Origin of the sequence: uncultured Sphingomonas sp. (assembly GCF_913774285.1) — a bacterium.
Classification (GTDB): Bacteria; Pseudomonadota; Alphaproteobacteria; order Sphingomonadales; family Sphingomonadaceae; genus Sphingomonas.
Map to the genome: position 1 here is coordinate 1 of NZ_CAJYHX010000023.1, position 54730 is coordinate 54730.

The window sequence follows — 54730 nt, forward strand, 5'->3', positions numbered from 1 at the left end:
CCGAGCTGATCCTTGCCGCCGCGAAAGCCACGGGCGCGGACTGCATCCATCCCGGTTACGGCTTCCTGTACGAGCGCGAGAGCTTCGCGCGCGCCTGTGCCGACGCCGGCATTGCGTTCGTCGGCCCGCCGCCGAACGCGATCGCCGCAATGGGCGACAAAATCGAGTCGAAGAAGCTGGCGAAGGAAGCCGGCGTCAACGTCGTGCCCGGCTTCCTGGGCGAGATCGCCGACACCGACGATGCCGTCCGCATCGCCGGCGACATCGGCTATCCCGTCATGATGAAGGCGTCGGCGGGCGGCGGCAGCAAGGGCATGCGGCTGGCTTACAGCGAGCAGGACGTGCGCGAAGGCTTCGAGGCGACCAAGCGCGAGGGGCTGGCCAGCTTCGGCGACGACCGCGTGTTCATCGAGAAGTTCATCGAGAGCCCGCGCCACATCGAGATCCAGGTGCTGGGCGACCAGCACGGCAACATCGTCTACCTGAACGAGCGCGAATGCTCGATCCAGCGCCGCCACCAGAAGGTCGTCGAGGAAGCGCCGTCGCCCTTCGTCACGCCCGAAATGCGCAAGGCGATGGGCGAGCAAGCGGTCGCGCTGGCCCGCGCGGTCGGCTATTATAGCGCGGGTACGGTCGAGCTGATCGTCTCGGGCGCCGACAAGACGGGGCAGGGCTTCTACTTTCTCGAGATGAACACCCGGCTTCAGGTGGAGCATCCGGTGACCGAGGCGATCACGGACCTTGATCTGGTCGAGCAGATGATTCGCGTGGCGGCCGGCGAGAAGCTCTCTTTCACGCAGGACGAGGTGAAGCTCGATGGCTGGGCGATCGAGAACCGCGTCTATGCCGAGGATCCCTATCGCGGCTTCCTGCCGAGCACCGGCCGGCTGGTGCGCTACCGTCCGCCGACCGTGGAGAAGGCGGGGCAGGGCTACATCCGCGTCGACGATGGCGTGACCGAAGGCTCCGAGATCAGCATGTTCTACGATCCGATGATCGCCAAGCTGATCACCTGGGCGCCGACGCGCGACGAAGCGGCGGACCTGCAGGTGCAGGCGCTCGATCGCTTCCGCATCGACGGCATCGGCCACAACATCGATTTCCTCTCGGCGATCATGCAGCACCCGCGCTTCCGCTCGGGCGAACTCACCACCGGCTTCATCACCGAGGAATATCCCGAGGGCTTCCACGGTGCGCCGGCGGACGAGCAACTGGTGCGCAAGCTCGCTGCCGTCGCAGTGGTGCTCGATCTCGCCCGCACGGCGCGGGCCGCGGAAATCTCTGGCCAGCTCGGCGATGTGGCGCTGTCTACCGAGCGCTCGGTGCGGATCGGCGAGCACCAGTTCAAGGTGACCGTCGATGGCTGCGACACCGGGTTGCTGGTGAACCTGTCGAGCGACGAGGCCCCGCTGGAAGTCTCCGGCCACTGGCGCGCGGGCGATCCGCAGTTCGTCGCCCGGATCGACGGCGAGGCATTCGCGACGGCCGTCGATCGTACCCGCACCGGCTGGAAGCTCACCGCGCACGGCGCCGCGCATCTCGTCGAGGTGCTGCCGCCGCATGTCGCGCAGTACCGCGCGCACATGATCGAGAAGGTGCCGCCGGACATGAGCCGCTTCCTGCTGGCACCGATGCCGGGACTGCTCACCCGGCTCCACGTCCAGCCGGGCGACAAGGTGGAGGCCGGGCAGGCGCTGGCGGTGATCGAGGCGATGAAGATGGAGAACATCCTGCGCGCCGAGCGGGCTGGTGTCGTCAAGCACGCCCATTTCGTGCCGGGAGACAGCCTCGCGGTCGATGCCGCAATCCTGGAATTTGAGTAAATTAGGGGCGATACGTCTCACATCGATACGGTGACGTAGCGACTTAGTGATTGCCCTTCTGCCGTTTCCGGGCTTGTGGCGATTGGGAAACTCGTGTCTCAATCGCGATACAAAGGGGCGCTCGACGGTTCACCCCCCGAAGACCGCGCGCCCCCAAAGGATGGCAACGTGCAGGAAGAGGATGGCTTCACCCGCTGGATCGAGGCGTGCGCGGCGGGTGAACTGCTGGGCATCGGTGCGGCGGCGCTTTGGTGGGTGACCGTCGATCGCTATGATCCGGTACCGGTGGGTGTGACCGCCGAATGGCTCGTCTTCTTCGCCAAGGCGCTCAGCGGGCTGATCCAGGGGCTGACGCTCGGGCTGCTCCAGGGCTGGGCGTTGCGGCGACAGTTTCCGGCGCTGGACCTGCGCGCGTGGGTGGGGGCGACAACGCTGGTCGGCCTCCTCGTCTGGTCGATCGGTGCCTGGTACGCCGTGTTTCCGCCGCTGGACGGCGATCCGCTGCTGCCGCCCGTGGAAACCTTATTCCAGACCGCCGTCGCGGCTGCCGGTTTCGGGCTGGGGCTGGGGGTGTTGTTCGGCGCGGCACAGGCGCTCGTGCTCTACCGCGCCGCCGGTCAGGTGCATTGGTGGGTCGCCGTGAGCGCGATCGGCTGGGGCGCCGCGCTGCCCTGCATCTATGTCGCTGCCTCGGTCGGCAGTGCCGAGCCGAGCAGCCTCGAGATCGCGATCCGCGGGCTGGTCGGCGGTGTGGTTTCCGGCGTCTTGCTGGGCACGATCACCGGCCTGTCATTCGCGGTGATGCCGGCGCGCCGCGCCGCCTAATCGCGCTCAGCCGAGGTGCGGCGCGAACAGCTCCAGTAGCCGCGTATACAGCGCACGCTTGAACGGTACGATCAGCTCGGGAAGGTCGGCCGGGTCGGACCAGCGCCAGGCGCGAAATTCGGGATGGGCCGTCGCGATATCGATATCGCCGTCCTCGCCGAGGAAGCGCAGCAGGAACCAGCGCTGCCGCTGGCCGCGCCACTTGCCCTTCCACACCTTGCCGATCAGGTCGTCGGGCAGATCGTATTGCAGCTCTTCCGGCGCCTCGGCGATCAGTTCGGCATGGTGGCGGGCGACGCCGGTCTCTTCCCAAAGTTCGCGAAACGCGGCTTCCAGCGCGTCCTCGCCCGGATCGATCCCGCCCTGCGGCATCTGCCAGGCCTCCAGCGTTGAATCGAGCCGCTGGCCGACGAAGACACGGCCGTCGCGATTGAGCAGCATCACGCCGGCACAGGGGCGATAGGGTAGCGAAGCGGGATCGGTCATCGTGCCTCCCTAAAGTGGCTCGGGACCTGACGGAAGGGCCGTCTTTCGATCGCGGCAGCGGCTTCCTAGATTGTCCGAGTGATCCCCGTTGTCCACCATCCCGATTATGTCGCGCCGGCCCCGGCAGGTAGCGCCTATCTGTGGAACAAGAACGGGCTGGTGCGTGACCTGCTGCAGGCCACGGGCGCGCGCATCACCTGGCATGCGCCCGAAGCAATGCCGTCGCGTTGGCTGGAGGCGGTGCACGACCCCGACTATGTCGCCGAGGTGCTGGAGGCGCGCGTGCCGCCGCACAAGACGCGCCGTATCGGCTTCCCGGTCACGCCCGCCGTTGCGCGTCGATCGGAGCGGGTGCCCGGCGGCACCTTCCTCGCCGCGCGCATCGCGCAGGCAGAGGGGTATGCGGCGAACAGTGCGGGTGGCAGCCACCATGCACTGGCAGATACCGGCGCCGGCTATTGCGTGTTCAACGATCTCGCCATTGCCGCGGTACGCCTGACGGAGGAGGGGCATGCCGCCCGCGTGCTGATCGTCGACTGCGACGTGCACCAAGGCGATGGCACGGCGGCGCTGACCGCCGGCCGGTCGGACATCGCCACCTATTCGATCCACGCCGAAAAGAACTTTCCGGTCCGCAAGGCCCGCTCGACTCTCGATGTCGGTCTTGCCGACGGCACCGGAGATGATGCCTATCTCGAAACACTGGAGGCAACGCTGCTGCCGCTGCTCGCCCAGTTCGATCCCGACCTGGTGCTGTACCAAGCCGGCGTCGACCCGTTCGCAGACGACCGGCTGGGGAGGCTGGGGCTGAGCGGGGCGGGGCTGGTCGCACGCGATCGCTGGGTGGCGGAGACGCTGCGACGGCGTGGCATTCCCTTCGCCAGCACGCTGGGCGGCGGCTATGGCAGTGATGCGCTGGAGGTGGCGCAGCGGCACGCCACGTCTATCCTCACGCTAGGCGCGGCGGCGCTCGGCGACGCTTGCAACGCACGCAATCAGGGCGCATCTGACGCCGCATGAGCCAATATCCCGCGCTTCGCCTCCGCCGCTCCCGGGCTTCGGCCTGGAGCCGTCGTCTCCACGCTGAAACCGTGCTCACCCCCGCCGACCTGATCTGGCCGGTGTTCGTGACCGAAGGTACGGAAGAGGAGCCGATCGCGGCGCTCCCCGGCGTCTCGCGCTGGAGCCTGGCCGGCATCGTCGACCGTGCGCGCGAGGCGCGCGACCTCGGCATTCCCTGCCTCGCGCTGTTCCCCAATACGCCACACGCCTTGCGCACGGAGGACGGCCGTGAGGCGGTCAATCCGAACAATCTGATGTGCCGCGCGATCCGCGCGATCAAGGACGCGGTTCCCGAAGTGGGCGTGCTGACCGACGTCGCGCTCGATCCCTATACCAGCCACGGCCATGACGGCATCGTCGACGCTGCCGGCTATGTCCTCAACGACGAAACCTCGGCAGTGCTGGTCGAGCAGGCGCTGGTCCAGGCGCAGGCGGGGGCCGATATCGTCGCGCCCAGCGACATGATGGACGGCCGCGTCGGCCAGATCCGCGCTGCGCTGGAAGGGGACGGTCATGTCAATGTCCAGATCATGGCCTATGCCGCCAAATATGCGAGCGCCTTTTACGGGCCCTTCCGGGACGCCGTGGGCAGCCGCGGGCTGCTGAAGGGCGACAAGAAGACCTATCAGATGGACCCGGCCAACGCCGAGGAAGCGCTGCGCGAAGTGGCCCTCGACCTGGCCGAGGGCGCGGACAGCGTGATGGTCAAGCCGGGCCTGCCCTATCTCGACATCGTCACGCGCGTGAAGAGCGCCTTCGAAGTACCTGTATTTGCCTACCAGGTCTCCGGCGAATATGCCATGATCGAGGCGGCTGCCGCGGTCGGCGCTGGCGATCGCGAGGCGTTGGTGCTGGAGACGTTGATGGCGTTCAAGCGGGCGGGTTGTTCGGGCGTGCTGACCTATCATGCCCCTCTGGCGGCACGGCTGCTCGGCGCGTGATCGAGACGGCGCGGCTGCTGTTGCGGCCGCCCGAGCCGCGCGACTTCGAGGCGCTCCACGCGATGTGGAGCGATCCGGAGGTGATGCGCGACCTCGGGCCGGTGAAGACCCCCGCGCATAGCCGTGCGACGATCGCCCGGCATCTCGGCTATGGGCCGAGCCATGGCCTCGGCTTCCAGGTGGTCGAACGACGGGAAGACGGTGTGGTGCTGGGCTTTTGCGGCCTGAAGCCGGGGGCTCCCGACACGCCGATCGCGGGCGAACTGGAGATTGGCTGGATGTTTGCGCGGGCCCATTGGGGGAGGGGTTATGCCCGCGAGGCCGCCGCGGCCAGCCTCGACTGGGCCTGGGCGCATCGCACGGCGCCGCGGGTTGTCGCGATCACCGCGGCCTGCAACCTGGCGAGCCGTGCGCTGATGGAGCGGCTGGGCATGGCCTGGTTCGCCGATTTCGAGCACCCGGTGCAGCCGGAAGGGCATCGCTTGCGCCCCAGCGTCGCCTTCGCCATCGCACGCCCATGATCGAGACCGACCGACTCATCCTGCGCGGCTGGGCCGATGCCGATCGCGCGCCGTTCCATGCGATGTGCAGCGACCCGCGCGTTATGGCCTATATCGGCCCCGTGCAATCGCGCGCCGAGAGCGATGCGGGAATCGATCGGCAGATCGGTCTACTCGCCAGCCATGGTCATTGCTTTTGGGCGATCGAACGGCGGGAGGACGGCCGCTTCCTCGGCTTTTGCGGGCTCAAGCCGGGCGCAGCCGGCACCCCGATCGAGGGCGAGATCGAGATCGGCTGGCGGCTCGCCGTGGACCATTGGGGGCAGGGTTACGCCGCCGAGGCCGCACGCGCGAGCCTCGCCTGGGGCTGGCAGCATCTCGACATGCCTGGCGTCGCGGCGATCACGGCGGAGGAAAATGTGCGCAGCTGGAGCTTGATGGAGCGGCTCGGCATGCAGCGCGCGCTGCATGCCGATTTCGACCATCCGGCTGCCATTCCCGCGCTCCGACGCCATCGCACCTATCGCATTCTCCGCCCGTGACCGATCCACATCCGCAGGCTGGCGGCGCGCCGCGCGCTTGGTTCGTCGCGGCGATCCTCGGCGGCTCGTTCCTGCTGTTCCTGATCCAGCCGATGGTGGCGCGCATGGCCCTGCCGCGGCTCGGCGGTGCGCCGGCGGTGTGGAATTCGGCGATGCTCGTCTACCAGGCGTTGCTGCTGGTCGGATACGGCTATGCGCATTGGTTGGGACGGTTCCGCGTGCGGACCCAGGCGGGCGTGCATCTCGGCTTCCTAGCCTTCGCCGCGCTGTGGCTGCCGATCGGGCTGGGCACGATGCAGGTGCCGGCAGGCGCCGAGCCAGCCTTATGGGTGCCGTGGCTGCTCGTCGCAGCGATCGGGCCGCTATTCCTCGCCATCTCGGCGCAGGCCCCGCTGCTCCAGCGCTGGTACGCGGTGGCGAGCCATGGGCGCGATCCCTATGCGCTCTATGCCGCCTCGAACATCGGCAGCTTTGCGGGGCTGCTTGCCTATCCGCTCCTGGTCGAGCCGCTGCTGCGGCTGCGCAGCCAGAGCTGGCTGTGGACGATCGGCTATGCGGTGGTGGCGCTGCTGGTGCTCGCCTGCGCCAGCCGCTTGCCGAAGCGCGAGCCACTGGCCGCACTGCATATCGACCGCCCCGCGACGGTGGCGCGCGACTGGGCGCGGTGGATCGTGCTCGCCCTCGTTCCCTCGGGGTTGATGCTGGCGACGACCACCTTCCTAACCACAGACATCGTCGCCGTCCCGTTGCTCTGGGTGCTGCCGCTGGGGCTGTACCTGCTGAGCTTCCCCGTCGCCTTCCGCAGCTCGGCGCTGCTCGACGATCTGCTCGAACGCTGCGTGCCGCTGGTGCTGCTGTTGTTCGGCGCGACGCTGGTCGCCGGGGACTCGCGGCTGGCCTATTTCAACGCGCTGATCGGCCTCGTGCTGCTCTTCGCCGTTGCGGTTGCCTGCCATGCCCGGCTCTATGCGCTGCGGCCGGCTCCCGAACGGCTGACCGGCTTCTATCTCGCCATGGCGGTGGGCGGTGCCCTGGGTGGGGTGTTCTCAGGGTTGCTGGCGCCGGTGCTGTTCGACTGGACCTATGAATATCCGCTGCTGATCCTCGCCGCCGGGCTGCTGATCCCGCAGCGCGCGCTGACCAGCGAGTTCGCGCGGCTGTGGGCGAGCCGCTATCGGCTGCCCGTCGGGCTGGTGCTGAGCGCGGCGGTGGCGGCGATCGTGATCCTCGCGCTGCACGTGCAGTTGCTCGGGCCCATCCAGATCCAGCTGGGATTCGTCGCGGTGGCGGTGATCGGATTGGTGACGATCGGCGGGCGCTGGCCGTTCGCCGTCGCGCTGGCAGGCGGGCTGTTCCTTTTTGGCGGCTATACGGCGATCGAAACATCGCTCAGCGGCGCGCGCACCCGGAGCTATTTCGGTGTCTATACCGTCAGCGACCAGGCTGACCAGCGCCGGCTGTCACACGGCACCACCGTGCACGGCGTGCAGCTCAAAGGTGCCCGGGCGACACGGCCGACAACCTATTACCAGGCCGGGTCGGGTGTGGGGCAGGCGATGCTCGCGGCGCCTGAACTGTACGGTCCGGACGCGCGCATCGGTGTCGTCGGGCTCGGGACCGGCACGCTGGCCTGCTATGCCAAGCCCGGCCAGTCGTGGCGCTTCTTTGAGATTGACCCGGCGGTCGTCCATCTCGCCCGCGATTCCGGCAAGTTCAGCTTCCTGCGCCTATGTGCCCCGCAGGCCAAACTCTCCGTCGGCGACGCGCGGCTGCGACTGAGCGAACTCGCGCCGGCGAGCCTCGACCTGCTCGCGCTCGATGCCTTCTCCTCGGACGCGGTGCCGATGCACCTGATGACGGCCGAGGCGTTTGCGACCTATGGCCGCGTGCTAGCGCCCGAAGGCCTGCTGCTCGTCCATATCTCCAATCGCTTCCTCGCGCTTGGACCGGTGGTGGCGGGAGCGGCCAAGGCTGGCGGCTGGAAGGGGCTGCGGCTGGTGCATGTGCCGAGTGCGCTTGAGCGGCAGGACGAGGGGGCGGTATCGGACTGGATCGCGCTCAGCCGCTCGCCGCGGGTGCTGGCGGCGCTCAAGGCGCGCAGCGGCGAATGGCGAGCGCTCGTCGCGCAGCCCGGCTTCACCGGCTGGACCGACGATCACGCCTCGCTGGTACCGGTGCTGCGGCTGTTCCGCTCGGCCGGAGACTAGGCGCGCCCGAGTTCGCGCGCGATCGCGACGAACTCGGCGACACTCACCGTTTCGGCCCGGCGGCTAGCATCGATGCCGAGGGCCTCCAGTGCGGCCAGCGCGCCCGGGACCGACTTGAGGCTCTGGCGCAGCATTTTGCGGCGCTGGCCGAAGGCCGCGGCCGTCACCGCCTCCAGAATGCGGAGTTGCACGCCCTCGGGCGCCGCGCCGGGGACGATGTGCACCACCGCCGACATCACCTTGGGCGGCGGGGTGAAGGCCGAGCGATGGACGTTCATCGCGATCCGCGGCGTACTTCGCCACTGGGCGAGCACCGCCAGGCGGCCATAATGCTCGGTGCCGGCCTGGGCGACGATACGCTCGGCGACTTCCTTCTGGAACATCAGCGTCAGGCTCGCCCACCAGGGCTGCCACTCCGCGGAGAGCCAGCCGACCAGCAGCGCGGTGCCGACATTGTAGGGCAGGTTGGCGACGACGTGCGGCTTACCCGCGAAGAGCGCGGGGGCGTCGACCTCGAGCGCATCGCCCTCGATCACGCGGAGCTTGTCGGGGAAATAGCCGCCCAGTTCCTCCAGCGCGGGAATGCAGCGGCGATCGCGCTCGACGGCGGTGACGCTCGCCCCCGCCTGGAGCAGCGCGCGGGTCAGGCCGCCGGGGCCTGGGCCGACTTCGAACACCTCGGCGCCGGCAAGGTCGCCGGGCACCTTGGCGATGCGGCCGAGCAGTTGGCCGTCGAACAGGAAGTTCTGGCCCAGCGCCTTGCTGGCGCTCAGTCCGAACTTGGTGATGACGTCGCGGAGCGGGGGGAGGGGAGTCACGCCGCCGCCGTCATCCGGTGCCGCGCGGCGCTGGCGGCCATGCGAATGGCGGCGATCATCGCACCCGGATGCGCCACGTTCTGCCCGGCGATGCCGAAGGCGGTGCCATGGTCCGGCGAGGTACGCACGATCGGTAGGCCCAGCGTCATGTTCACGCCGTCGTCGAAATGGAGCGTCTTAATCGGGATCAGCGCCTGGTCGTGGTAGAGGCACAGCGCCGCGTCGTAACCGGCGCGGGCGCGGGCATGGAACAGCGTGTCGGCAGCGTAGGGCCCGCTGGCATCGATCCCCTCAGCGCGGAGCTGTTCGATCGCCGGTGCCAGCACCTCGATTTCCTCGACGCCGATCGCACCGCCTTCGCCCGCATGCGGGTTGAGCCCCGCAAAGGCGAGCCGCGGGTTGGCAATGCCGAAATTGCGTTGCAGCCCGCGTGCGGTGACGCGGCCCTTCGCGACGATCAGCTCGACGCTGATCAGCGAGGGGACCGCCGCCAGCGGCACATGCACCGTGATCGGCACCACCCGCAGCGTCGGTCCCGCGAGCATCATCACGGCGTTGTCGGCCGTGATGCCGCAGCGTTCGGCGACGAACTCGGTCTGGCCGGGATGGGTGAAGCCGATCGCGTAGAGCTGTGCCTTCGAGACCGGGCCGGTCACCAACCCCCATGCAGCCCCGGCGCTGGCCAGTCCCGTCGCGACTTCGAGCGACTGGAGCGCGACATGGGCAGAGGCAAGCGTTGGCGTTCCAGGCACGACCGGGCCGGTATCGCCGATCGGCAGCACCGGCAGCGCTTCGTCGAACACGGCAAACGCCTCGCGCGGGTCACCGATCGTGGCGATCGGGCCGTCCCATACCGCGCGCACGGCCGCGGGGTCGCCGACGGCGAAGAACGTTCTCAGTTCCTCGGCCTCGCGCTTGTCCCACGCCTTGGCGGTAATCTCCGGCCCGATGCCCGCCGAATCCCCCATGGCGACGGCGAGCGGCGGCGGGGTAAGATCCCCGACGCGCACGTCAGCGATATTCGATCAGTGCGTCGCGGCGCAGGTCGCGCAGCATGCGCTCGGCGCGCAGGTTGACGCGCTGGTCCTCGAGCTGCTCTTGCACCTGCTCTACCGACGGGGTGTTGGCCGCAGGGGGATCGTCACGGCCGCAGATCACCAGCACGCGCACGCCATCCTCGATCGAGCCGAAGGGCTGGGTCGCCTGACCGACCTGGAGCGGCAGGATCAGGTTCTGCAGCGCCGGCGGCAGGTCCTTGATGACGATATTGTCGCGATCGACCACTTCGGCGCCCTCGGCCGAGGCGACCTTGTTCACGTCGCCGCACCCGCGGATCGCCTGGGTCGCCTTGGCGAACGAGGCAGCTCGGGTGCTCGCCTGTGCCTCGGTGGTGCCCTTGGCGAAGGCGAGCGACAGCTGGCGAAGGCTCAGCTTGGCGTCGCGCGGATCGGAGATGCCGACCTTGTGCTTGTCCGCCAGGTACACGATCGAGAAGCCCGCGGAGAGCGGGATCGGCCCGGCGACCTGGCCCGGCTGCATTTCCTGCACCGCCTGGGCGAGCTGCTCGGGCAGCATCGCCGGCTGGATCCAGCCGAGATCGCCGCCGCGGGCGCGGGTGGAGCTCTGCGAATAGGTGCGGGCGAGATAGTCGAACGGCGTGCCCTGCCGCATTTGCTCGATCATCTTCTGCATGCCCGCGGAGACTTCCTGGGCGCGATCGGGCGTGGCGTTCTGATAGATCTCGTAGACGTGATATTCGTCGGTGCCCTTCTGGGCGGTCAGGCGATCGATCATCGCCTTCACTTCGGTTTCGCCGACATTCACGTTGACGCGCTTGCGCAGCAGCCGGCTCCAGGCAAGCTCCGCCTCGATCTGGCGCTTGATCGAGCGCTCGGACGAGCCGATCTCGCGCAGCCAGGCGCGCATCTGCTCCGGAGTTTTCTGAAAGCGCGTGCTGACGCGGCTGAAGCTGTTTTCGATTTCGCGCGGATCGACCTTGATCTCGTTGGCCTTGGCCTCCTGGATCTCCAGGGTCTCGTCGATCAGCTGACGAAGCATGGCCAGCTTGAGCTGCTCGCGCTCCTCGGGCTTCAGGGTGAGCTTCTGCATGCCGGTGACGAGCGCGACGCGCTGGTCGACCTCGGTGCCGGTGATCACATAGTCGTTCACGATCGCGGTAGGCTTGCGGACGTTCGGATCGGCCTTGCCGAAGATTTCCAGCGTGCTCGGCAGATCGAGCCCGTTGTTCACGCTGTCCTGCCCCGCGGAGGTCTGGGCGATCGCCATCGTCGCCAGGGCGGCAAGCCCTGCGCCGGCCAGCCACTTCGCACCCGTTCCCGCAATCCTGCCCACACCCATCATCACTTCAGAACGACCCTTATCCTCAAACGGGAAGCAGCGCTTATAGCGCAATTGTGCCTGAACCAAGGCTTAGCGCCGAATCCCCCCAGACCGGGTCTTCTAGCGGCCGAGGTTCTTGAAGGCGAGGGTGAGCAGATAGGAGTTGCCGCGCTGCGCGTCGCCGGTGGTGGCGTAGTCGCGCCGCCAGGTGGTGCCGATGCGGAGGCAATCGTCCTCGTAGAACAGCCCGATGCGATGGCGGATCGGCTGGAAGCCGTTGGCCAGCGACAGCGGATCTTCCTGCTTGTCGGTCAGGTCGATCAGTGTCGAGCCCGACAGCGACCAGAAGCGTGCGAACTGCACGCGCGCGCCGAGGCGAAGCTCCTCGCGATCCTGCAGATCCTCCAGCGTCGGATCGACATTGCGGTTGAGCCGCAGATAACCGACCGTCACATAGGTGGCACGCGAGCCGACCGACATGTCGATCTCGTTGCGACGCACCGCGAGCCCGTCCTTGTCGAGGCGGTAACGGTGGGTAAGGCTGACGAAATCGTGGAAGCGGATCACCGTCCGCCCGACGATATCGGACATCCGGTCGGTGAGCCCGGTGCCGTTCGGGAACAGCGTGGGCCGCGTCGTCAGGCGGTAGCTCTGGCCGACATTGGCCTCGACGCTGATACCCGGCAGATACAGCGCATAGTCGAGGCCATAGGTGAAGCGGGTCGAATCCTCGAAGCGGTCATAGCCGGCGAAGCGGTTGAGCGCGAACAGGTTGGAATCCTCGAGATCGACGGCTCGAGCGTCCTCGTTGGGGACATCCATGTTCGCGAGGTGCGGCGCGACGACCATCTGCACGCGCGGCGTGATCCGCTGGCTGCCGCCGAGGAAATCGCCCACGAACGGCCATTTCACGTCGAGCGCGCCGGCCGCGATGCCGCGGAAGCGGAACCCATTCTCGCCGCGATAGCTCGCCACCGTCGTCGCGATGGTGTCCGAGGTATTGTAGACATCGCCGCGGGTATAGGCGGTGAGGCTGACTTCCTGGCCCCAGTTGGTCAGGCGCCGGATGCTCCACTGCGCGCTGGTGAAGGCGCGCTGGGTATCCTGGCCGCCGGTACGGGTGAGCGCCAGCGTGTTGACCTGCAGGTCGAACTTGCCGCCGAGCAACCCGTCGTCGAGCCTCCGACGATAATCGATTTCGGGCAGCGCCACCGGCTGCAGCCCCTGGCGGTCGCCGACCCGCAGCGTCTGCACCGCCCACGCGTTGATCGCGAAATAGCTGTCGGCATCGATCCGCTCGATGGCGATGTTGTTGCGCAGCCGGTCGTCGCGCGAGATGTCGTAGCGGCGCAGGAAGGTGCGGTCGCTCGCGACGCGGAGCGAGGCGCGTACGTCCCAGCTCGGATCGAGCTGGTAGCGGCCGACCAGGTCGAGATAGCCGCGGAAGTCGTTGCGCAGCGTCGCCGGGGTCGGCGTGACGGTGAGGTCGTCGGCGCGGCGGCTATAGGTACCATAGGCCTGGAGGCGGAAAGCGCCGAGGCTGTTGAGCTCGCGGTAATCGGCTTGCAGCATTGGCAGCGTGTCGGAGAAGACGCGCGGCGTGACGGTCAGGTCGCGGTTGGGCGCGATGCTGAAGAAATAGGGCAAGGCGAGCTGGAGGCCGTTGGTGCGGCTGTAGCGCGCGTCGGGCGTCAGGAACCCCGAATCGCTCTGGCCGCCCGCAGGATGCGAGAAGGCCGGCAGCGGGATCGTAACGAAATTGAAGACCGAGATACGCGCGCCCTTGTAGCGCAGCCGGTGCTTGGCCGGATCATAGACGACCCGGTCGGCGGTGATCTTCCAGGACGGCTCCTTGGGGCAGCCCGAGCTGTCGGAGACCGAACAGGGGGTATAGGCCGCATTCTCCACGGTGATGACGCCGCCGTCGTTGCGCGATCCGCGCGCGGCGGCGATGCGGCCGCCAGCTTCCAGCACGACCAGCATGTTGTCGACGACGCCATCCTTCAGCGTGTCGGTCAGCTCGATGCTGTCGCCATAGGCGGCGTCGCCTTGCGGGTTGGCGACGACGATATTGCCGGTGGCCATCACCTTGCCGGTGCGGCGGTCCCAGGTGACCTTGTCGGCGCGCAGGCGGTTGCTCTCGCGGTACATGCGCACGTCGCCGCTGGCGGTGACGACGTCGCTGTTCATGTCGTAATCGAGCTGGTCGGCGGTGAACTGGACCTGCTTGGGATCGTCGGGCAGTCCGTCGGTGGGCGGCGGCGCGGGTTCGACCGGGCGGTCCTGCAGATCGGCGGCCGGCAGCGCGGCACCGGCAGCCTGATCGGCGGGCAGGGGACGCGAATCGGGCACCTGCTGGGCACGTGCCTGCGCCGACAGGCACAGACCGAGCGCGGCCGGAAAGAACATGGCCTTGCGCTTCACGAAAACTCCCACCTTTATCGACACTCCCCGGCAACGGGCATCCACGTGCCCTATCGCAGCGATTGCGGCTCCGCAACGGGAGGCGCGTTGGCCCCAACGCACATCCGGGCTAAGGGACCCCGCATGCAGGTCGATTTCTATCACCTTACCGTGGCGCCGCTGGATCGCGTGCTGCCGTCTATCGCCGAAAAGGTGCTGGGCAGCGGCGGGCGGCTGCTGATCGTCGCCGAGGATCCGGCGCTGCGTACCCGCATCGACCAGCTGCTGTGGAGCTACCAGCCGGCGAGCTTCCTGCCGCACGGCCAGGCGGGCGGCGACTGGGACAGCGAGCAGCCGGCGTTGATCGCGGAGACGGTTGCACCCGCCAACGGCGCCCGCAACGTGGCGCTGGTCGACGGTCTGTGGCGCGACGAGGCGCTGGCGTTCGAGCGCGCCTTCCACCTTTTCGACGAGGAAAGCATCGGCGCGGCGCGCGTCGCCTGGCGCGCACTCGGCGAGCGCGAGGGGGTCGAGCGGCGCTATTGGCGTCAGGACGAAAATGGCCGCTGGGCACAAGTCGCCTGAGCTTGCATTGAAGGCGCGGCAGGACTAGGGAGCCGCCACTTCCTTCCATCATCAATTACAGGAGCCGCACGGCCATGGCCGCGACCCGGACCTTTTCGATCATCAAGCCCGATGCCACCCGCCGCAACATCACCGGCGCCGTCACCAAGATGCTGGAAGAGGCTGGCCTGCGCGTCGTCGCCTCCAAGCGCATCCAGATGACCCGCGAGCAGGCCGAGGGCTTCTACGGCGTCCACAAGGAGCGCCCCTTCTTCAACGACCTCGTCTCGTTCATGATCTCGGGTCCGGTCGTCGTGCAGGTTCTCGAGGGCGAGAACGCCGTGCAGCGCAACCGTGACATCATGGGCGCGACCAACCCGGCGAACGCCGAGCCGGGCACGATCCGCAAGGAACTGGCCGAATCGATCGAAGCAAACTCGGTTCATGGTTCGGACTCGGAAGAGAATGCCGCGATCGAGATCGCCTTCTTCTTCAAGCCGGAAGAAATCGTCGGCTGATAGGCCGGGGTTTTCGGTAGAAAAAGGGCCGCGCTTCCGATGGGGAGCGCGGCCTTTTTCTTTGTCCTAAGCCGCTGCCCTTCAGGGGAGGGGTTGGGGCGGGGCTGTGTCTCGCAGAGACCAACGTGCGTTCTGGAATCCCTCCACCCCGACCCCTCCTTCAAGGAGGAGGGGTTTAGAAGAGACACCTACCGCGGCAGCGTGATCGTCGCCGTCAGCCCGCCACCGTCGCGATTGCCCAGCGCGATGGTCCCCCCGGCATCGTTGACGATCGCGCGCGCCAGGGCGAGCCCGAGCCCGATTCCGCCGGTATCGCGGTTGCGCGACTGTTCCAGCCGGGTGAACGGGTTGAACACCGTCTCCAGCTTGTCCTGTGGAATGCCGGGCCCGCGATCGCACACCTCGATTGTCACCCGCTCGGCTTCGGGGATCAGCCGCACCTCGGCGCCGCCGCCATATTTCACCGCATTCTCGATCAGGTTGCGCACCGCGCGGCGCATCAGCGTCGGCCGCAGCCGCATCTTGAGCCGCTCGGGCTCCTCGAAGGTCACGTCGTGGTCGAGATCGCGGAAATCCTCGACCACCGCATCGACCAGCGCGCCGAGATCGACATCGGTGTTCGGCTCGCTGGGCCGCCCGAGCCGGGCCAGCGACAGGATGTCGTCCAGCGTCCGGCTCATCTCGTCGACCGTGTCGACCATCCGCGCGCGATCGTCCTCGTCCTCCACCGATTCGATCCGCACCCTCAGCGCCTGGAGCGGGGTGCGCAGGTCGTGGCCGATCGCGCCGAGCATGCGATCCTTCTCGTCGAGCATCGAGGTGACGCGCCGACCGAGCGCATTGTACGCGGCGATCAGCGCGCGCACATCGCTGGGGCCACGCTCGCGGATCGGGGCGGTGTCGTCGCCGGGGCGGAAGGTTCGTGCGGCGTCGGTCAGGGTACGCAACGGCCGCGCGATCCGTCCGCCGACCAGCAGCACCGGCACGAGGACCACGACGTAGAGGATCAGCGTTTGCGCGGCGAGCTGCCAGATCAGGTCGAATTCGGTGCGCGGCCACGGAGTCGCGAGGGTGAGCCAACCCTTGCCGGGCAACTCCACCGCAACCAGCATCTCCGCGCCCATCCGTCGCAGCCGTTCGGCGCGCAGCGGATCGAGCTTGGGATCGAGCAGACGCTTGGGATCGACAGGGCGCAGGGCGGCCATGATCGTGCCCGCCCGCAGCCCGGCGTCCTCCAGGCCGCGGCGAAGATCGCGCTCGACATCGGGCCGGCGTCGATCGGTCTCGCTCGCGAAGGGGTTCTCGGCATGCAGCCTAACATGGGTGCGCGGATCGGAGAGGAAACGGTTCTTCGCAGCCCCCGGCTGGCGCGGCGTCTCGCGCTGAAGGACGAGCAGTCGTTCGGCGGCGTCGGCGAGGCGGGTGGTGGCGGGCGCGATCACCAGCGCGAACCGCGCCTTTTGCCGCTCATGGAGCAGCAGCCCGAAATTGATCGCCTGGGCGACGAACAGCGCCGCGGCGACCAGCAGGGCGATGCGCGCGATCAGGCTGGTGGGCAGGAACCGCCTCAAAGCCGGGTGACCTCGGCCGCCAGCGTATAGCCTCCGCCCCAGACGGTCTTGATGATCGAGGGGTTCTTGGCGTCGGGCTCGATCTTCTTGCGCAACCGGCTGACCTGGTTGTCGATCGCGCGATCGAACGCCGCCGCCTCACGACCCTGGGTCAGGTCGAGCAGTTGGTCGCGGGTGAGCACCTGGCGCGGCCGGGTGACCAGCGCGTGGAGCAAATTGTACTCGCCGGTCGACAGCGGCACCGACACGCCCTCGCGATCGACCAGCGTGCGCTCGCCGGTGCGCAGCACCCAGCCAGCGAAGGCGAAGGAACCGGTCTCCGGCGCATGCTGCTTGGCGCCGCCGGCGGACCAGCGCCGCAACACCACCTTGATCCGGGCGGAGAGCTCGCGCGGGCTGAACGGCTTCACGACATAATCGTCGGCGCCCATTTCCAGCCCGACGATCCGGTCGGTCTCCTCGCTGCGCGCGGTGAGCAGGATCACCGGCGTCTCGCTGGTCTCGCGGATATGGCGGCACAGGCTCAGCCCGTCCTCGCCGGGCATCATGATGTCGAGCACCACCAGATCGATCGCATAGGCGTTGAGCCGCGCCCGGGCGCTCTCCGCATCGCCCGCCTGGGTGACGCGGAAGCCCTGCTTGGTGAGATATTGCGCGAGCGGCTCGCGGATCGAGCGCTCGTCGTCGACAAGCAGCAGGTGCGGGACTTCGGACATGGTTGCCAAGGTAGCGCCTTTGTCGTCGGGGAAAAGAGCCGGGCGGGAGGGAGGAGATCCACAAGGCATCGCGGTGACGCGTCAGGGGAGGCGCATTCGATCCCGACGGGGACAGGATCGGCGACACCCGCGGCCTCCCGCCCGGCTGCTCCGGCTGGCGTCAGTTGACGTCGGCCGGAGGAGGCGGGGGCGCCATGTCGGCGGCCGGCGGGCCCTGGCGCCCACGCCAGCCGCCACCGCGGCGCATCTGCATCATCTTCTGTGCCGCAGCCTGCCGCTCGGCAGCGTCGATCTTGCCGTCATGGTTGGTATCGACCCGATCGAACATGCGGGTCGCGCGGGACTGCGCGTCGGCGAGCGTGAGGTCGCCCTTGGGCGCCATCCGGCCGCCCATCCGCGCACGCTGCTGCGCCATATAGGCCTCGCGCTCTTCCGGCGTGACCTTGCCGTCGTGATTGGCGTCCATCGCGTTGAAGTGCGTCGCGACGCTGGCGAGCATCTCGTCGCGGGTGACGACGCCGTCCTTGTTCTGGTCGGCCATGGCGAGCGGATCGTGACGAGGGCCGCGCGGACCGTCCTGCGGCGCGGCTTGGGCGGCAAGCGCCGAGCCTGCGAGCAGCGAGGCCCCGAGCGCGGCGAGGGTGACACGTTTCAGCATCCGAAACTCCTGGAGAGGAAGGGGATGCCGGGGGCGGGGGCAGACCCCCGGCACAGGCCTGGTTTCGCGCGAGGCTGTCGCAGGGGTTTGTCATCGCCCGCGGCAAAGTGTCGCAAATTGTCGTGTGCTATTCGGCCGCGGCTGGCTGCACACGGGGAACGACCTTCCATTCGATCAGCAGCAGCGCACCCAGCGCCAGCACTGCCGCGACCGCGAAATTGCCGCCCTGGAAGCCGTGCTCGGAGCCATAGGCGAGCGCCTGGCTGAGCAGCAGCGGGCCGAGGATCAGCGCGACGCTGCCCAGCGCCGCCATACCGCCCTGAAGCGCCCCCTGGCGCGAGGGATCGGTCATCCGCGAGAGCAGGGCGTTGATCGAGGGAAAAGCGAGCCCCTGGAAGGCGGCGAACGGAATGATCGCGAACACCATCCAGGTCTCTCTGGCAAAGCAATAGCCCAGAAAGGCCAGACCGCCGGCAAGCATGCCGAGCACCACCGTCCGCTCCTCGCCCCAGGCAGCGATCGCGCGGCCGGTGACGAAGCTCTGCACCAGCGCCATGCAGATGCCCGAGGCGGCGAGCGAGGCGCCGATCATCCGCTCGTCCCAGCCGAGCGCGATTTCGCCGAAGAACGCCCAGGTCGCCGGGTACACCATGTGCGCAAGCTGCCAGAGGAAAGCCGCAAGCAACAGCGGCTTGGCATTACCCGCCTCGAACAGGGGGCGGAACGCGGCGAAGACATGCGCCTCGCGCAGGCGGAAAGGGCGGCGGCGCTCGGGCGCCATCGTCTCGGGCAACAGCAAGAGAATCCACATCGCATTGAGCCCCGCCAGTGCCGCCGCGGCGATGAATGGCGCGCGGGGTCCCAGGCTCGCCAGCAGGCCGCCGATCGCAGGCCCCAGGATAAAACCGATCCCGAACGCCGCTCCCATCATTCCGAAGGTCGCGCCGCGCTTCTCCGGCGGGGTGACGTCGGCCAGCACGGCATTGGCGGGGCCGTAGACCGCGCCGGCGATCCCGGCGACGATGCGGCCGAGAAACAGCCAGCCGATCGTCGGCGCCGCCGCCATCAGCAGATAGTCGACCGCGAAGGCGGCCATCGATGTGAGCAATACCGGGCGCCGGCCGATGCTGTCGCCCAGCGAGCCAAGTATCGGCCCGGCGAAGAACTGCGCGACAGCGAACGCCACCAGCATCCAGCCGCCGATCCGCGCGGCATCGTCGAGGCTGGCGTGGGACAGCGTGACGATCAGCTTCGGAAGTACGGGCAGGATGACGCCGAAGCCGATCGAATCGATCAAGACGGCGGCAAGCACGATCGGCACGGCGCGATGGTGAAACTGCATGCGGTCCCTCCCAACCGGCGTCGAGCATACCGCAACTCGCCCGGTTGCGCCATCTTCGGCCGCCCGTGGCGGCAAGTGCGAAGCAGGTCAACGCCTTACCTCGCACCGTGCGGGGCGCACGCGCGATGCGCGCCAACGGGGTTGGGCAACACTGTGCCTTCTCAGCAACGATTGTATTCAAGTGGCATTTTGCAACTTTAGTTTTGCTTGACGCCGCTGGCGGCAAGGCGTGTATTCGAGCTTCGGGTATGGAGCGGAAACACAGCTCCAACCTCGGTGGAGAGGAAAGATATGCGGCTACGCCTTATGTCGGCCTGTGCAGTGCCGGCACTCGTGATGGCGCTCGCAGCGCCCGCGCTCGCGCAGGAAACATCCCAGGATCAGCAGGACGCCGCCGGGCGATCCGTGCAGGCGGACAACGAGATCATTGTCACCGCACAGGGCCGCGCCCAGGCGCTGGCCGACGTGCCGCTGGCAGTCTCTGCGGTCAGCGCCGAAACGCTGCAGCAGACCGGCGCCAACGACATCCGCGCGCTCAACCAGGTGGCGCCGTCGCTGCTGGTCTCGTCGACCGGCAGCGAGGCCAATGGCTCGGCGCGTATTCGAGGGATCGGTACGGTCGGCGACAATCCGGGCCTGGAAAGCTCGGTCGCGGTGTTCATCGACGGCGTCTATCGTTCGCGCTCAGGCATCGGCCTCAGCGAACTCGGCGATCTCGAGCGGATCGAGGTGCTGCGCGGGCCCCAGGGCACGCTGTTCGGCCGGAACGCCTCGGCCGGCATCATCAACATCGTCTCGAAGAAGCCGGAGCCGATCTTCTCGGCGGGTGCCGAGGCGACCTACGGCAATTACGACACGATCCGTCTCCAGGGCTTTGTCAACGTACCGCTCAGCAGCACCGTCGCGGGCCGGCTCGACGGTGTCTACATGAAGCGCGACGGCTTCTATCAGGACGTCACCAACAATCGCGACGTCAACAATCGCGACCGCTATTTTCTGCGCGGCCAGCTGCTGTTCGAGCCGACCAGCGACATCCAGATCCGCGTGATCGGCGACTATACCCACCGCAACGAAGAATGCTGCGGCGCGGTCTATGTCGATTCCTCGATCAACCCGTATATCGGCGACCTCAACAGCCCCACGGCGAACAACATCGTCCGGGTGCTGCGCGATCTTGGCCAGCCGATGGCGGCGTTCAGCGATCCCTACAGTCGCAACCTCTATGTCTCGCGGGGCCGCAGCTATGGCGGCATAACCGAAGATTGGGGCGGTTCCGTCCAGCTCGACTGGAACCTCGGCAATGTGAAGCTCACCTCGATCACCGGTTATCGCAACTATTTCTCGAGCCAGGGCGCTGACACCGATTATAGTGCAGTCGACCTGCTCTATCGCGCACCGAACGCGGATTCGTCGCGCGCGTTCGAGACGTTCAGCCAGGAACTGCGCCTTAACGGCACCGCGTTCAACGAGAAGCTCGACTGGCTGGTCGGCGGCTACTTCGCCAATGAAGACCTGACGCTCGTCGACAATCTCCGCTTCGGCAGCCAGTATGGCCGCTTCGCCACGTGCCGCATCGTGTCCGGCAGCGCACTCGCCGCACTGTACAATCCGGCGGCAGCGGGATGTCTTGCCGCCCGCCCGGCGCTGTTTGGCGCCGCGACGCCGCTGATCTACGCTGCGTTCGACCGGCTCGACGGGATCAACGATCGCGGCACGACCCGGGACTATTTCAAGCAGAACAGCCGCAATTGGGCGCTGTTCACCCACAATATCTTCCACGTAACCAAGGGTTTGGACCTCACCCTTGGCCTGCGCTACACCAACGAGCGCAAGCGGCTGAATGCCACCTTCGGCAACGACAACACCGCCTGCGTGGCCAACCAAACCGCGCTGCTGCCGCTCCGCTCAGTCGCCTCGCTCACCGCGACGATCGACGGCATCCTCGGCCTGTCGTGCCAGGGTAACTCGACCGCCGAACTCAACGGCGCGGCGATCAGCGACACGCGCAAGGAAGACCAGTTCACCGGTACGGCGATCCTCTCGTACAAGCCCACCGATGACCTGCTGCTCTACGGCAGCTATTCGCGCGGCTACAAGGCGGGCGGCTTCAACCTCGACAAGTCGGCGCTCAAGGTGCCGATCCTACCCTTTGCCGCGGTCGGCGGCGCGCAGGCGCTGACGAGCAACCTCCAGTTCGCGCCGGAGACCAACAACGCCTTCGAGATCGGCCTGAAATACTCGACCCGCAAGTTCAGCCTGAATCTCTCGGCCTTCCGCCAGCAGTTCAAGAATTTCCAGCTCAACACCTTCAACGGCACCGTCTTCCTGGTGCAGAACATCAACGGCTGCACCGCCAGCCTAGGCGGGGGCGACCGCGACCAGAGCAAGTTCAGCACTGCGAGCAACTTCAACGCCGCGGCATCGACCACCGGCGCCTGTTCGTCGTCCAACGTCAGCTACGGCGTGGTGTCGCAGGGCGTCGAGCTCGAAGCCTCGCTCGTGCCGGCACGCGATTTTCGAGTGGGCCTAGGCCTGACCTATGCCGACACGCACTATCGCGATCAGCTGGTCGGAAACGATGCCGGTGGCCCGCTCGACCAGGCGCTGCGGCGGCTGCCGGGCCAGCAACTGTCCAACGCACCCGAGATCGTCAGCACCGCCTCGGTCGCTTGGACGCCGCCGATCGGCAATTCGGGTCTCAGCGGGCTGATCTATTTCGACGCGCGCATGACCGGCGATTACAATACCGGCTCGGATCTGTTCCCGCAGAAGCTCCAGGATGGCTACACGCTGGTCAATGGCCGCATCGGCATCCGCGGCAAGGACGAGCGCTGGGCCATCGAGTTCTGGGGCCAGAACATCTTCAACCAGAACTACACGCAGGTGGTGTTCAATTCGCCCTTCCAGGAAGGTGCCGCGACTGCGCCGTTCACCGATCCCAGATATCCGGGCGGTCGCCAGCTCTTCTCGGCCTATCTCGCCGAGCCGCGCACCTACGGCATCACCCTGCGTACACGCTTCTGAATTTCCTGGGGAGGAAAGCACTGGGCCGGGAGAGCGATCTTCCGGCCCTTTTTTTGTTGGTTCCACTAGTTTTAGTGCAGCAGCGCGGTATCTGTTGCCTTTCCCGCAATAGCTCGCCTCGGCTGGAAGGGGGGGATCTTGGAGGCGCGCAGTATTTCGGTCGCGCGCTCGACGCCTACCGCAGGCGAGAAGAGGTGCCCTTGGCCATAGGCGCAGCCGATGTTGCGTAGCCTTTCGGCCTGCAACTCGGTTTCGACCCCCTCGGCGATCACCCGCATGTCGAGTTCCTGCGCGATGTGCAGCACCCCCTCGACGATCGCCCGGCTGGCGCTGTTCTGCAGCAGCTGGTCGGTGAAGCTCTTGTCGATCTTGATGAAGTCCACCGGCATGGTCAGCAAATGGGTGAGCGAGGCATAGCCGGTGCCGAAGTCGTCCAGCGCCACCAGCAGCCCTTGGGCGCGGAACCAGCGCAACGTATCTGCGACCACCGTGTCGCCCTGGCCGAGATACACGGTCTCGGTAATCTCCAGCGTCAGATGGTGGAGCGGCACACAGTACCGGGCCAGCGTCTCGGGGATCATTTCGCGCAGCCGGGCGCCGTGAAAGTCGCTCGACGAGAAGTTCATGCCGACATGCGGCGGCGCGATGCCGAGGTCGCACCAGTGGCGCAGGTCGGCGGCGACGCGTTCCAGCATTCGCGCGGTGATCGCCCCGGCAACCTTGCCGTCGGTGGTCGCCTCGAAGAATTCGGCGGCGGAGACGATGCGATCCTCGGTGCGCATCCGGCACAGCGCCTCGAAGCCGAGGATCTCGCCGGTCTTCAGGTCGAACAGCGGCTGGTAGTGCGGCAGCAGCCGGTCCTCGGCGAGCGCACGCTCCACCGCGTGGATTGCATCGAGCCGGCGGGCCATGCGCGTGGCGATGCCGGGCACGTAGCGGACGAAGCTGCCGCGTGCGGTCTCCTTGGCGTGATACAGCGCGAGATCGGCGTTGAGCCGTACCTGCTCGGCCGTCTCGCCTTCGCCGATCAGTGCGCCCCCGGCGGTGGCGCGGGGCACGACGTTGCGCTCGCCGTCTTCGATCGGCTGCGCGAGCGCATCGAGCAGCATGCGCGCGGCTTCTGCCGGGTCAGCAAGGGCCGCTGGGCTCTGCACCAGAACCGCGAACTCGTCCCCGCCAAGGCGATAGGCACGATCTGGCGCTGCGGCTTCGGACAGTCGCCGCGCGGCGTGAATGATCAGCGCGTCGCCCGCGACATGGCCGAACGTGTCGTTGACGATCTTGAGATTGTCGAGATCGACCAGGATCAGCCCCCAGGCCCCCGGCTCGTTGCAATCAAGGTCGCCGAGCGAGGTGGTGAAGGCCGAGCGGTTGGGCAGCCCGGTCAGACCGTCGAGTTGCGCGCGTCGGACCTGCTTGGCGCGCCATATGTCCTGTTCGATCGCGATCGCGCAAAGGTGCAGGCACACCCGGATGATCCGGCGCTCCATCGGCGTTGGGCCGCGCGGCACGCGATAGTAGAAGGCGACGACGCCGGTTACCTCGCCCCGCGCGTTCTTGATCGGGTTTGACCAGCAGGCGCGCAGCTCCAGCGGACGGGTCAGGTCGAGATATTTGGCCCAGTTGGGATCGGTTTCGATATCGGTGCTGGCGACAGGCTCACCGAGATAGGCGGCGGCGCCGCACGAACCGACCTTCGGGCCGATCATCATGCCGTCAACCGCCTCCAGATAGCTTTCGGGGAGGCTCGGACTGGCAACGGGATGAAGGCGCCCGGCGAGATCGACGCGAAGCACCATCGGACGGACATCGGGCAGTCGCACTTCCACTTCCCGGCACAACCGATCGGTAACCGAGGCAAGATCGGCGCCTTTGGCGACAAGCTCCAAGATGTTATTCTGAAGCGAGATGTCCACGTCGCCCCCATGTGCAAGTCCCGGCACCTTGCCCGCACGGCCTTGCCTCCAGCATAATGCCGGCGCCTGTAAAACTACGTAGAAGAAAATCGCGCGGCAGCGTAGGGGGCGCCGCATGCGTCACCAGCTCCACGCGCCCACTTCGGGCAACGGCACCCGATCAGGCCCCACAGCATGATCCGCGGAGGCTTCTTCGCGGCGCTTTCGCTGCTGATCGCCGCCCCCCAGGCGCGCGATACCGCACCCTATCTGGCTGCGAGCCAATATCCCGACGGCATGGTGATCCTGCCGCCGCCGCCTGCGCCGGACAGCCCCGGTGCCGCGATGGACATGGCCGTGTTCCGCGCGACGCGGAAGCTCGAGGGGAGCCCGCGCTGGCGCATCGCCACCGACGACGTCACCAACGATCCGCTGCGCCGCAACGCCTGCGCGATGGGGATGGTGCTCGACGCCAAGAACGCGCCGGCACTTGCCCGGCTGCTCGATCGCGCGGGCACGGGCCCCGTCGTCGGCAGGGTGAAGGCCGCCTATCAGGTGCCGCGCCCCTATCTTCGCGAAGACGGGCCGATCTGCGAGGCGAAGACCGCGCATCTGGCCAGCAACGGCGACTATCCCTCCGGCCACACGGCCAATGGCTGGCTGGAGGCGCAGGTCCTCGCCGAGGTGATGCCCGACAAGGCAGCCGCGATCCTCGCCCGCGGTCGTGCCTATGGCGAAAGCCGCGCGATCTGCGGCTCGCACAGCAAGAGCGCGGTGGAGGCAGGCTATATGGCAGGCGCCTCGGTGTTCGCGGTGCTCCAGACCTCGCCTGGCTACCGGCGTGATTTCGCTGCGGCCCGGCAGGAGGTCGCACGGCTGCGCGCGACCGCACCGCGCCCGAATGCGCAGAGCTGCGCCGCGGAAGCGGAGGCGCTGCGCGTCCGGCCCTGGTGATGCTCGCGTAACTTCGCTGTCATGAAGCCGTCGCGCTTGGACGCCACAAGCGCGACGCTTCATGGGGAATCGCAATGCAGGATGATGGCACGCGCGGGCCAGCGCGTACCGCTTCGGGTTTTACACTCTTCCTGAGCGGCCTCGCGGCGTTCAGCGCCTATTTCGCGATGTACGCCTTCCGCAAGCCTTTCGCGGTGGCGACCTATGCCGATGTCGCCGGCTGGCAGTTCGCCATCGACTACAAGAGCGCGCTGCTGATCGCGCAGGTGATCGGCTATGCGCTCTCCAAGCTGATCGGCGTGCGGGTCATCTCCGAAGCCGGGCGGCAGGGGCGGGCGCGCACGATCCTCGGGCTGATCGGCGCCTCGTGGGCGGCGCTGGTGCTGTTCGCGCTCGTGCCTGCACCATGGAACGTCGCCTGCCTCTTCTTCAACGGTCTGCCGCTCGGGCTGATCTGGGGACTGGTGTTCAGCTATGTCGAGGGGCGCCGCGTCTCCGAGCTGCTGGGCGCGATGCTGTGCGCGAGCTTCATTCTGTCCTCCGGCGTGGTGAAGTCGGTGGCGGTGCTGCTGATGGATGCGGGCGTCGCCGAGCAGTGGATGCCGGCCGCGACGGGGCTGGCCTTCGCGCCGGTGCTGCTGACCGCGCTATGGCAGCTGGAACGCCTGCCGCCACCGGACGCACGCGATGAGGCAGAGCGCACGGCACGCGTGCCGATGCAGGCCGCCGACCGCGCCGCCTTCCTCCGTGCGCACGGCGCGACGCTTGTGCTGCTCGTGCTCGGCTATGTGCTGCTCACCGCGCTGCGGGACATCCGGGACAATTTCGCCCGCGAGCTTTGGACGGCGCTCGGCTATGGCGGCGAGGCGGCGGTGTTCTCGGCGAGCGAGTTGCCGATCGCGCTGCTTACGCTTGCCGCGCTGGCGCTGCTGATGCTGATCCGCGACAATCTGCGCGCGCTGCTGGCGATGCACGGGCTGATCCTGCTCGGTGCGCTGTGCTTGGGCGGCTCGACGCTCGCCTTCCAGGCTGGGTTGCTCGCACCGCTGCCGTGGATGACGGTCGCGGGGGCGGGGCTCTACCTCGCCTATACCCCATTTAACGCGATGCTGTTCGATCGCATGATCGCCACGATCGGTACCGCCGCCAATGCCGGGTTTCTGATCTACATCGCCGACGCCTCGGGCTATGTCGGCAGCGTGACGCTGATGCTCGTCCATGCCCTCGGGGCGCCGGAGGTACGCTGGCTGCCTTTCTTCATTACCTGCTGCTATGCGGCCGCGCTGGCAGTAGGCGGGCTGACCCTGGTGTCGGCGCTGCATTTCCTGCGCACGGGCACCGAGCGCCGGTTGATCCACCGCCCGGCTTCCCCTACCACCAGCGCCTGATCGCGCCGGTGCCCCGACAGGGGCTTAATCGGGAATGCGGTGCGGGGAGCGCGCTCCCCAAATCCGCGGCTGTCCCTGCAACTGTGAGCGGATAGCGCGATGCACTGGCCTCCATCCGAGGGGCAGCCACTGGGCCTGCACGGCCTGGGAAGGCGTGCATCGTGCCGTGACCCGCGAGCCAGGAGACCTGCCGGCGTCCGGTCGCTCTTGCCCTGGCCCAGGGGATGGCCGCGGCACGGTGTACTCCGTCTGAGCGACGCATGAGCGGCTGGGGCCGTTCGCGGTTGCGTGGCTCGGTCGCTGGGGAAGCGTCCGGCCGGGGTACGCGGCCGGCCGTTCGCGGTGGCCCCGGCCAGGTCGCACGACGCCGCCGGAGTATCCTGTCTTGTCCGTTCTGCCGTTGCGTGCGCGCATTGCCTTGCTGTTCGCAGGCCTGATCGCCGCCAATCTCGCCGCCTGGGGCTGGGCCTTCGCCCTGTTCCATACCCAGCCACTGATGCTGGGCACCGCGTTGCTCGCCTGGGGACTGGGGCTGCGCCACGCCGTGGATGCCGACCACATTGCCGCGATCGACAACGTCACCCGCAAGCTGATGAACGACGGCCAGCGCCCGATCGCCACCGGCCTGTGGTTCGCGATCGGCCACTCGGGCATCATCGCCATCGCCTCGGCCGGCATCGCGCTCGCCACCGGCGCGCTGGCGGGGATAGGGGCGTTCAAGGAACTGGGCGGGGTGATCGCCACCGGGGTCTCGGCGCTGTTTCTGTTCGCCATCGCCGGCATGAACCTGCTCATCCTGCGCGCGGTGTGGAAGACCTTCCAGCACGTTCGCGCGGGCGGCGCCTATGTCGAGGACGACCTCAACCTGCTGCTCGGCTCGCGCGGGCCGCTGTCGAAGCTGTTCGGGCCGATGTTCCGGCTGGTCAGCAAGAGCTGGCACATGGCGCCGCTCGGTTTCCTGTTTGGGCTGGGCTTCGACACAGCGACCGAAGTGGCGATCCTCGGCATGTCGGCGGGGCAGGCGGCGCATGGCGTGTCGCTCGGCACGCTGCTGGTGCTCCCGGCGCTGTTCGCGGCGGGGATGGCATTGGTCGATACACTGGACGGAGTGGTGATGCTCGGCGCGTACCAATGGGCGTTCGTCAAGCCGATCCGCAAGCTCTACTACAACGTCACCATCACGCTGATCTCGGCGCTGGTCGCGATCGTGATCGGGGGGATCGAGACGCTGGCGCTGATCGGCGACAAGATGGGCTGGACCGGCGGCGCGTTCGGGCTCGCGGCCGACCTCGGCGCGCATTTCAACGGCCTTGGCTTCGCGATCATCGGGCTGTTCGTCGCTTGCTGGGTGGTGAGCTTTGCCATCTATCGCTGGCAGAGGCTGGACGAGATCGAGGTGCGGGTCTAGAGCTGCCCTCGAAGGCTCTTCAGCCTTCGCAAAGATCGCGCCGGTGCCCCGGACATGGGGCTTAATCGGGAATGCGGTGCGGGGGGCCTGCTCCCCAAATCCGCGGCTGTCCCTGCAACTGTGAGCGGATAGCGCGATGCACTGGCCTCCACCGAGAGGCAGCCACTGGGCCAGCCCGGCCTGGGAAGGCGTGCAGCGTGCCGTGACCCGCAAGCCAGGAGACCTGCCGGCGCAACGGTCGCTCTTGCCTTGGTCCAGGGGATGGCCGCGGCACGGTCTTGCTTCCGTTCGAGCGACGAAGCTGTGCGGCTGGGGCTGCACGGTCGCGTGGTGCCGGGCGATTGTCGCGCCCGCCCGTCGTCGCGCGCCGGCTGGACATGCGTCCGGCAAGCCCCCGTCTCGTTCGCTCGGGCGCGGGGGAAGACATGCATGACCGACCTGGCCAAGGTCCCCGTTACCATCGTCACCGGCTTTCTCGGCGCGGGCAAGACGACACTGATCCGCCACCTGATCCAGAATGCCGAGGGGCGGCGGCTGGCGGTGGTCGTCAACGAATTCGGCACGCTCGGCGTCGATGGCGAGATCCTCAAGTCCTGCGCGATCCCCGATTGTCCGGCCGAGAACATCGTCGAGCTGGCCAATGGCTGTATCTGCTGCACCGTCGCCGACGATTTCATCCCGACGGTCGAACGGCTGCTCGCGCTGGATCCGCGTCCCGACCATATTCTGATCGAGACCTCGGGCCTCGCGCTGCCCAAGCCGTTGCTCAAGGCCTTCGACTGGCCGGCGATCCGCAGCCGCATTACCGTGGACGGCGTGCTGGCGCTGGCCGATGCCGAAGCGCTCGCCGAAGGCCGGTTCGCCCCCGATCTGGTGGCGCTGGAGGCGCAGCGCGCGGCCGACCCCGGCATCGACCATGAGACGCCGCTGGCCGAAGTGTTCGAGGACCAGCTCGCCTGCGCGGACATGGTGCTGCTCACCAAGGTCGACCTGGCGGGACCCGAGGGCGTCGCCGCTGCCCGCGCCGTGATCGCCGCCGAGGCGCCGCGCCCGGTGCCGGTGGTCGAGATCCGCGAAGGCGCGATCGACCCGCGCGTGATCCTGGGGCTGGGTGCCGCCGCCGAGGACGATCTCGCCGCGCGCCCCTCGCACCATGATGGCGCCGATGATCACGAGCATGAGGATTTCGACAGCACCGTCGTCACCTTCGGCGAGATCGCCGAGCCGGCCGAGCTCGTCGCCCGCATCGAGCGGCTGGCGCGCGAGCACAAGGTGCTGCGGGTGAAGGGCTATGCGGCGGTGACCGGCAAGCCGATGCGGCTGCTGGTCCAGGCGGTCGGCGCGCGGGTGCGCCACCAATATGACCGCCCCTGGCGTCCGGGCGAGCCGCGCGGCACCGCGCTGGTCGCGATCGCCGAGCACGACCATGTCGATCCGGCAGCGTTCCGCGCGGTGCTGGCCGGCTGAGGCGCAGGGGCGATGCACGTCCTGTTCCGCGAAACGCACGGGCTGGAGGAAAATGCCGTGCCCCAGGACCTCGGGCAGGCGCCCGCGGACTTGGTGGTGCTGTCCTTTTCCGACAGCGACCTAGGCGCATTCGCGGCGGCTTGGCGTGCGGGGCAGGGGGACCTGCCTTCCCTGCGGCTGGCGAACCTCGCGGCACTGATGCACCCGCTGTCGGTCGACACCTATGTCGAGCGGACCCTGTCGGGCGCGAAGGCGATCCTGATCCGGTTGATCGGCGGGATGCCATATTGGAGCTATGGCCTCCAGCAGGTCGAGGCATTGGCGCGTGCACGGGGAATCGCGCTGGCGGTTCTGCCCGCGGACGGGCGGCCGGACGAACGGCTGGAGGCGGCATCGACGGTGCCTTTGGGGGTGCTGCGGGAGCTGTCGGGGCTTTGCGATGCGGGCGGGGCTGACGCTGCACGGGCCGCCCTCGGTGTCCTGGCGAAGCTGGCGGGCCTCGGCGCTGGCAGCGGGGACGCGTACGTGCCGCTGCCCAGCTTCGGGCTCTGGCACCCGGCGTACGGCGCGTTCCTCCACCCCACCCGTCATCCCCGCCTCCGCGACGACGAGGCGTGTCGGGCGGCGGGGCGGCCAAGCTGGGCCCCCACCGGGCGCCCGCTGGTCCTGATCGTCTTCTATCGTTCCTATCTTGCTGCCTGCGACCTCGATCCGTTCGAGGCCCTGCACGCCGCGTTCGAACAGCGGGGTTTCGACACGCTGTCCATCTTCGTGCCCTCGCTCAAGGCGCCGGAGGCCCGCGCGCAGGTGGAACAATGGGTGCGCGCGCTGGCGCCTTTCACGATCGTCAACGCCACTGCCTTTTCCGCACGCGACGACCAGGGCAACTCGCCACTCGATGCGGCAGGCGTGCCGGTTTTCCAGATCGCGCTTGCCACCGCCTCGCGGGAGGCGTGGGAAGGCGCGGAGCGTGGCCTGTCACCTGCCGATCTGGCGATGCACGTTGTCCTGCCCGAGCTCGACGGCCGCGTGTTCGCCGGAGTCGCCAGCTTCAAGCAGACCGAGCCTCGCAACGAGGAACTGGGCTTCGCCCGTACGATCCACCGCGCCGAACCGCAGCGGATCACGGCGATCGTCGAGCGGGTGGCCGGCTGGATCGCGCTTGCGGAGAAGCCTGTCGCGCAAAGGCAGGTCGGGCTCATCCTTTCCACCTATCCCGGCAAGGCGTGGCAGCTGGCGCACGCCGTCGGCCTGGATGCACTCGCCTCAGCGGAAACCATCGCTGCCGATCTGGGACAGCCGGTGGAAAGCCTGGCCGAACGGTTGCAGCGCGACACGCTACGCTGGCCGCTCACCGCCTATCGCGACGCGCTTGCCACGCTACCCGAGCCGCTGCGCACCGCATTGCATGCTGCATGGGGAGCGCCTGAAGCCGACCCGGCGTGTCGCGACGGCCACCTGCACTTCCCGGCCATCCGAAGCGGCAAGCTGCTGATCGCGCTCCAGCCCGAACGCGGCGACTCTGCTACGCGAGAGGACAGTTATCACGATGTCGGCCGCGTACCCCGGCACGGCTACGTAGCTTTCTACTTGTGGCTGAAGGCGCAGGGCATCGATGCCCTCGTCCATATCGGCGCACACGGCACGCTGGAATGGCTGCCCGGCAAGGCGGTGGCACTCTCCGACGCCTGCTGGCCCGAGGCGCTGACCGGTGGGCTGCCGATCCTCTACCCGTTCATCGTCAACGATCCCGGCGAGGCGGCGCAGGCCAAGCGGCGCATCGGCGCGGTCACGATCGGCCATCTGCCGCCCGCGCTGAAGACGGCGGAGACCGGCGCCGGCCTTGCGCGGATAGAGGCGCTGCTCGATGAATTCTCCAACGCCGTGGGCCTCGATCCTGCGCGCCGCGACCGGCTCCAGACCGCGATCCGCGACGAAGCACGCGCCGTCGGGCTCGAAGCGGAGCTGGGGCTGGAGAGCGCCGCCAGCAGCGCCGAGGCGATCACCCGCATCGACCGCTTCGTCTGCGACGTGAAGGAGGGCCAGTTCGGCGACGGGCTCCACGTGTTCGGCCGCGGCGCATGCGGGGACGCGGAGCGCAACGGCCTCCTCGCTGGCCTGGCGGGGAAGCGGGTAACCGCGGGCCCCTCGGGATCGCCCTTCCGAGGGCGAACCGATGTGCTGCCCACCGGACGCAACCTGTACACGATCGACCCGCGCGCGGTGCCAAGTCGTGCTGCGCATGCGCAGGGTATCGTGCTCGCCGACGAGCTGATCCGCCGGCACCTTCAGGATCATGGCGACTATCCTAAGGGACTCGTCGTCGACCTGTGGGGTTCGGCAACGATGCGCACTGCCGGCGAAGAGTTCGCGATGGCGCTGCACCTGCTCGGCGCCGCGCCGATCTGGGACCCGGCGTCCGAGCGGGTGACCGGGGTGGAGATCCTGCCGATCGCGATGCTCGACCGGCCGCGGATCGACGTGACCCTGCGCGTCTCCGGCCTGTTCCGTGATGCCTTCCCGACGCTGCCGCAGCTGTTCGGTCAGGCAGTGCGCGCGCTGGCGGCACGGGACGAGGCACCGGAGTGGAATCCGTTTGCCGGGAAGGATGCCGGCGCGCGCGTCTATGGTCCGCGGCCTGGCAGCTACGGGCTCGGCATGGGCGATGCGGCGGAGACCTATACCGAGGACGCACGGCGCGTGGCGGGCGAGGCGTGGCTAGCCGGTTCCGACCACGCGTTTGACGGGCGTGAGGCGCTGGCCGATCCGGAGGGACTGCGTGCCAGGGTGGCCGGTGCCGATGCGTTCGTCCATCTGCAGGACCTGCCCGAGACCGACCTGCTGGTGGCAGCCGACTATGCCGCGCACGAAGCCGGATTTGCCGCCGCCAAGGCGCTCAGCGGCGGATCGGCCGCGCTATACCATCTCGACGCGCGCGATGCCGGACGGCCGGTAGCGCGGCCGCTGACCGAGGAAATCGCGCGCGTCGTTCGCTCCCGTGCCGCCCACCCGGGCTGGATCGCCGGCATGCGCCGCCACGGCTTTCGCGGCGCGGCTGAAATCGCCGCCACGCTCGATCATCTCGGCGCCTTCGCGCATCTGGCGGACGCGGTGCCGCCGCAGTTGTTCGACCTCTACTACGACGCGACGCTCGGCGACGGAGCGGTGCACGATTTCCTCGCCCGCGAGAACCCGGCGGCGCTGGCGGCAATGGAGGCACGGTTCGCGGCGCTGCATGCGGCGGGGCTTTGGCAGACGCGCCGGAACTCGATCCTCGCGGAGCTCGGAGGCGCGGCATGAGCGGCTTTCATGTGCGCGGCTGGTGCCCCGATGCGTGGCAGCCGATGGCGGCGGGCGACGGGATGCTGGTGCGCGTGAAGCCGCGACTTGCACGGCTGACGCATGCGCAACTGATAGGGCTGTGCGACGCGGCGCTGCTGCACGGCAACGGGCTGATCGACCTCACCACCCGCGGCAATCTGCAGATACGGGGCGTAACCGATGCGGGCTGGCGGCAGCTGGTCGAAACGCTGATCGGGCTCGACCTCGTCGACGCCGACCCGGACAAGGAGAAGCGCCGCAACATGCTGGTCGCACCCGACTGGCGCGACGGCGACGACAGCTATCGCATCGCGTGCGACCTGCTCGCCGCACTGGATATGCTGCCGGAACTGCCGGGAAAGATGGGGTTCGTGATCGACGCGGGGCCCGCGCCGCTGCTGGCAGGTGCGCCAGGCGATTTCCGCGTGGAGCGCTGCGAGGAAGGCCGCCTCATCCTGCGTGCCGATGGCCGGGCGGGGGGGAGCCGTGTCGCCGCGGGGGACGAAGCCGCTGCGCTCGTACGGCTGGCGCACTGGTTCGTCGAGACCGGCGGGACCGCCTCGAGGCGCATGGGCCGCCACCTCGCGCCGTTGCCGGCATGGGCCGCCGAACGCCTCGTCCCCGCCGCACCGGCCAGGCGCATCGCACCGGGCCGACATCCTTTGGGCACGGCACTCGGTGTGCCGTTCGGGCAACTGGACGCGGCCTCTCTGCGGGACGCGCTCGCTTCAGAGACCTCGGCTGTCCGGATAACGCCCTGGCGCATGCTTCTGGTGGAAGACGGGAGCCTGCGCGCTTCCGGTCTGATCACCGACCCCACCGATCCGCTGCTGGGCGCCGATGCCTGTGTCGGTGCCCCCGCCTGCCCGCAGGCAAGCGTCGAGACGCGCATGCTGGCCCGCCGCCTCGCACCCTTGGTTTCCGGACGATTGCACGTCTCGGGCTGCGCCAAGGGCTGCGCGCGAGCCCATGCCGCGGACGTGGTCGTCACCGGGCGGGGCGGCCGCCTCGACCTCGCCTTCGACGCCCGCGCCGGGGCGCCAGCCACCCAGAGCGGCCTCACGACCGACGCGCTGCTTGCTCTTTTCGGAACCGACTGATGCCGTACCGCTACGAAACCGATGGCGCCGCCATCTACCGCCAGTCCTTCGCGACGATCCGCGCCGAAGCCGATCTTGGCTGCTTCTCGCCCGACGAAGAGCCGCTGGCGGTGCGCATGATCCACGCCGCGGGAATGGTCGAGCTGGCGCCGTACATCCGCTTCTCGCCGGGTTTCGCCACAGCGGCGCGGGCGGCACTGGCGGCCGGGGCACCCATCCTGTGCGATGCGCGGATGGTTTCGGAGGGCATCACTCGCGCGCGGCTTCCCGCCGACAATCGCGTGCTCTGCACGCTCCACGACCCCCAGGTGCCGGCGCTCGCCCAAGCAATGGCAAACACGCGCTCCGCGGCGGCGCTCGAGCTTTGGCGGCCGCATCTGGCCGGGGCGGTGGTCGCGATCGGCAATGCGCCGACCGCGCTGTTCCATCTGCTCAACATGCTCGAGGACCCGGGATGCCCACGCCCTGCCGCGATCATCGGTTGCCCGGTGGGCTTTGTCGGCGCCGTGGAGTCGAAGGCGGCGCTCTGGGAGGCGCCGCCGGTACCGTGCTGCATAATCGAAGGGCGGCTGGGCGGCAGCGCAATCACCGTTGCCGCCGTCAACGCGCTGGCGAGCCGCGCGGAATGAGCCTGGGCACGATCCATGGCGTCGGCCTCGGCCCCGGCGCGCCTGATCTGCTGAGCGTCCGTGCCGACCGGCTGGTGCGCGGCGCGCGGCATGTCGCCTATTTCCGCAAGGCAGGTCGGCCCGGCCAGGCCCGGCGGATCGCGAACGGCATGCTTCGTCCCGACGCGATCGAGCTGCCGATGGAATATCCGGTGACCACCGAGATCCCGCTGAGCGACCCGCGCTACAATGCCAGCCTCTCCGCCTTCTACACCGAATGTACCGAGCGGCTGCTGGCGCTGTCTCGCGCCGGGGAGGACGTGGTGGTGCTGTGCGAAGGCGACCCCTTTTTCTACGGCTCGTTCATGCATCTCCACTCCCGGCTTTCGGGCCAGGTGCCGGTAGCGGTGGTGCCGGGCATCACCGGCATGGCGGGGGCGTGGAACGCGACCGGCCAGCCTATCACTTGGGGCGACGACGTGCTGACCATCGCGATGGCGACGCTGCCGGAGGAGGAACTCGTCCGCCGGATTTGCGACACCGACGCGCTGGTGGTGATGAAGATCGGCCGCAATCTGGCGAAGCTGCGGCGCGCCGTCGTCGCCGCGGGACGCGAGGCCGAGGCGTGGCTGGTCGAGCACGCCGCGATGCCCGAGCAGCGGGTTACCCCGCTCGCCGAGGCGACCAGCGTCACGCCCTATTTCTCGATCCTGCTGATCCATGGCCGGGGCCGCCGTCCGTGAGCGGCTGGCTGGCCATTGCCGGGCTCGGGCCGGGGGACGACGCGCTGGTGACGCCCGAGGTCACCGCGGCTTTGGCCGAGGCGACCGACGTTGTCGGCTATATCCCCTATGTCGCGCGGGTGGCGCCGCGTGCGGGGCTGACACTGCATCCCTCGGACAATCGGGTGGAGCTGGACCGTGCCGCACGCGCACTCGATCTCGCCGCGCAGGGCAGGCGGGTGGTGGTCGTCTCGTCGGGCGACCCCGGCGTGTTCGCGATGGCAGCCGCGGTGTTCGAAGCGCTGGAGGGCGGACCCGAGGCATGGCGCGGGCTCGACATCCGCGTGCTACCGGGGATCACGGCGATGCTCGCGGCAAGTGCACGGGCAGGGGCGCCGCTCGGCCATGATTTCTGCGCGATCAACCTCTCCGACAATCTCAAGCCCTGGGCGCTGATCGAGAAGCGGCTGCGGCTCGCCGCCGAGGCCGATTTCGCGATGGCCTTCTACAATCCGCGTTCCAAGGCCCGCCCGCACGGCTTCGCGCGGGTGCTGGAACTGCTGCTCGAAATCTGTGGCCCGGGCCGGCCGATCCTGTTCGCGCGGGCAGTTTCCACGCCGGAGGAAGCGTTGCGGATCGTGCCGCTGGGCGAGGCGGCGCCCGACATGGCCGACATGCGGACCATCGTGATCCTGGGATCGAGCCAGACCCGCTGGGTAACGGGTGCGGCGCGGCCGATCCTCTATACGCCGCGGTCAATGGGAGCGGGCGCATGATCCAGCCAGGCCAGTACCGCCTCAGGATCGGTCACCTCGGTCCGCGGGGGCAGCGCGGGACGGTCGACCATCACCACCGGAATGCCGAGTACGCGCGCGGCGACCAGCTTCGCCTCGGCACCGCTGCCGCCCGCGTTCTTGCAGACGACCAGATCGATGCGGTGCGCCTCCATCAGCGCACGGTCTCCCTCGACGGTGAAGGGGCCGCGATCGACGATGAGCGTGTGCTCGGGCAGGATCGGCGGCACCACCGGCGCATCGACGAAGCGCAGGACATAATGGTGTTGCGGCATTGCGGCAAACGCTTCGACATGCATGCGACCCAGCGCCAGCAGGATGCGCCGGGGTGTGCCGGCAAGCGCGGCCACTGCGCCGGCGATATCGGCTACCCGCGTCCATCGGTCGCCCGAACCGGGTTCCCAGGCAGAGCGGCTAAGCGCGAGCAGCGGGATGCCCACCTTCTTCGCGGCCGCGACGGCATTGACGCTCATCGTCGCCGCAAAGGGATGGGTGGCGTCGACCAGGTGCGTCACGCCCTCGGCGCGCAGGAACGCCGCCAGACCGTCCGCCCCGCCGAAGCCGCCGACGCGCACCGGGATCGGCTGGGCGCGCGGCGCCTCGGTGCGGCCCGCATAGCTCAGCGTTGCCGTCACGCCCCGCTCCGCCAGCAGGCGGGCCAGCGCGCTCGCTTCGGTGGTACCACCCAGCAGCAGGACGTTCGGCATGGCTGATCTTCCCTGGCTCACCATCATCGGACTGGGCGAGGACGGCGCCGATGGCCTGTCCGCCGCCGCCCGCGCGGTACTGGAGCGGGCGGAGCTGGTCTTCGGCGCGGCCCGGCATTTGTCGTTGCTGCCGGCGCTTAAGTGCGAAGCGCGCGAATGGCCAGTGCCCTTTGCCGACGGGATCCCGCTGCTGCTCGCCGAGCGCGGACGGCGGGTCGTGCTGCTCGCCTCGGGCGATCCCTTCTGGTTCGGCGCGGGGACGAGCGTCACCGGGCATCTCTCCGGGCAGGAGTGGGTGGCGTATCCCGCGCCGTCCAGCTTCGCGTTGGCCGCATCGCGGCTGGGATGGGCGCTGCAGGACACGACCTGCCTCGGGCTGCATGCTGCGTCCCTCGGCCAGCTGCGACCACATCTCGTGCCCGGCCAGCACCTGCTGGTAACGGTCCGCGACGGTGCGGCCGTGGCGGCGCTGGCGGCGCGTCTGGCTGGCGAGGGGTTCGGCGCCTCTACGCTGCACGTCCTGGAGGCGCTTGGCGGCCCGCGCGAACGGGTCCGGTCGGTGCGTGCCGACGCGTTTGCCTGGCAGGATGTCGCGCATCCGACCCTCGTCGGCATCGAGACGGCGGGGGAGGGGGCGGTGTTCCCGCGCGCCAGCGGCCGGCCGGACGGCTGGTTCGAGTCCGACGGGCAGCTCACCAAGCAACCGGTGCGGGCGCTCACCCTGTCCGCCTTGGCGCCGCGCGCGGGCGAACTGCTGTGGGACATCGGCGCTGGCTCGGGATCAATCGGGATCGAATGGCTGCTCGCGCACCCCGCCAACCGCGCGGTCGCAGTCGAGGCCGATCCGGTGCGTGGCGCGCGAGCCCGCGCCAACGCCGAGAGGCTGGGCGTGGATCGCCTGCAAGTCCTGGTGGGACATGCACCGACGCTGCTGCCCGACTGCCTGCCCGACGCTGTGTTCGTCGGCGGCGGCCTGTCGCAGCAATTGTTGGAGGTCCTGTGGGGCCGGCTCCCAGCAAGTACGCGCCTCGTCGCCAATGCGGTGACGCTCGAGTCCGAGGCGCTGCTTGCCCGGTGGCATGGCGCCGAGGGCGGCAGCCTGCTCCGGATCGAGCTGGCCGATGCGGTGCCGCTCGGCACCCGGCATGGCTGGCGCGCACGCTACCCGGTGGTGCAGTGGAGCGTCACCCGATGATCGTCGCCGGCTTCGGCTATCGCAGCGGCGCGACCGCCGCCTCGCTGCGCGCGGCGCTCGAGGTGGCGCAGGCGGGGACGCCGCCCGTTACCCATGTCGCGACGCTCGCCGACAAGCTGCCGCTGCTGGCTGCACTCGGCCTGCCGACCATCGCCGTCGAGACGGTGGCAGGCATCGCCACGCCGACCCGCTCCGTCGCCAGCTTTGCCGCGCGCGGAACCGGCAGCGTCGCCGAGGCCGCCGCGCTTGCGGCTGCCGGTCCCGGCGCCCGCCTGCTCGTCCCCCGCCAGATTTCCCCCGACCGCATGGCGACCTGCGCCATCGCCGAAGGAGCCTCCGCATGACCGTCCACTTCATCGGCGCCGGCCCCGGTGCGCCCGACCTGCTCACCTTGCGCGGCCGCGACCTGATCGCGGCGAGCCCGGTATGCCTCTATGCCGGGTCGCTGATCCCGGAGGCGATCCTCGCGCATTGCCCGCCGGGCGCCCGGATCGTGAACACCGCGCCGATGGATCTCGACGCGATTGTCGCGGAGATCGTCGCCGCCCATGCCGCGGGCCACGACATCGCCCGGCTGCATTCGGGCGACCTGTCGGTCTGGTCGGCGATGGGCGAGCAGCTGCGCCGGCTGCGCGCGCTCGGCATTCCGTTCACGGTTACCCCCGGCGTGCCCGCCTTCGCGGCTGCCGCCGCCGCGCTGGAGGCGGAGCTGACCTTGCCCGAGCTCGGCCAGTCCCTCATTCTAACCCGCACCCCCGGACGCGCCAGCCGCATGCCCCCGCGCGAGAGCCTGACCAACTTCGCCGCGACCGGCGCGACACTGGCGATCCATCTCTCGATCCACAACCTTGCGACGCTCGTAGCCGATCTGCTGCCCGCCTATGGCGCGGACTGCCCCGTCGCAGTGGTGTGGCGGGCAAGCTGGCCCGACGAGCGGATCGTTCGCGCGACCCTGTCGACGATTGAAGCGGCAGTCGCCGGTACGATGGAGCGCACCGCGCTGATCCTGGTCGGCCCCGTGCTGGCGGCGGAGGATTTCGCCGAGAGCAGCCTCTACGCGCCGGGCTATGATCGCCGCTTCCGCCCGCAGGACGCCTCCTCGCGCTTCGCAGGCAGCGCCGAATGAGCGTGCCCGGCCTGATCATCGCCGCGCCGGCTTCGGGTACCGGCAAGACGACCGTGATGCTGGGCCTGCTCCGCGCCCTGCGCGAAGCGGGCGTGTCGGTCACGCCGTTCAAGAACGGACCCGACTATATCGACCCGGCCTTCCACCGCGTGGCGAGCGGCCGCGCGTCGTACAATCTCGACAGCTGGGCGATGGACGCGCGGCTGCTCGATGCCCTGGCGGGCGAGACTAGCGACAGCGATCTCGTGCTGGCCGAAGGTTCGATGGGGTTGTTCGACGGTGTCGCGCAGGCAGGGGCGAGCGGCACCGGCGCCACCGCCGATCTGGCGCGGCGCTATGGCTGGCCGGTGGTGCTGGTGCTCGACGTATCCGGCCAGGCGCAGTCGGCGGCGGCGACCGCGCTGGGCTTTGCCCGGCTCGATCCCACGGTACCCTTCGCAGGCGTGATCCTCAACCGCGTCGCCAGTCCGCGCCATGCGCGGCTTGTTCGGGCAGGGATGGAGAGCGCGGGCATCCCGGTGCTCGGTGCGCTGCCGCGACGCGTCGATCTTGTGCTACCGGAGCGGCACCTGGGGCTGGTCCAGGCCGTGGAGCACCCTGATCTCGACCGCACCATCGTCGACTATGCGGCGTTTGTCCGCGAACATGTCGACCTCGGCGCCCTGCGCGCGGCGGCGGCATCGACCTCGCACCACATCGCCGCCGCGGTTGCCGCGCTGCCGGCGCCGCCCGCCCAGCGCATCGCTATCGCGCAGGACGCGGCGTTCTCGTTCCTCTACCCGCATCTGCTCGAAGGCTGGCGGCGGGCAGGGGCCGAGATCCTGCCCTTCTCCCCGCTGGCCGACCAGGCGCCCGATGCCGATGCCGATCTCGTCTGGCTCCCCGGCGGCTATCCCGAGCTCCATGCCGGCACGATCGCGGCGGCGGGAACGTTCCTCGCCGGCCTGCGCGCCCATGCCGAGCATCGGCCGATCCATGGCGAGTGCGGCGGCTATATGGTGCTGGGCGAGGCACTGGTCGACAAGGCAGGCGACACACACCGCATGGCGGGATTGCTGAGCCTCGTCACCAGCCATGCCCAGCGGCGGATGCATCTCGGCTATCGGCAAGCGACCCTCCGTGCTCCGGTTGCGGCCTTGCCGGCAGGCGCGCGCCTGACCGGCCACGAGTTCCACTATTCGACGATCGTCTCGCAGACGGATGCGCCGCTGGCCGATGTTGCCGATGCCGAGGGCAATGCCGTGTCCGAGACCGGGTCGGTCCGGGGCCATGTCACCGGCAGCTTCTTCCACCTGATCGCGGCGGCGGCATGATCGCGCTCCAACTGATTGGCATCGGCACCGGCAACCCGGCGCATCTGACCAGCGAGGCGATCGCCGCGCTCAACGGTGCCGATCTGATCCTCGTGCCACGCAAGGACAATGCCCCCGATCTCGCCGATCTGCGCGAGGCGATCTGCGCCGCAGTCCTCACCCGGCCGGTGCGGATCGTCGGATTCGACATGCCGGTGCGGGCAGGGGAGGACTATGTCGAGGCGGTCCATGCCTGGCATGGCGCCATCGCGGGTGCCTGGCGCGCGGCGATCGCGGCGCATCTGCCGCGAGGCGGCAGCGTCGCGCTGCTCGTCTGGGGCGATCCGTCGCTCTACGACAGCACCCTGCGGATAGCCGCGCGGCTGCCGGACGTGACGGTACGGGTAGTGCCGGGCATCACCAGCATCCAGCTGCTCACCGCCGCGCATGCGATCCCGCTCAATCCGCTTGCCGGTGCGGTGACGATCACCACCGGCCGCCTGCTGCGCAGCCATGGCTGGCCGGCCGGTCTGGACACGCTGGTCGTGATGCTGGACGGCGGCTGCGCGTTCCAGACGCTCGATCCGGCCGGCCTCACCATCTGGTGGGGCGCCTATCTCGGCATGCCGCACCAGGCGCTGGACCACGGCCCCCTTGCCGAAGCCGGTGCGCGCATCGCCGCCGCTCGCGCCGAGCTCCGGGCGCGCCATGGCTGGATCATGGACGTCTACCTCCTGCGAAAGAACCCCGAATGAACCGCGACGACGCCGCGCATGCCGAAAAGATGCGCAAGATCCAGGCCGCCCGCGCCACGATGATGGAGAGCAAGACCGAAGAGAAGGGGCTGCTGATCGTCCATACCGGCAAGGGCAAGGGCAAGAGCAGCGCGGCGATGGGCATGGTCGTCCGTGCGATCGGTCACGGCATGAAGGTCGGCGTCGTCCAGTTCATCAAGGGCGCGATGATGACCGGCGAAAAAGCCGTGTTCGACGCCTTCCCCGAGCAGGTCGAGTTCAAGCCGATGGGGGAGGGCTTCACCTGGGACACGCAGGACCGCGCGCGCGACATCGCCGTCACGCGGACGGCGTGGGACGAAGTGAAGCGGATGATCGAAGATCCGTCCTACGCCATGGTACTGGCGGACGAGCTCAACATCGCGCTGCGCTACGATTATCTGCCGCTCGACGAGGTGCTGGCGGTGCTGGAAGCGCGGCCGCCGATGAAACACGTGATCGTCACCGGCCGCAATGCCCCCGATGCGCTGATCGAGGCGGCGGATCTGGTCACCGAGATGACGCAGGTGAAGCACCCGTTCCGATCCGGCGTGAAGGCGCAGAAGGGGATTGAATTCTGAGCAGTTTTCCCGCCTTCGACGCAGACTTCCTGCGCCAGTTCGACACGCTGCTGCGCTGGCGCCGCGACGTGCGCCATTTCGACACCCGCGCTATCGCGGCGGAGGACATGGCGGCGCTGTTGGACGCGGCGAGCCTTGCGCCCTCGGTCGGCAACGCGCAGCCCTGGCGGTTCGTGCGCCTGCGCACCCCGACGCTGCGCGAGGCGGTGGCGGCCCATGTCGACGCCGAGAACGCCCGCGCCGCCGCCGGCTATGCGGAGCAGGAGAGCCGCGATGCCTATCGCGCGCTGAAGCTCCACGGCCTGCGCGAGGCGCCCGAGCTGCTGGCGGTGTTCTGCGACGAGCGCCCCGCGGCCGGACACCGCCTCGGCGTCGCCACCATGCCCGAGATGCTGCGCTATTCCTGCGTCACGGCGATCCACACGCTGTGGCTGGCGGCCCGTGCGCGCGGCATCGGCCTGGGCTGGGTGTCGATCCTCGACCCGGATGCCGTGACCGTGCTGCTCGACGCACCGTCCGACTGGACGCTGATTGCCTTGCTCTGCCTCGGCTATCCCGAGGCGCCTTCCGACATCCCCGAACTCGAACGCCGAGGCTGGCAGTCCCGCGAGCCGCTCGTCGACCGCCTGTTCGAACGCTGACCCATCAGGAGACCTGTATGCTTACCCCGGTTGAAGACGGCCCCGCGATCGTCGTGTGCAATACCTGTCGCCTCAGCGCCAGCGCGCGCGAGGACGCGCAGGGCCGCCGCGGCGGCGCCGTGCTTGCCGACGCGCTGTCGGAGACCCGCGACGCCGACCCACACTACGCCGGCATCGCGATTCAGCAGATGCCATGCTTGTTCGCATGCAACGAGCATTGCGCGGTGCATCTGCGCGCGCCGGGCAAGGTCGGCTATGTCCTCGGCCGCTTCACGCCCGATGCGGAAGCCGCGCGGGCGATCCTCGACTATGCCGTGGCCTATGCGGCCAGCGACCACGGCAAGGTGCCGTTCGCGCAGTGGCCGCAGGGCGTGAAAGGGCATTTCATCGTCCGCGTGCCCCCGGCGGGCCTGGTGGTGGAGGGCTGAAATCAACGCGGCCGCTGCGGCACCTCATCAGGCGGCCGGCCAGTCGCATGGATCATGGTGCAGCGCGTTACAAACGCGTTCAGTAAAGACATGCGTGGTTGCGTTCATGATTCCCGGTAAACTACCGAATGTGGTGTATTCTTGACACTAGAGGGCAGTGGTGGGCGACGTCGATCATCGTTTCTGGAGCGTGCTGTTGGTTGGCCCGCTCGACCCGCCCCCTGGCCTGGGGTGAGCTGGCGCAGATGATCTCCACGCCGAGCTTGTCGAGCGCGCGGCCCAGGTGCGACATGCCGTCGCTGTCCGCCGTCGCGCGGTTGTTCCGAAAGGCGCTGTGCTTGTCCGAATAGAAGGCGATCGGCTTGCCGTGCCGTTCCGCGTCGCCCGCAGGTAGGAGAGGGCGCTCTCGCTCTCCGCCATGTCGAGGTGCATCAACCCAGAGACTGTGACATCTCCATCCGGCGGGAGAGTGACATTTGTACGTTGCGCTTACACCCGCTAGGCAAGCTGTTGCCGCCAGTTAGAAAAGGCACATTCCGCAGCCAGATAGAAATGGCACAGCCCGCTCGAGGCAGCGGGGGGCTGCGCGGAGCCCTCCTCGTAGCGCAGCGCTGCCCCCGCTGATGCCCTGCGCTCCCGGGTCCGGTCATTCCGCCTAGACCGGTGATGCTCGTGCTATTTAATCCATAGTGACACGCTGCCGCGAACTGCGCACAAAAATTGCGTCAGCCTCTCGTTGGTCCCGGCGAACCATCGGCAGGGCTGTCGCTGGCAATGCCAAGCCGAAAAGAGCCGCCGAAGAGCCGTGTCATGCCGCAACCGCTCAGCGCGCTGATTGATACTGATCGATTGCGACCAAGGTCTTGTCGAAGATGATGCGCATCTGCGCATGGATGCTCAGAAGTTGTTCCTGGGTTACGCCTTGCCGATTGCGCAATCGGGTCTCCATCGCTTCGGCCAGCGCACTGAGGCCGGTCGCTCCGACGATCTTCCCCGAGCTTTTTATCGTATGCGCAGGCAGGATGGCTGCCTCGAACTCACCTGCGGTCAGAGACTCTCGCAGTGTCTTCAAGTGTTCTTCGCTGTCACTACGGAAGATCTCCAGTAGCGCGTCAAAGCCGTTCACTGCGTCCCGGGTTTCGTCGAAGATGCTTCGGTCGAACAGCAACACGCGCGGTCGATCATTCGCTCCCGATGGCGGCGGCGGTGATGGTACGGGCTCGGGCACTGACCGGGTTGCTATGGGAACCGGAGGCGGAGGTGGGGCAGGTGCTGCGACCGGCGCTGCGCTAAGAGCCGACGCCACCGGGATCGCCGCGCGAACCTCGGGAGCCGGTTCGGTTGCTGCAGCCGTGTTGGCTGGTGTGTCGTCCGCACCACCCAGAGGCAGCATGCCCTGAACGACGAGAGCATCCAGCACGTCGGTCACTTCGCGAATACGAAGCGGCTTGGAGAGGAAGGCATCCATGCCTGCCTCCAGGCAGCGCTCACGATCGCCCTTCATCGCATTCGCCGTGACCGCGACGATCGGCGCGCGCCGGACGGTGCCGGCTGCCATGCTGGCCCGGATCCGAGCGGTAGCATCATAGCCGTCCATGTTGGGCATCCGGCAGTCCATGAAGATGAGATCGAAGTCGCCATTCTGCGCCGCCTCGATGGCCTTGAGACCGTCCGCTGCTGTCACAATGTCGAAGCCGAAGGGCCGCAGCAGTTCTTCGCCGACAAGGCGGTTGATCTGGTTGTCGTCGACCAGCAACAGCCGCTTGCCTCCAAAGCGGGGTTGCGAAGATGCCGGCGCGACGGGCGATGGTCTGCGGATTTCGGTCGTGGTCTGCGGCGCCATGTCGCCGGATCGGTTCCGCTCGATCAGGTCGACGACGGCCTTGGCGAGCGCACGCGGCATGAACGGCTTGATGAGGGCCTTGTCGAACGACATGTACAGCCGGTGCGCCTGTTTGTCGCCCAGCACGACGGCCCAGCCCCGCCCTTCGAACGGGGCGTTGCGCATCAGGGTCTGCCACAGGGTGCTGGCCGCATGGATGTCATGGCCTTCGTCGATCACCAAGCCGCTGATCGTGCCCGCTTGCTCGCGCAGCACCACTTCGGCGGTCTCCGGGGTCAGCGGCAGACAGCCGATGCCGACTTCGGCCAATGCATCGGACACAATGCGGCGCACATTTGTCGAAGCGGTGACGACACCGACCAGCGTGTCGTGTTCCTGCGTGGGCACCCTGGCTTCGGCCGCGACCAGCGGCACGCGAAAGGAGAAGGTGGTGCCGACGCCCTCGGTGCTTTCGAACGCGATCGTGCCCCCCATCAGCTCGACCAGCTGGCGGCAGATCGCCAGACCCAGCCCGGTGCCGCCATAGGAGCGCGCAGTGCCCGATTCGGCCTGGGTGAAGCGCTGGAACAGCTTGGACTGGTGTTCGGCAGGGATGCCGATACCGGAGTCCTGTACCGAGACCACGAGGTCCATGCCGTCGCCGCGTGCGTCGGCGCGGGCCGCGGCGACCACCTCGCCCCGCTCTGTGAACTTGATCGCATTCGACAGCAGGTTGCCCAGGACCTGCCGCAAGCGCATGGGATCGATCATGGCGAATTCGGGCATGGCCGGGTCGATCTCCACGAGAAGACTGACGGCCTTTTCGGCCGCCTTGCCCGCGTAGAAGGTTACGACCTCCTGGAACAGCTCCGGAATGTTGGTCCGTACCGGATCGATGGCAAGCATGCCCTCTTCCAGCTTGGCGATATCCAGAATGTCGTTCAGGATCGCGAGCAGCGCATTGCCCGATTGCTTGATTTGCTGGGCATAGCGGCTTTGGTTTTCGTTCAATGGCGTACGGCTCAACAGTTCGGCCATGCCGAGCACGCCGTTGAGCGGGGTACGGATCTCGTGGCTCATGTTGGCAAGGAACGTGCTTTTCGCTTCGTTCGACGACTCCGCGTTCCGCAGCGCCAGTTGCAGCGCCTTGGTTTGGCGTTGGCGGATGCGTTGGTTGATCGTGGAGATCATCAGGATGAGCAGCGCGACGAGCAGGATGCCCATCCCAACCACGAGAAAGCGGCCCACGAACGCCAGCCGTTGCTGGAAGTGGACGCGAATGGGCATGTTCTTGGTGAGCAATACTTCGTTCGCATGGCGCCCCGGTCGGAAGACCCGTTCCCACCAAGCGATGTCGTCCGGTGCGAAGGCCAGAAGCGACGCACCGTTCTCGCCGTCCTCAATCCGCTCCAGGCTGGTATAGCGTGCCCTTGTGCGCAGATCGCGCGCCGCCCGCTCGAGGTCGATCACGCCATATTCAAGGTACCAGCCATGCGCCGGATCGATCGCGTTCGGCGATGCCTGCGCCATGATCAGGCTGTTCCTGGCCACCTTCGGGAACAGGCGCGGGAGGCGCGCGGCGGGGAGTGCGACGGCAAAGCCCGGGGACTTCAGCGCCAACGCCTTGAGGGCGATCAGCTCCGGTTCGGCGCTGCCTACGGCTTCGGCGGCCGCTTTCTTGAAGGACCGAACCGTGTCCTGCGGCAAGTCGAAATAGCCCATGTCGGTCAGGTAAGACGACTGACGAACACCTCCGGACCGGAACTTCTCCGCGACGCGATTTGCGACGCCGGACTCGATGTAGACACCGGCATCCTTGAGGCGGACGGCGACCTTGTCGAAGGTTGCCTGGAGATCCCCGGAAAGAACGTCGCTTTCGATCTCGAACTGGCTGCGGGCGTCATGGAGCGTGGTGATCGAAAACCAGATCGAGATGCCGCCTAGAATCGAAAGTGCTGCTCCCATGGACACCTGAAGCGCACGAAGATGGACTTTCGAATTTCCTGGCACCGGATCAGCCTTTCACCAGCGCTCTGACCGTCTCGGCGTATGCAAAGCGACTGCTAGATTTCCTTCTTCATTATAGACGACCCGATCAAAGATAATCGCCGCCCGTGCGATGCCCCGACCGGAAGCAGCGTTTGCGCGTGAGGGGTCGGGGTGAATGAACCGGCGCCAGTTGAATCCGACACCGGGATCCTTGACCATGAAGCGAATACCGTCCGCCGCGCGCACCGCACTTGCCAATACGAGGCCCCCATAGGCAGGATCCTGCATTCGCCTTTGGATCTCGGCGTCGAATTGGCCGCTTTCGGTGAGGCTATGTTTCGCTTCCAGGCCGATCCGCAGGCGACCATGTTCGACGGCATTGCCGATCAGATCGATCAGGCCTGGCAGGATCTTCTCCGGCACCGGCGCCAGGCTCGCGAGCAGACCGGCCACGCCTTCCACTTCGGACGGGGCGGTCAGCGCGAACTTGACCTCCTGCATGTTGGAGAAGGCGCCCTGGTGCGACGCCAGCACCTCGCGGATCCGCTGCGTGCGGACGATCTCTTTGCGGGCAGATTCCAGCACCTGGGCGAGCAGCGCCGGCTCCACCGGCTTTGTGAGGTAGTAAAATGCACCCGCCGCCACGCCGTCTGCAATATCGGCCGCCTCCGCCGCACCGGTGAGCAGCACCACCGGAAGTGCCTGCAGCGCCGGGTCGCGCTTGATGCGCCGCGTGAGCGCAAGCCCGTCCATCACCGGCATCATCCGATCGCTGACGACGATATCAGCACGCGCCGGATTTTCCCGAAGCATGGTATAGGCGTCGGCACCATTGCCCGCGCTTTCGACCGTGTAGCCGAGCTGCTCGATATGTCCGGTGACCAGCATGCGCGACATGCGGTCGTCTTCGACGAGCAGCACCCGTCCTTGCACCTTGCCGCCGTTGGGATGTGTTGCGTCGGGCATCAGTGTTCCGAGAAGGCCGAATCGAAGCCGCGGCGAACCGGGCTCAGCAGATAGTTGAGCATCGTCTTGTGCCCGGTGATGATATCCGCTTCCACGTCCATGCCGGGCAGCAGCTTGCCGGCGCCGTGCTTGAACGCGCCGTCGTGCAACGCGATCTCCACGCGGTAGAAGCGCCGGCCCTGCGGGTCCGTGAAGGAAGAGGGCGAGATCGCGCGTACCGCGCCTTCGATCCAGCCGAAACGCGTGAAGTCGAACGCGCTGACCTTGATCTTGGCGTTCATGCCGGTGCGCAGATAGCCGATTTCCGATGCCGCGACCTGCGCATCGACATAGAGCGGCGAACCGGTCGGCACAATCGTCGCCACCGGGGCGCCGGGCGCCAGCACCTCGCCGATGCCGTTGACCGCCAGCTTCTTGACGATGCCGCGCACCGGGCTGCGGACCACGAGCCGGTCGCTCCGTCCGCTCTTCTTGGCCACATCCCCGTCGATTTCGGCGAGCTGGGCGCGGAGCACGCGGAGCTGTTCGCTCAACTCCAGCGAACCACGCGCGGTATAGGCAGCCATCGCCCGGTTCGCTTCGCCCAGCCGGCTCTGCGCCGCGCTGAGCTGGTGGCGCAGCTGCGCAACGCGACCGCGCGATTCGACCAGGATCCGCTCGCGCTGGGTGAAAGCGGTCGCGGTCGTCAGCCCCTTGTCGAGGAGCGTCCTGTAGCGGTCGCGCTCGGTCGTGATCAGGCCAAGATCGCTGGTGGCGGTCGCCAGTTCGGCCTGCACGGCTGCCGCGTTGGCAGCGGCCTGCGCTGCCTGCTGCGCAAGCTGGCCGCGCTCGGCGGCACTGGTCTGCAGCCGGGCCACCGCACTCGCGGTGCTGGCGGCAGCCTCGCTGCTCAGCGCCGCACCATCGAAGCGCGGCGCGTGCCCGGCACGCAGCGCCTCGACCGCGGCGATCTGTGCGACGATACCGTCCCGCCGGCCGCGAGCGACGGCAAGATCCTGCGGCGTCACGCCGTCGTTCAGCCGGAGCAGCGGTTGCCCGCGCTCGACCACTTGTCCCTCGCGCACCAGAAGTGCCGCGACCGTGCCGCCTTCGGGCTGATCGACCTGCTGCTCCAGCGCGATCGGCGTCAGCACGCCGACGGCGCGCGAGACTTCGCTCACCTGGACACAGGCGCACCACAGCAGCCCCAGCAGAATGGCCAGTGCCATGACCAGCGTGGCCTGGCGCGCGAGCCGCTCGGGGAACCGCTCCTCCACCCCCAGCGGGAGGACCAGCGACCGCCGCTCCCAGGGCGCGACGTTGACCAGCGCAGTCGTCGCGGCCACGAGTTTTCGGCGAGGACGCAGCATCACGCAGCCCTTTGCAGCAGTTCGGCGGAGGATAGGATCTGCGGCACGGCGCCGTACCGCATGGCGATAACGCGATCGGCGAGGCCGAGAAAATCCGATCGATGGGAAACGAACAGCACGGTGCGCTTGCCGCGCGCGGACTGGATCACGCGGCGCAGCAGGGCGCCCAGCTCGGCGCTCATCAGCGAATTGGGAAACTCGTCGATCAGCAGCAGCTTGCTGCCGCCCAGCAGGGCCTGTCCCAGCGCGAAGCGGAAACGGAAATCTGCTTCCTCCTCCACGTCCTCGGTGCGCGGCAGATCCAGCATCGGGAGGTGGGCGGCCAGCCCCACCAGGGTCAGGACGCGCGCCTGCTGCTCGGGCGTCGAGAGCGGATTGGCCAGGTTCAGATTATCGCGATAGGTGCCGGGAAGCAGCTGCGGCGCCTGTGGGACATAGCCGATCCGGCGCCGCAGCTCGCCCACGGCGAGCTGGCGGATGTCGATGCCCTCAATGTGGATGGTGCCCATCGCGCAGTCGATCAGCCCCTGCGTCATCTTGAGGATGGTCGATTTGCCCGATCCGGCCGATCCGGCGATGCCGATCACTTCGCCGGCACGAACGCTGAGATCGAGGCCGACGAACACCGGCCGGGTGTCGGCAACGCGAAAGGTGGTGTTGAGGAAGGCGATGTTGCCACGGATCTCGGGCAGACGGCGTTGCGGCGCCGTCAGCTGGATTTCCTGCGGCAGCTGCATGAATTCGTTGATCTGCTTGATGCTCTTGCGCGCCTGTTCGAAACGGGGGACCGCCGTGCACAGGCCGTGAAACGGTGCGAGCACCAGCACGCCGGCGAGCATCAGGCCGAGCAGGCTGCTAGGGCTGAGGCCGCCGCTGGTGACCAGCACCGCCGCGCGCGCCACCAGGGCGATCAGGCCCACCGACAGCAGGAAATTGGCGAGCGTCTCGCTGATCGCCCCCAACAGGTTCAGCCCGCCCTGGGCTTTCTGCTCGCGGGCGATCTTGCGCAGCTGCATGTCGGCCCAGCGATCCTCTAGCCCGCATTCGCGGATCAGATCGCGCTTCTCGAAGGTCTCGATCGACACGCGCTGCAGCTCGGTGGCCTCGTCTGCCAGAACGCTCATCTGCACGCGAACGCGCCGCCAGATGCCCCAGAAGAGCAGCAGGAACGCGGCGATGGTCAGCAGGATGACTCCGCTCAGGCTGGGCGCGATCACCGCGAACAGCAGCGCAACGCAGATCGAAATCGGCATCTCCAGGATGGTCGACGCGGTGGGACTTGAAAGAAAATCGCGGATGTTCTCGAACGAGCGCAGCCGCGCCGTCTGGTCCTTGGCGTCGGCGCGGTCGGAAAGTGCGGCCGGCAGCCCGACCAGCCGCCCGAACGATGCGATTCCTACCAGATAGTCCAGCCGGATCGCCAGCCAGGCGAGCGCGCGGGCACGAATCGTCAGCAGGATCTTGCTGAGCACGACGACCCCGATCGCCGCGATCGCAAATCCGGGCATTGCCGCGATGTCGGCGAGGCCGAAGACCTGGCGATAGGATGCTGCGACGAGCAGCGGCATCGCGAATGCCAGGGCCGTGATCGCCAGGCTGGAACCGATCACCGGAACCGCGACGGCGCGCATATGTTCGGCGAGCGCGCGGATCCAGCTATGCCCAGTATGCTTGCGCTGGTCCTCGGAAGCGGCATGCACGCGCCATTCTCGGCGAAAGCTCCAGCACTCGCCGCGGATCGATTGCAGTTCGTCCAGCGTCGGGCTCCAGCCGACCTTGCCATAAACGCGTACCTGACCCGCTTCGTCCGGTGCGATCACATAGGGCGAGCGTTCGTCCGGGCCGATGAACAGCGTGGCATGCGCGCCCGCGCGGCGCTGGTGAGGATCGGTGCCGCTCCGGCTCGCCTCGAAGCCGAGATTCGCCATTGCCGTCAGCAACGCGTCCGACAGTGCCTGGTCCTGATCGGTCGGCAGCGCGCCGAGCAGGTCCTTCAGCTGGAACTCGGCGCCGCTGGTGACGCACAACAGGCTGAGCAGATGGCTGAACAGCTCGCGATCGTCCGCGCGGCGGCTGGCGTGCGCGGCGATCAGCACGCGCAGTCGCTCGACCCCCACCGGATCGGCGGGGACGGGGGCTAGGGCACCCTTCATAGCTTCAAGGTCCGATAGGTAGCGCGTGCTGCGGAAGCCCGCTGGCGGGGGCTGAGGCCGGTGCCGTCGAGATCGAAGGAGCGGTCGGCAAGTGCGGTGATGTTGCCATCGTCGCTGACGAGGACGATGGTGGCCTGATCGCGGATGCGGCCAAGGAACCGCACCAGCTGCGCATAGCTGTCGCGGTCAAGCCCGCGATCGGCATTGTCGAACAGGATCAGGCGGGGGCGCAGCACCAGCGCCCGCAGCAACGCGATCTGCTGCTGGAGGCCCGGCGGGATGCCGCCGCCATCCGACCCGCTGACTTTCGTCTCCAGGCCGTTCGGCAGTTCGTTCAGCCGGCGATCGATTTCGAGCAGGCGCGCGACTTCCAGCACCTGTGCCTGGCTTGCCTCGCCGAACCGCGTCACATTGTCGCGGATGGTGCCATCGAACATTCGTGCGTCCGGGGAGAGATACGCAACGGCGTGCGCGCGGGCCGTCGATCCGAAGCCGGCCAGCGGCGCGCCGTTGAGGGCGATCGTGCCGCCGTCCGGTGCGACGATTCCTGCCATCGTCTTGAGCAGGACGGTCGCGCCCTGATCGCTGGATGGATGGATCGCGATCGTCTCGCCGGGATGCAGGTCGAGGTGGATCGGGCGCTGGTCCGGATATCCGGCGAGCACCACGCCCCGCATCGCGAGCGCGCCGAGGTTTTCCGGTAGCGGATGCTGTCCGCGCGGTCCGTCGGCAGGAACGGGGTCTTCGACGAGGCTGGACAGCGTGTCCTCGGCCTGTCGCAACTCGCGTGTCTGGACGAGGATGAAGATCGCCCGCTGCAAGGGCTGCAGCAGCCGGCCCGCCAGCAGGATCGTGGCCGATACCGCCCCCAGCGTCATACCGCGATAGACCGACAGATAGGCGCAGACCACCAGCAGCATCGCAGTCAGCAGCTTGCCGGCGAGGATGCCATGGTCGGTCAGCCTGGCGATGCAGTGCGCGGTCTGGTGCTGGGTGCGGGCCAGCGTCGCCTGAACATGCTCGTAGCGCCGGACCATGTGCAGCTCGGCACCCACGGCCTTGAGCGGATGCATTGCCTTCAGCACGGCGAACAGGAAGGCGAACCGCGTTTCGACCGCGTCGATCCCGTCGTGCGACAGCGCGAACAGCTGCGTTGCCTGGCGATAGGTGATCAGCGCACTGCCGAGCATGAAGATTGCGATGCAGGCGCCCGCGATCCAGGAAATGTAGAAGATCACCGCCACGGAAAGCGGCAGGAAAAGAAGCTCGGCCTTCGCCACCAGCAGTTGGCCGTTGGCGCGCTCCTTCGCCTTGTAGATGCTGGTGGTGTATTTGAGGCTCGCCGCCGCGCCGGAAGTCATGTGCAGCGACTGGCGCTGCACGGTGCGATCGAACAGCCAGTGCATCGCGTTCACGATGAAGCGGCGATCCGCCTGGAGGGTGAGGAAGGTCCGACCGAGCCGCAACCCGCCCTCGATCGCCGCGGCGAGGATGACGAGCAGCACCAGGGCGGTGAGCGTTGCATTTTCGGGATGGCGCAGCACGCGGTTGAAGATCTGTTGCGTCGCGATCGGCAGCGCCAGCCCTAGAATGTTGATCGCGACCGTCGCGAGCACGAGCGTGCCCACCGGCGTCCGCGCTGTTCCCCCCGGCAGCAACATGTCAATGTACCAGACCGAGCTTGCTGCCGCTGAGCAGCGACGTCTTGAGCGACGTCGTGACGGCAGAGGTCAACGACGTGGTGGCAGTGGTGGTCGACGTCGGCGCAAGCGTTGTCGTGCTGCTGGTCGTGAGCAGCGACGTGCTCAACGACGTACTGGTAGCCGGCGCCGTCGTAGTCGTTGTGGTCGCTGCCGGAGTGGCCGTGCTGCTCGAACTCAGCAAGGACGTTGTGAGCGAAAGAGTGCTGGTCGTCGTCGGCGCCGTCGTTGTGGTTGTAGTTGTGGGTGACGTGGTGGCGTTCGACGTGAGCAGCGAGCTGCTCAGAGACGTGGTGTTCGTCGTCGGGGCCGTGGTGGTCGCGAGCGCGCTGGTCGTCCCGGAGCTCAGCAGCGAGGTGCTCAGCGAGAGCGTGCTGGTGTCGGTCGCAGCCGGCGCGGTTGTGGTCGGGGTTGTGGTGGTCGCGAGCGCGCTCGTCGTCCCGGAGCTCAGCAGCGAGGTGCTCAGCGAGAGCGTGCTGGTGTCGGTCGCAGCCGGCGCGGTTGTGTTCGGGGCCGTGGTGGTCGCGAGCGCGCTCGTCGTCCCGGAGCTCAGTAGCGAGGTGCTCAGCGAGAGCGTGCTGGTGTCGGTCGCAGCCGGCGCGGTTGTGGTCGGGGTTGTGGTGGTCGTGAGCGCGCTGGTCGTGCCGGAGCTAAGCAGCGAGGTGCTCAGCGAGAGCGTGCTGATGTCGGTTGTAGCGGGCGCAGTCGTGGTCGGGGCCGTGGTGGTGGTGAGCGCGCTGGTCGTGCCGGCGCTGAGCAGCGGGGTGCTGAGCGAGAGCGTGCTCGTGTCGGTCGCAGCCGGAGCGGCCATGGTCGAATGGTCTACGATCGTGGTGAGCGACGCCGTGCTGCCGGTGCCGAGCAGGGTCATGCTCGAGGAAAGCGTACCGGTGTCGGTCGTCGCGTGCGTGACCGTGCTTGTCGGGTCGACGATAGCCGGGAGTGAGGCTGTGCCAGTGGAGCCCAACAAGGTGCTGCTCAACGACAGCGTGCCGGCGTCTGTCGACGTATCGATCGCCGTCGTGCTGGCCAGATCACCAGATACGGCGAGCGTGTCGGCCGTCGTCGCGACAACCGGGCTTAGTACCGCGGTGCTGGCGAGCATGGTGCCGGTTACCGCGAGCACATCAGTTGTATCGAGGGCAAGAATCTCGCTCGACGTGGTTTCGACCGAAATGACGGTCGAACTGGTCGCGGCAAGATCCATGGCGAGGACGTCCTGAATGGTGACGTCGCTGGATTGCAGGTCGCTCAAGGCGCCAAAGATGTCGATGTCTTCGGACAATCCACCCGCCGCCGCCGTCTCGGTAAGGTAGCTCGCTGGCTCCGCGGATGGCGCCAAGCCAGCCGATGCGTCGAGCAATGCCGTCGCCCCGACAGTTGCATCGATGTCGGTGCCGGTAAGCGCCTCGACGGGGTCCAGGTTCACGTCGGCAGTGGCGGCGACATCGTCGATGATCGGCAGGCCGAGCCCGGCGTCGACGACGAGATCGGTGTCGCCGCTCTGGTCGGGCGCCGCCGCCCCGCCGAGCAGGTCGCCCGCAGCCGCAAGAATCGGGTCGAGCGTGGCGGCGGCCTGGTCTTCCACCGGCGCTGTGTCGAGGGTGGCGGCGAGGTTCACGTCGATGTCGGTGCCGGTGAGCGCCTCGACGGGATCGAGGTTCACGGCGGCAGCGGCGGCGACATCGTCGATGATCGGCAGGCCGAGCCCGGCGTCGACAACGAGATCGGTATCGCCGGCCTGGTCCGGCGCCGTCGACCCGCCGAGCAGGTCACCCGCAGAGGTGAGGATCGGATCGAGCGTGGCGGCGGCCTGATTCTCGATCGGCGCCGTGTCGAGCGCGGCGGCGAGGTCCACATCGATATCGGTGCCGGTGAGCGCCTCGACGGGGTCCAGGTTCACGTCGGCAGCGGCGACGACATCGTCGATGATCGGCAGGCCGAGCCCGGCATCGACGACAAGATCGGTATCGCCGGCCTGGTCCGGCGCCGCCGACCCGCCGAGCAGGTC

General features: G+C 68.1%; 45 protein-coding genes, 1 pseudogene and 2 riboswitches. Of the genes and pseudogenes, 29 read left to right on the plus strand and 17 right to left on the minus strand.

The window, feature by feature from the left end:
• The coding region (locus tag QZ670_RS11350) for a biotin carboxylase N-terminal domain-containing protein (protein ID WP_294255229.1) at positions 1-1823 on the plus strand (1823 nt) is incomplete at its 5' end.
• Positions 1824-1991: 168 nt separating this feature from the next.
• Complete coding sequence (locus tag QZ670_RS11355) at positions 1992-2648, plus strand: hypothetical protein (RefSeq protein WP_294255232.1); 657 nt, start codon at positions 1992-1994, stop codon at positions 2646-2648.
• 6 nt (positions 2649-2654) lie between these two features.
• Here QZ670_RS11355 and QZ670_RS11360 read toward each other — a convergent pair whose 3' ends face one another.
• Positions 2655-3134 (minus strand): RNA pyrophosphohydrolase, encoded by a 480-nt coding sequence (locus QZ670_RS11360; RefSeq protein ID WP_294255235.1) that lies wholly within the window; start codon positions 3132-3134, stop codon positions 2655-2657.
• A gap of 78 nt (positions 3135-3212) precedes the next feature.
• Between QZ670_RS11360 and QZ670_RS11365 the strand changes: the two genes are divergently transcribed.
• From QZ670_RS11365 to QZ670_RS11385, 5 genes are read left to right on the plus strand one after another with little or no spacing between them, the layout of a single operon-like run.
• Positions 3213-4154, plus strand: a complete 942-nt coding sequence (locus QZ670_RS11365; protein ID WP_294255238.1) for a histone deacetylase — start codon at positions 3213-3215, stop codon at positions 4152-4154.
• Positions 4151-5137: a porphobilinogen synthase gene (gene hemB, locus QZ670_RS11370; protein ID WP_294255240.1), complete on the plus strand. Its 987-nt coding sequence runs from the start codon at positions 4151-4153 to the stop codon at positions 5135-5137. Before QZ670_RS11365 ends, hemB begins: the two co-directional genes overlap by 4 nt.
• Positions 5134-5658: a GNAT family N-acetyltransferase gene (locus QZ670_RS11375; RefSeq protein WP_294255241.1), complete on the plus strand. Its 525-nt coding sequence runs from the start codon at positions 5134-5136 to the stop codon at positions 5656-5658. The genes hemB and QZ670_RS11375 overlap by 4 nt, the downstream gene beginning before the upstream one ends.
• Positions 5655-6179: a GNAT family N-acetyltransferase gene (locus QZ670_RS11380; RefSeq protein WP_294255243.1), complete on the plus strand. Its 525-nt coding sequence runs from the start codon at positions 5655-5657 to the stop codon at positions 6177-6179. Before QZ670_RS11375 ends, QZ670_RS11380 begins: the two co-directional genes overlap by 4 nt.
• Positions 6176-8386, plus strand: a complete 2211-nt coding sequence (locus QZ670_RS11385) for a hypothetical protein (protein WP_294255245.1) — start codon at positions 6176-6178, stop codon at positions 8384-8386. The genes QZ670_RS11380 and QZ670_RS11385 overlap by 4 nt, the downstream gene beginning before the upstream one ends.
• On the opposite strand, the gene rsmA is transcribed toward QZ670_RS11385, so the two are convergent.
• From rsmA to lptD, 4 genes are all read right to left on the minus strand, one after another.
• Positions 8383-9204 carry a 16S rRNA (adenine(1518)-N(6)/adenine(1519)-N(6))-dimethyltransferase RsmA gene (gene rsmA / locus QZ670_RS11390; RefSeq protein ID WP_294255248.1) on the minus strand — a complete coding sequence of 274 codons (822 nt, stop codon included), beginning with the start codon at positions 9202-9204 and terminating at the stop codon, positions 8383-8385. The two genes, QZ670_RS11385 and rsmA, sit on opposite strands and share 4 nt — an antisense overlap.
• Positions 9201-10214, minus strand: coding sequence for a 4-hydroxythreonine-4-phosphate dehydrogenase PdxA (pdxA, locus tag QZ670_RS11395; protein WP_294255251.1), 1014 nt, complete (start codon positions 10212-10214; stop codon positions 9201-9203). Before pdxA ends, rsmA begins: the two co-directional genes overlap by 4 nt.
• 1 nt (position 10215) lies before the next feature.
• Entirely contained in the window at positions 10216-11565 is a 1350-nt protein-coding gene (locus QZ670_RS11400; RefSeq protein WP_294255327.1) for a peptidylprolyl isomerase, read from the minus strand.
• A 99-nt stretch (positions 11566-11664) separates the two neighbouring features.
• Positions 11665-13953: an LPS assembly protein LptD gene (gene lptD, locus QZ670_RS11405; protein WP_294255328.1), complete on the minus strand. Its 2289-nt coding sequence runs from the start codon at positions 13951-13953 to the stop codon at positions 11665-11667.
• A gap of 138 nt (positions 13954-14091) precedes the next feature.
• On the opposite strand from lptD, the gene QZ670_RS11410 reads away from it, so the two are divergent.
• Positions 14092-14532: a DNA polymerase III subunit chi gene (locus QZ670_RS11410; protein ID WP_294255253.1), complete on the plus strand. Its 441-nt coding sequence runs from the start codon at positions 14092-14094 to the stop codon at positions 14530-14532.
• 74 nt (positions 14533-14606) lie between these two features.
• Positions 14607-15029, plus strand: coding sequence for a nucleoside-diphosphate kinase (gene ndk / locus QZ670_RS11415; protein ID WP_093294983.1), 423 nt, complete (start codon positions 14607-14609; stop codon positions 15027-15029).
• Between the two features lie 188 nt (positions 15030-15217).
• Here ndk and QZ670_RS11420 read toward each other — a convergent pair whose 3' ends face one another.
• The 4 genes from QZ670_RS11420 to QZ670_RS11435 form a co-directional block, all read right to left on the minus strand.
• A complete protein-coding gene (locus QZ670_RS11420; protein WP_294255256.1) occupies positions 15218-16600 on the minus strand; it encodes an ATP-binding protein in 1383 nt (460 codons plus the stop codon).
• The gene (locus QZ670_RS11425; RefSeq protein ID WP_093294987.1) at positions 16597-17316 is read right to left on the minus strand and encodes a response regulator; all 720 of its coding nucleotides are present in this window, start codon (positions 17314-17316) and stop codon (positions 16597-16599) included. The genes QZ670_RS11420 and QZ670_RS11425 overlap by 4 nt, the downstream gene beginning before the upstream one ends.
• A 160-nt stretch (positions 17317-17476) precedes the next feature.
• A complete protein-coding gene (locus QZ670_RS11430; RefSeq protein ID WP_294255259.1) occupies positions 17477-17974 on the minus strand; it encodes a ca2+ sensor protein in 498 nt (165 codons plus the stop codon).
• A 127-nt stretch (positions 17975-18101) separates the two neighbouring features.
• A complete protein-coding gene (locus QZ670_RS11435) occupies positions 18102-19316 on the minus strand; it encodes a TCR/Tet family MFS transporter (protein ID WP_294255260.1) in 1215 nt (404 codons plus the stop codon).
• 291 nt (positions 19317-19607) lie between these two features.
• On the opposite strand from QZ670_RS11435, the gene QZ670_RS11440 reads away from it, so the two are divergent.
• Positions 19608-22340: a TonB-dependent receptor gene (locus QZ670_RS11440; RefSeq protein ID WP_294255261.1), complete on the plus strand. Its 2733-nt coding sequence runs from the start codon at positions 19608-19610 to the stop codon at positions 22338-22340.
• Positions 22341-22411: 71 nt separating this feature from the next.
• Here QZ670_RS11440 and QZ670_RS11445 read toward each other — a convergent pair whose 3' ends face one another.
• Positions 22412-24256 carry an EAL domain-containing protein gene (locus QZ670_RS11445; protein ID WP_294255263.1) on the minus strand — a complete coding sequence of 615 codons (1845 nt, stop codon included), beginning with the start codon at positions 24254-24256 and terminating at the stop codon, positions 22412-22414.
• A 174-nt stretch (positions 24257-24430) separates the two neighbouring features.
• Here QZ670_RS11445 and QZ670_RS11450 point away from each other — a divergent pair, with 174 nt between their 5' ends.
• The 9 genes from QZ670_RS11450 (at position 24431) to cobJ (ending at position 35979) form a co-directional block, all read left to right on the plus strand.
• Positions 24431-25189, plus strand: coding sequence for a phosphatase PAP2 family protein (locus tag QZ670_RS11450; RefSeq protein ID WP_294255266.1), 759 nt, complete (start codon positions 24431-24433; stop codon positions 25187-25189).
• A 74-nt stretch (positions 25190-25263) separates the two neighbouring features.
• On the plus strand, positions 25264-26577 hold the full coding sequence (locus tag QZ670_RS11455; RefSeq protein ID WP_294255267.1) for a DUF5690 family protein: 1314 nt from the start codon (positions 25264-25266) through the stop codon (positions 26575-26577).
• Positions 26567-26787, plus strand: a riboswitch (cobalamin riboswitch). (Overlaps the previous gene by 11 nt.)
• A 175-nt stretch (positions 26788-26962) precedes the next feature.
• Positions 26963-27985: a HoxN/HupN/NixA family nickel/cobalt transporter gene (locus QZ670_RS11460; protein ID WP_294255269.1), complete on the plus strand. Its 1023-nt coding sequence runs from the start codon at positions 26963-26965 to the stop codon at positions 27983-27985.
• A gap of 24 nt (positions 27986-28009) precedes the next feature.
• A riboswitch (cobalamin riboswitch) is annotated at positions 28010-28231 on the plus strand.
• Positions 28232-28414: 183 nt separating this feature from the next.
• A complete protein-coding gene (gene cobW / locus QZ670_RS11465) occupies positions 28415-29452 on the plus strand; it encodes a cobalamin biosynthesis protein CobW (protein ID WP_294255271.1) in 1038 nt (345 codons plus the stop codon).
• A 12-nt stretch (positions 29453-29464) separates the two neighbouring features.
• Positions 29465-32752: a cobaltochelatase subunit CobN gene (gene cobN / locus QZ670_RS11470; protein ID WP_294255274.1), complete on the plus strand. Its 3288-nt coding sequence runs from the start codon at positions 29465-29467 to the stop codon at positions 32750-32752.
• Positions 32749-33873, plus strand: coding sequence for a precorrin-3B synthase (gene cobG, locus QZ670_RS11475; protein WP_294255277.1), 1125 nt, complete (start codon positions 32749-32751; stop codon positions 33871-33873). Before cobN ends, cobG begins: the two co-directional genes overlap by 4 nt.
• Positions 33873-34502 carry a precorrin-8X methylmutase gene (locus tag QZ670_RS11480; RefSeq protein WP_294255282.1) on the plus strand — a complete coding sequence of 210 codons (630 nt, stop codon included), beginning with the start codon at positions 33873-33875 and terminating at the stop codon, positions 34500-34502. Before cobG ends, QZ670_RS11480 begins: the two co-directional genes overlap by 1 nt.
• Positions 34499-35224, plus strand: coding sequence for a precorrin-2 C(20)-methyltransferase (cobI, locus tag QZ670_RS11485; protein ID WP_294255285.1), 726 nt, complete (start codon positions 34499-34501; stop codon positions 35222-35224). Before QZ670_RS11480 ends, cobI begins: the two co-directional genes overlap by 4 nt.
• Positions 35221-35979, plus strand: a complete 759-nt coding sequence (gene cobJ, locus QZ670_RS11490) for a precorrin-3B C(17)-methyltransferase (RefSeq protein ID WP_294255288.1) — start codon at positions 35221-35223, stop codon at positions 35977-35979. Before cobI ends, cobJ begins: the two co-directional genes overlap by 4 nt.
• On the opposite strand, the gene QZ670_RS11495 is transcribed toward cobJ, so the two are convergent.
• Positions 35946-36704, minus strand: coding sequence for a cobalt-precorrin-6A reductase (locus QZ670_RS11495; protein ID WP_294255291.1), 759 nt, complete (start codon positions 36702-36704; stop codon positions 35946-35948). The two genes, cobJ and QZ670_RS11495, sit on opposite strands and share 34 nt — an antisense overlap.
• On the opposite strand from QZ670_RS11495, the gene cbiE reads away from it, so the two are divergent.
• Genes cbiE through QZ670_RS11535 form a run of 8 tightly spaced genes read left to right on the plus strand, consistent with a single transcriptional unit; the run spans position 36703 to position 42740 of the window.
• Positions 36703-37899 carry a precorrin-6y C5,15-methyltransferase (decarboxylating) subunit CbiE gene (gene cbiE / locus QZ670_RS11500; RefSeq protein ID WP_294255330.1) on the plus strand — a complete coding sequence of 399 codons (1197 nt, stop codon included), beginning with the start codon at positions 36703-36705 and terminating at the stop codon, positions 37897-37899. The two genes, QZ670_RS11495 and cbiE, sit on opposite strands and share 2 nt — an antisense overlap.
• The gene (locus QZ670_RS11505) at positions 37896-38243 is read left to right on the plus strand and encodes a cobalamin biosynthesis protein (RefSeq protein ID WP_294255294.1); all 348 of its coding nucleotides are present in this window, start codon (positions 37896-37898) and stop codon (positions 38241-38243) included. The genes cbiE and QZ670_RS11505 overlap by 4 nt, the downstream gene beginning before the upstream one ends.
• Positions 38240-39025 (plus strand): precorrin-4 C(11)-methyltransferase, encoded by a 786-nt coding sequence (gene cobM / locus QZ670_RS11510; RefSeq protein ID WP_294255297.1) that lies wholly within the window; start codon positions 38240-38242, stop codon positions 39023-39025. Before QZ670_RS11505 ends, cobM begins: the two co-directional genes overlap by 4 nt.
• Positions 39022-40338, plus strand: coding sequence for a cobyrinate a,c-diamide synthase (locus tag QZ670_RS11515; RefSeq protein ID WP_294255301.1), 1317 nt, complete (start codon positions 39022-39024; stop codon positions 40336-40338). Before cobM ends, QZ670_RS11515 begins: the two co-directional genes overlap by 4 nt.
• Complete coding sequence (gene cobF / locus QZ670_RS11520) at positions 40335-41072, plus strand: precorrin-6A synthase (deacetylating) (RefSeq protein WP_294255303.1); 738 nt, start codon at positions 40335-40337, stop codon at positions 41070-41072. The genes QZ670_RS11515 and cobF overlap by 4 nt, the downstream gene beginning before the upstream one ends.
• The gene (gene cobO / locus QZ670_RS11525) at positions 41069-41671 is read left to right on the plus strand and encodes a cob(I)yrinic acid a,c-diamide adenosyltransferase (protein WP_294255306.1); all 603 of its coding nucleotides are present in this window, start codon (positions 41069-41071) and stop codon (positions 41669-41671) included. The genes cobF and cobO overlap by 4 nt, the downstream gene beginning before the upstream one ends.
• Positions 41665-42312 (plus strand): 5,6-dimethylbenzimidazole synthase, encoded by a 648-nt coding sequence (gene bluB, locus QZ670_RS11530; RefSeq protein ID WP_294255331.1) that lies wholly within the window; start codon positions 41665-41667, stop codon positions 42310-42312. The genes cobO and bluB overlap by 7 nt, the downstream gene beginning before the upstream one ends.
• A gap of 17 nt (positions 42313-42329) precedes the next feature.
• Entirely contained in the window at positions 42330-42740 is a 411-nt protein-coding gene (locus tag QZ670_RS11535) for a DUF1636 domain-containing protein (RefSeq protein WP_294255309.1), read from the plus strand.
• A gap of 177 nt (positions 42741-42917) precedes the next feature.
• On the opposite strand, the pseudogene QZ670_RS11540 reads toward QZ670_RS11535, so the two are convergent.
• The 6 genes and pseudogenes from QZ670_RS11540 to QZ670_RS11565 all read right to left on the minus strand — a co-directional run.
• Positions 42918-43113 (minus strand): annotated as a pseudogene (locus tag QZ670_RS11540) (ISNCY family transposase); the annotation flags it as partial.
• Between the two features lie 450 nt (positions 43114-43563).
• A complete protein-coding gene (locus tag QZ670_RS11545; RefSeq protein ID WP_294255311.1) occupies positions 43564-46527 on the minus strand; it encodes a hybrid sensor histidine kinase/response regulator in 2964 nt (987 codons plus the stop codon).
• 57 nt (positions 46528-46584) lie between these two features.
• On the minus strand, positions 46585-47517 hold the full coding sequence (locus QZ670_RS11550; protein ID WP_294255313.1) for a response regulator: 933 nt from the start codon (positions 47515-47517) through the stop codon (positions 46585-46587).
• Positions 47517-48866, minus strand: coding sequence for an HlyD family type I secretion periplasmic adaptor subunit (locus QZ670_RS11555; protein ID WP_294255316.1), 1350 nt, complete (start codon positions 48864-48866; stop codon positions 47517-47519). The genes QZ670_RS11550 and QZ670_RS11555 overlap by 1 nt, the downstream gene beginning before the upstream one ends.
• Positions 48866-51019, minus strand: a complete 2154-nt coding sequence (locus QZ670_RS11560) for an ATP-binding cassette domain-containing protein (RefSeq protein ID WP_294255318.1) — start codon at positions 51017-51019, stop codon at positions 48866-48868. The genes QZ670_RS11555 and QZ670_RS11560 overlap by 1 nt, the downstream gene beginning before the upstream one ends.
• Positions 51016-52647: an ATP-binding cassette domain-containing protein gene (locus QZ670_RS11565; RefSeq protein WP_294255320.1), complete on the minus strand. Its 1632-nt coding sequence runs from the start codon at positions 52645-52647 to the stop codon at positions 51016-51018. Before QZ670_RS11565 ends, QZ670_RS11560 begins: the two co-directional genes overlap by 4 nt.
• 77 nt (positions 52648-52724) lie before the next feature.
• On the opposite strand from QZ670_RS11565, the gene QZ670_RS11570 reads away from it, so the two are divergent.
• Together QZ670_RS11570 and QZ670_RS11575 are read left to right on the plus strand one after the other, a co-directional pair.
• Entirely contained in the window at positions 52725-53942 is a 1218-nt protein-coding gene (locus QZ670_RS11570; RefSeq protein WP_294255323.1) for a hypothetical protein, read from the plus strand.
• 17 nt (positions 53943-53959) lie between these two features.
• Positions 53960-54730, plus strand: a 771-nt coding sequence (locus tag QZ670_RS11575; protein WP_294255325.1) for a hypothetical protein, incomplete at its 3' end; no start/stop codon positions are given.

Coding starts and splice junctions, on each gene's coding strand:
- QZ670_RS11360 (WP_294255235.1), bottom strand. CDS start 3,134: ATGACCGATCCCGCTTCGCTACCCTATCGCCCCTGTGCCGGCGTGATG.
- hemB (WP_294255240.1), top strand. CDS start 4,151: ATGAGCCAATATCCCGCGCTTCGCCTCCGCCGCTCCCGGGCTTCGGCC.
- QZ670_RS11380 (WP_294255243.1), top strand. CDS start 5,655: ATGATCGAGACCGACCGACTCATCCTGCGCGGCTGGGCCGATGCCGAT.
- QZ670_RS11400 (WP_294255327.1), bottom strand. CDS start 11,565: ATGATGGGTGTGGGCAGGATTGCGGGAACGGGTGCGAAGTGGCTGGCC.
- lptD (WP_294255328.1), bottom strand. CDS start 13,953: ATGTTCTTTCCGGCCGCGCTCGGTCTGTGCCTGTCGGCGCAGGCACGT.
- QZ670_RS11410 (WP_294255253.1), top strand. CDS start 14,092: ATGCAGGTCGATTTCTATCACCTTACCGTGGCGCCGCTGGATCGCGTG.
- ndk (WP_093294983.1), top strand. CDS start 14,607: ATGGCCGCGACCCGGACCTTTTCGATCATCAAGCCCGATGCCACCCGC.
- QZ670_RS11425 (WP_093294987.1), bottom strand. CDS start 17,316: ATGTCCGAAGTCCCGCACCTGCTGCTTGTCGACGACGAGCGCTCGATC.
- QZ670_RS11430 (WP_294255259.1), bottom strand. CDS start 17,974: ATGCTGAAACGTGTCACCCTCGCCGCGCTCGGGGCCTCGCTGCTCGCA.
- QZ670_RS11435 (WP_294255260.1), bottom strand. CDS start 19,316: ATGCAGTTTCACCATCGCGCCGTGCCGATCGTGCTTGCCGCCGTCTTG.
- QZ670_RS11440 (WP_294255261.1), top strand. CDS start 19,608: ATGCGGCTACGCCTTATGTCGGCCTGTGCAGTGCCGGCACTCGTGATG.
- QZ670_RS11450 (WP_294255266.1), top strand. CDS start 24,431: ATGATCCGCGGAGGCTTCTTCGCGGCGCTTTCGCTGCTGATCGCCGCC.
- QZ670_RS11455 (WP_294255267.1), top strand. CDS start 25,264: ATGCAGGATGATGGCACGCGCGGGCCAGCGCGTACCGCTTCGGGTTTT.
- cobW (WP_294255271.1), top strand. CDS start 28,415: ATGACCGACCTGGCCAAGGTCCCCGTTACCATCGTCACCGGCTTTCTC.
- cobN (WP_294255274.1), top strand. CDS start 29,465: ATGCACGTCCTGTTCCGCGAAACGCACGGGCTGGAGGAAAATGCCGTG.
- cobG (WP_294255277.1), top strand. CDS start 32,749: ATGAGCGGCTTTCATGTGCGCGGCTGGTGCCCCGATGCGTGGCAGCCG.
- QZ670_RS11480 (WP_294255282.1), top strand. CDS start 33,873: ATGCCGTACCGCTACGAAACCGATGGCGCCGCCATCTACCGCCAGTCC.
- cobI (WP_294255285.1), top strand. CDS start 34,499: ATGAGCCTGGGCACGATCCATGGCGTCGGCCTCGGCCCCGGCGCGCCT.
- cbiE (WP_294255330.1), top strand. CDS start 36,703: ATGGCTGATCTTCCCTGGCTCACCATCATCGGACTGGGCGAGGACGGC.
- QZ670_RS11495 (WP_294255291.1), bottom strand. CDS start 36,704: ATGCCGAACGTCCTGCTGCTGGGTGGTACCACCGAAGCGAGCGCGCTG.
- QZ670_RS11505 (WP_294255294.1), top strand. CDS start 37,896: ATGATCGTCGCCGGCTTCGGCTATCGCAGCGGCGCGACCGCCGCCTCG.
- cobM (WP_294255297.1), top strand. CDS start 38,240: ATGACCGTCCACTTCATCGGCGCCGGCCCCGGTGCGCCCGACCTGCTC.
- QZ670_RS11515 (WP_294255301.1), top strand. CDS start 39,022: ATGAGCGTGCCCGGCCTGATCATCGCCGCGCCGGCTTCGGGTACCGGC.
- cobF (WP_294255303.1), top strand. CDS start 40,335: ATGATCGCGCTCCAACTGATTGGCATCGGCACCGGCAACCCGGCGCAT.
- cobO (WP_294255306.1), top strand. CDS start 41,069: ATGAACCGCGACGACGCCGCGCATGCCGAAAAGATGCGCAAGATCCAG.
- QZ670_RS11535 (WP_294255309.1), top strand. CDS start 42,330: ATGCTTACCCCGGTTGAAGACGGCCCCGCGATCGTCGTGTGCAATACC.
- QZ670_RS11545 (WP_294255311.1), bottom strand. CDS start 46,527: ATGGGAGCAGCACTTTCGATTCTAGGCGGCATCTCGATCTGGTTTTCG.
- QZ670_RS11550 (WP_294255313.1), bottom strand. CDS start 47,517: ATGCCCGACGCAACACATCCCAACGGCGGCAAGGTGCAAGGACGGGTG.
- QZ670_RS11555 (WP_294255316.1), bottom strand. CDS start 48,866: ATGCTGCGTCCTCGCCGAAAACTCGTGGCCGCGACGACTGCGCTGGTC.
- QZ670_RS11560 (WP_294255318.1), bottom strand. CDS start 51,019: ATGAAGGGTGCCCTAGCCCCCGTCCCCGCCGATCCGGTGGGGGTCGAG.